52 protein-coding genes (1 of these 52 running past the window's edge) are annotated in these 57671 nt (G+C 41.1%); 28 read left to right on the forward strand and 24 right to left on the reverse strand.

Annotation, left to right across the window (positions count from 1 at the left end):
- From rpmB to AC1XUO_RS20900, 8 genes are all read left to right on the forward strand, one after another.
- Positions 1-63: the end of a 50S ribosomal protein L28 gene (gene rpmB, locus AC1XUO_RS20865; RefSeq protein ID WP_031528537.1), read on the forward strand. It extends 177 nt beyond the left edge of the window; the window shows 63 of its 240 coding nt (coding positions 178-240); the start codon falls outside the window, past its left edge; the stop codon is at positions 61-63.
- 142 nt (positions 64-205) lie between these two features.
- Positions 206-706 (forward strand): 2-amino-4-hydroxy-6-hydroxymethyldihydropteridine diphosphokinase, encoded by a 501-nt coding sequence (gene folK, locus AC1XUO_RS20870; protein WP_483331710.1) that lies wholly within the window; start codon positions 206-208, stop codon positions 704-706.
- Positions 707-970: 264 nt separating this feature from the next.
- On the forward strand, positions 971-3370 hold the full coding sequence (locus AC1XUO_RS20875) for a TonB-dependent receptor (protein ID WP_483331711.1): 2400 nt from the start codon (positions 971-973) through the stop codon (positions 3368-3370).
- 6 nt (positions 3371-3376) lie between these two features.
- Positions 3377-4306, forward strand: coding sequence for a DUF4249 domain-containing protein (locus tag AC1XUO_RS20880; protein ID WP_483331712.1), 930 nt, complete (start codon positions 3377-3379; stop codon positions 4304-4306).
- Positions 4307-4467: 161 nt separating this feature from the next.
- Positions 4468-5586 (forward strand): DmpA family aminopeptidase, encoded by a 1119-nt coding sequence (locus AC1XUO_RS20885; protein ID WP_483331713.1) that lies wholly within the window; start codon positions 4468-4470, stop codon positions 5584-5586.
- 107 nt (positions 5587-5693) lie between these two features.
- On the forward strand, positions 5694-6098 hold the full coding sequence (locus AC1XUO_RS20890) for a hypothetical protein (RefSeq protein WP_483331714.1): 405 nt from the start codon (positions 5694-5696) through the stop codon (positions 6096-6098).
- Positions 6099-6245: 147 nt separating this feature from the next.
- Positions 6246-9221 carry a protein translocase subunit SecDF gene (gene secDF, locus AC1XUO_RS20895; RefSeq protein ID WP_483331715.1) on the forward strand — a complete coding sequence of 992 codons (2976 nt, stop codon included), beginning with the start codon at positions 6246-6248 and terminating at the stop codon, positions 9219-9221.
- A 129-nt stretch (positions 9222-9350) separates the two neighbouring features.
- The gene (locus AC1XUO_RS20900; protein ID WP_483331716.1) at positions 9351-10802 is read left to right on the forward strand and encodes an amino acid permease; all 1452 of its coding nucleotides are present in this window, start codon (positions 9351-9353) and stop codon (positions 10800-10802) included.
- A 157-nt stretch (positions 10803-10959) separates the two neighbouring features.
- On the opposite strand, the gene lhgO is transcribed toward AC1XUO_RS20900, so the two are convergent.
- From lhgO to recQ, 5 genes are all read right to left on the reverse strand, one after another.
- Positions 10960-12159 (reverse strand): L-2-hydroxyglutarate oxidase, encoded by a 1200-nt coding sequence (lhgO, locus tag AC1XUO_RS20905; protein ID WP_483331717.1) that lies wholly within the window; start codon positions 12157-12159, stop codon positions 10960-10962.
- Between the two features lie 94 nt (positions 12160-12253).
- Entirely contained in the window at positions 12254-13450 is a 1197-nt protein-coding gene (locus AC1XUO_RS20910) for an anhydro-N-acetylmuramic acid kinase (RefSeq protein ID WP_483331718.1), read from the reverse strand.
- Positions 13451-13525: 75 nt separating this feature from the next.
- Positions 13526-14722, reverse strand: a complete 1197-nt coding sequence (locus AC1XUO_RS20915) for a PSP1 domain-containing protein (RefSeq protein ID WP_483331719.1) — start codon at positions 14720-14722, stop codon at positions 13526-13528.
- A gap of 15 nt (positions 14723-14737) precedes the next feature.
- A complete protein-coding gene (gene purD, locus AC1XUO_RS20920; protein ID WP_483331720.1) occupies positions 14738-16027 on the reverse strand; it encodes a phosphoribosylamine--glycine ligase in 1290 nt (429 codons plus the stop codon).
- 66 nt (positions 16028-16093) lie between these two features.
- On the reverse strand, positions 16094-18304 hold the full coding sequence (recQ, locus tag AC1XUO_RS20925) for a DNA helicase RecQ (RefSeq protein ID WP_483331722.1): 2211 nt from the start codon (positions 18302-18304) through the stop codon (positions 16094-16096).
- A 93-nt stretch (positions 18305-18397) separates the two neighbouring features.
- On the opposite strand from recQ, the gene AC1XUO_RS20930 reads away from it, so the two are divergent.
- Positions 18398-19372, forward strand: coding sequence for a KpsF/GutQ family sugar-phosphate isomerase (locus AC1XUO_RS20930; RefSeq protein WP_483331723.1), 975 nt, complete (start codon positions 18398-18400; stop codon positions 19370-19372).
- An 88-nt stretch (positions 19373-19460) separates the two neighbouring features.
- Here the strand turns inward: AC1XUO_RS20930 and AC1XUO_RS20935 are convergent, their stop codons facing one another.
- The 6 genes from AC1XUO_RS20935 to rpmG all read right to left on the reverse strand — a co-directional run bounded on the left by AC1XUO_RS20935 (position 19461) and on the right by rpmG (position 23764).
- Positions 19461-19937 (reverse strand): DUF4293 domain-containing protein, encoded by a 477-nt coding sequence (locus AC1XUO_RS20935; RefSeq protein ID WP_483331725.1) that lies wholly within the window; start codon positions 19935-19937, stop codon positions 19461-19463.
- An 84-nt stretch (positions 19938-20021) separates the two neighbouring features.
- On the reverse strand, positions 20022-21332 hold the full coding sequence (rimO, locus tag AC1XUO_RS20940; protein WP_483331726.1) for a 30S ribosomal protein S12 methylthiotransferase RimO: 1311 nt from the start codon (positions 21330-21332) through the stop codon (positions 20022-20024).
- Positions 21333-21484: 152 nt separating this feature from the next.
- On the reverse strand, positions 21485-22108 hold the full coding sequence (locus AC1XUO_RS20945; RefSeq protein WP_483331727.1) for a PH domain-containing protein: 624 nt from the start codon (positions 22106-22108) through the stop codon (positions 21485-21487).
- Positions 22109-22213: 105 nt separating this feature from the next.
- Complete coding sequence (gene ftsY, locus AC1XUO_RS20950; protein ID WP_234648277.1) at positions 22214-23173, reverse strand: signal recognition particle-docking protein FtsY; 960 nt, start codon at positions 23171-23173, stop codon at positions 22214-22216.
- A gap of 162 nt (positions 23174-23335) precedes the next feature.
- Positions 23336-23488, reverse strand: a complete 153-nt coding sequence (locus AC1XUO_RS20955; protein WP_090340287.1) for a DUF4295 domain-containing protein — start codon at positions 23486-23488, stop codon at positions 23336-23338.
- A gap of 93 nt (positions 23489-23581) precedes the next feature.
- A complete protein-coding gene (gene rpmG, locus AC1XUO_RS20960; protein WP_090340284.1) occupies positions 23582-23764 on the reverse strand; it encodes a 50S ribosomal protein L33 in 183 nt (60 codons plus the stop codon).
- A 289-nt stretch (positions 23765-24053) separates the two neighbouring features.
- On the opposite strand from rpmG, the gene AC1XUO_RS20965 reads away from it, so the two are divergent.
- From AC1XUO_RS20965 to AC1XUO_RS20975, 3 genes are all read left to right on the forward strand, one after another.
- Positions 24054-24593 carry a c-type cytochrome gene (locus tag AC1XUO_RS20965; protein ID WP_483331728.1) on the forward strand — a complete coding sequence of 180 codons (540 nt, stop codon included), beginning with the start codon at positions 24054-24056 and terminating at the stop codon, positions 24591-24593.
- Positions 24594-24686: 93 nt separating this feature from the next.
- Positions 24687-26180, forward strand: coding sequence for an Asp-tRNA(Asn)/Glu-tRNA(Gln) amidotransferase subunit GatB (gene gatB, locus AC1XUO_RS20970; RefSeq protein ID WP_483331729.1), 1494 nt, complete (start codon positions 24687-24689; stop codon positions 26178-26180).
- Positions 26181-26217: 37 nt separating this feature from the next.
- On the forward strand, positions 26218-27369 hold the full coding sequence (locus tag AC1XUO_RS20975) for a redoxin domain-containing protein (RefSeq protein ID WP_483331730.1): 1152 nt from the start codon (positions 26218-26220) through the stop codon (positions 27367-27369).
- Positions 27370-27432: 63 nt separating this feature from the next.
- On the opposite strand, the gene AC1XUO_RS20980 is transcribed toward AC1XUO_RS20975, so the two are convergent.
- A complete protein-coding gene (locus AC1XUO_RS20980) occupies positions 27433-28299 on the reverse strand; it encodes a Rossmann-fold NAD(P)-binding domain-containing protein (RefSeq protein ID WP_483331731.1) in 867 nt (288 codons plus the stop codon).
- A gap of 19 nt (positions 28300-28318) precedes the next feature.
- Here AC1XUO_RS20980 and AC1XUO_RS20985 point away from each other — a divergent pair, with 19 nt between their 5' ends.
- Entirely contained in the window at positions 28319-29335 is a 1017-nt protein-coding gene (locus AC1XUO_RS20985) for a gliding motility protein GldB-related protein (RefSeq protein WP_483331732.1), read from the forward strand.
- Positions 29336-29444: 109 nt separating this feature from the next.
- On the forward strand, positions 29445-30530 hold the full coding sequence (locus AC1XUO_RS20990) for a complex I subunit 1/NuoH family protein (protein ID WP_483331733.1): 1086 nt from the start codon (positions 29445-29447) through the stop codon (positions 30528-30530).
- A 2-nt stretch (positions 30531-30532) separates the two neighbouring features.
- Here AC1XUO_RS20990 and AC1XUO_RS20995 read toward each other — a convergent pair whose 3' ends face one another.
- From AC1XUO_RS20995 to AC1XUO_RS21010, 4 genes are all read right to left on the reverse strand, one after another.
- Positions 30533-31075 carry a Uma2 family endonuclease gene (locus tag AC1XUO_RS20995; protein WP_483331734.1) on the reverse strand — a complete coding sequence of 181 codons (543 nt, stop codon included), beginning with the start codon at positions 31073-31075 and terminating at the stop codon, positions 30533-30535.
- A gap of 11 nt (positions 31076-31086) precedes the next feature.
- A complete protein-coding gene (locus AC1XUO_RS21000) occupies positions 31087-31536 on the reverse strand; it encodes a YEATS domain-containing protein (protein WP_483331735.1) in 450 nt (149 codons plus the stop codon).
- A 58-nt stretch (positions 31537-31594) separates the two neighbouring features.
- On the reverse strand, positions 31595-32848 hold the full coding sequence (locus AC1XUO_RS21005) for an ABC transporter permease (RefSeq protein ID WP_483331736.1): 1254 nt from the start codon (positions 32846-32848) through the stop codon (positions 31595-31597).
- Positions 32849-32912: 64 nt separating this feature from the next.
- Positions 32913-33539: an ABC transporter ATP-binding protein gene (locus AC1XUO_RS21010; RefSeq protein WP_483331737.1), complete on the reverse strand. Its 627-nt coding sequence runs from the start codon at positions 33537-33539 to the stop codon at positions 32913-32915.
- Positions 33540-33789: 250 nt separating this feature from the next.
- Between AC1XUO_RS21010 and AC1XUO_RS21015 the strand changes: the two genes are divergently transcribed.
- Genes AC1XUO_RS21015 through AC1XUO_RS21035 form a run of 5 tightly spaced genes read left to right on the forward strand, consistent with a single transcriptional unit; the run spans position 33790 to position 37831 of the window.
- Positions 33790-34797 (forward strand): DUF6089 family protein, encoded by a 1008-nt coding sequence (locus tag AC1XUO_RS21015; RefSeq protein WP_483331738.1) that lies wholly within the window; start codon positions 33790-33792, stop codon positions 34795-34797.
- A 20-nt stretch (positions 34798-34817) separates the two neighbouring features.
- A complete protein-coding gene (porG, locus tag AC1XUO_RS21020) occupies positions 34818-35501 on the forward strand; it encodes a type IX secretion system protein PorG (protein ID WP_483331739.1) in 684 nt (227 codons plus the stop codon).
- A gap of 6 nt (positions 35502-35507) precedes the next feature.
- Positions 35508-36050 carry a DUF2911 domain-containing protein gene (locus AC1XUO_RS21025; RefSeq protein WP_483331740.1) on the forward strand — a complete coding sequence of 181 codons (543 nt, stop codon included), beginning with the start codon at positions 35508-35510 and terminating at the stop codon, positions 36048-36050.
- Between the two features lie 16 nt (positions 36051-36066).
- A complete protein-coding gene (locus tag AC1XUO_RS21030; RefSeq protein WP_483331741.1) occupies positions 36067-36957 on the forward strand; it encodes a trypsin-like peptidase domain-containing protein in 891 nt (296 codons plus the stop codon).
- A gap of 49 nt (positions 36958-37006) precedes the next feature.
- Positions 37007-37831 carry a phytanoyl-CoA dioxygenase family protein gene (locus tag AC1XUO_RS21035; RefSeq protein ID WP_483331742.1) on the forward strand — a complete coding sequence of 275 codons (825 nt, stop codon included), beginning with the start codon at positions 37007-37009 and terminating at the stop codon, positions 37829-37831.
- Positions 37832-37848: 17 nt separating this feature from the next.
- Here the strand turns inward: AC1XUO_RS21035 and AC1XUO_RS21040 are convergent, their stop codons facing one another.
- On the reverse strand, positions 37849-38544 hold the full coding sequence (locus AC1XUO_RS21040) for a YjjG family noncanonical pyrimidine nucleotidase (protein ID WP_483331743.1): 696 nt from the start codon (positions 38542-38544) through the stop codon (positions 37849-37851).
- Between the two features lie 377 nt (positions 38545-38921).
- Between AC1XUO_RS21040 and AC1XUO_RS21045 the strand changes: the two genes are divergently transcribed.
- The 4 genes from AC1XUO_RS21045 to AC1XUO_RS21060 all read left to right on the forward strand — a co-directional run bounded on the left by AC1XUO_RS21045 (position 38922) and on the right by AC1XUO_RS21060 (position 41503).
- Positions 38922-39521 carry an RNA polymerase sigma factor gene (locus tag AC1XUO_RS21045; protein ID WP_090340234.1) on the forward strand — a complete coding sequence of 200 codons (600 nt, stop codon included), beginning with the start codon at positions 38922-38924 and terminating at the stop codon, positions 39519-39521.
- Positions 39496-39747: a hypothetical protein gene (locus tag AC1XUO_RS21050; RefSeq protein ID WP_483331744.1), complete on the forward strand. Its 252-nt coding sequence runs from the start codon at positions 39496-39498 to the stop codon at positions 39745-39747. The genes AC1XUO_RS21045 and AC1XUO_RS21050 overlap by 26 nt, the downstream gene beginning before the upstream one ends.
- A gap of 134 nt (positions 39748-39881) precedes the next feature.
- Positions 39882-40526, forward strand: coding sequence for an endonuclease III (nth, locus tag AC1XUO_RS21055; protein WP_483331745.1), 645 nt, complete (start codon positions 39882-39884; stop codon positions 40524-40526).
- Positions 40527-40627: 101 nt separating this feature from the next.
- Positions 40628-41503, forward strand: a complete 876-nt coding sequence (locus AC1XUO_RS21060) for an FKBP-type peptidyl-prolyl cis-trans isomerase (protein WP_483331746.1) — start codon at positions 40628-40630, stop codon at positions 41501-41503.
- Positions 41504-41562: 59 nt separating this feature from the next.
- On the opposite strand, the gene AC1XUO_RS21065 is transcribed toward AC1XUO_RS21060, so the two are convergent.
- The 4 genes from AC1XUO_RS21065 to AC1XUO_RS21080 are packed head-to-tail and all read right to left on the reverse strand — an operon-like array spanning position 41563 to position 46385.
- Complete coding sequence (locus AC1XUO_RS21065) at positions 41563-42681, reverse strand: DegT/DnrJ/EryC1/StrS family aminotransferase (protein WP_483331747.1); 1119 nt, start codon at positions 42679-42681, stop codon at positions 41563-41565.
- Positions 42678-43277 carry an acetyltransferase gene (locus AC1XUO_RS21070; protein WP_483331749.1) on the reverse strand — a complete coding sequence of 200 codons (600 nt, stop codon included), beginning with the start codon at positions 43275-43277 and terminating at the stop codon, positions 42678-42680. The genes AC1XUO_RS21065 and AC1XUO_RS21070 overlap by 4 nt, the downstream gene beginning before the upstream one ends.
- A gap of 41 nt (positions 43278-43318) precedes the next feature.
- Positions 43319-43918, reverse strand: a complete 600-nt coding sequence (locus AC1XUO_RS21075) for a sugar transferase (protein ID WP_483331750.1) — start codon at positions 43916-43918, stop codon at positions 43319-43321.
- 58 nt (positions 43919-43976) lie between these two features.
- Positions 43977-46385, reverse strand: a complete 2409-nt coding sequence (locus AC1XUO_RS21080; RefSeq protein ID WP_483331751.1) for an alpha-ketoacid dehydrogenase subunit alpha/beta — start codon at positions 46383-46385, stop codon at positions 43977-43979.
- Between the two features lie 208 nt (positions 46386-46593).
- Between AC1XUO_RS21080 and AC1XUO_RS21085 the strand changes: the two genes are divergently transcribed.
- Positions 46594-46989: a DUF1573 domain-containing protein gene (locus AC1XUO_RS21085; RefSeq protein ID WP_090340212.1), complete on the forward strand. Its 396-nt coding sequence runs from the start codon at positions 46594-46596 to the stop codon at positions 46987-46989.
- A gap of 143 nt (positions 46990-47132) precedes the next feature.
- On the opposite strand, the gene AC1XUO_RS21090 is transcribed toward AC1XUO_RS21085, so the two are convergent.
- Positions 47133-50030 (reverse strand): putative LPS assembly protein LptD, encoded by a 2898-nt coding sequence (locus tag AC1XUO_RS21090; RefSeq protein WP_483331752.1) that lies wholly within the window; start codon positions 50028-50030, stop codon positions 47133-47135.
- Between the two features lie 75 nt (positions 50031-50105).
- Between AC1XUO_RS21090 and AC1XUO_RS21095 the strand changes: the two genes are divergently transcribed.
- From AC1XUO_RS21095 to AC1XUO_RS21105, 3 genes are all read left to right on the forward strand, one after another.
- Entirely contained in the window at positions 50106-50903 is a 798-nt protein-coding gene (locus tag AC1XUO_RS21095) for an N-acetylmuramoyl-L-alanine amidase family protein (protein ID WP_483331753.1), read from the forward strand.
- A gap of 124 nt (positions 50904-51027) precedes the next feature.
- Entirely contained in the window at positions 51028-51996 is a 969-nt protein-coding gene (locus AC1XUO_RS21100) for an MlaD family protein (protein WP_483331754.1), read from the forward strand.
- A 138-nt stretch (positions 51997-52134) separates the two neighbouring features.
- Positions 52135-53748, forward strand: coding sequence for an acyl-CoA carboxylase subunit beta (locus AC1XUO_RS21105; RefSeq protein ID WP_483331755.1), 1614 nt, complete (start codon positions 52135-52137; stop codon positions 53746-53748).
- A gap of 97 nt (positions 53749-53845) precedes the next feature.
- Here the strand turns inward: AC1XUO_RS21105 and AC1XUO_RS21110 are convergent, their stop codons facing one another.
- Positions 53846-54136 (reverse strand): hypothetical protein, encoded by a 291-nt coding sequence (locus tag AC1XUO_RS21110; RefSeq protein ID WP_483331756.1) that lies wholly within the window; start codon positions 54134-54136, stop codon positions 53846-53848.
- A gap of 68 nt (positions 54137-54204) precedes the next feature.
- Positions 54205-55569, reverse strand: coding sequence for a M24 family metallopeptidase (locus AC1XUO_RS21115; protein ID WP_483331757.1), 1365 nt, complete (start codon positions 55567-55569; stop codon positions 54205-54207).
- A gap of 115 nt (positions 55570-55684) precedes the next feature.
- On the opposite strand from AC1XUO_RS21115, the gene AC1XUO_RS21120 reads away from it, so the two are divergent.
- On the forward strand, positions 55685-57634 hold the full coding sequence (locus AC1XUO_RS21120) for an SGNH/GDSL hydrolase family protein (protein WP_483331758.1): 1950 nt from the start codon (positions 55685-55687) through the stop codon (positions 57632-57634).
- Positions 57635-57671 lie beyond the last annotated feature (37 nt).

Genomic DNA, 57671 nt, shown 5'->3' on the forward strand with positions numbered 1-57671 from the left:
AACAAGAACGGTATCGAAGCTACGATCCAAAAAGCATACGATAAAGGAACACTTACGTTCTAAGAAATTTGCGAATTTATTGGAAAGGGACTTCTCTTATTCGGGGAGTCCTTTTTTTCGTCGATTCTCCAGATTTCAGGAATTGTTCGTTTAGTCTTATTAGGTAAAGAATTACAAATCCGGTAACTGTTTTGCCAGGTTGACTATGCATATCCTTTCCGTTTATCAAAACGTATTTCTGCTTCTTGGTTCCAATCTTGGAGAGCGGCTGCAAATTTTGCAGGCTGCCGCAGGAATGGTTGAAGAGCGCGTTGGGATTATCCGAACTGCCTCATCTATTTATGAAACCGCACCCTGGGGTGTGTTGGATCAGCCTGTTTTTCTTAATCAGATACTGGAAGTTCAAACAGAACTGATGCCTGAGGAATTGCTCAGGATTATTCTGGAAATTGAGCATGAGCTCGGACGTATCCGTTATGAACGATGGGGCGCCCGGGTGATCGATATCGATATACTTTATTTTAACGATCTGGTTCAGGACAGCGCACGGCTTACCCTACCACATCCCCGCCTTCATGAGCGCAGGTTTACGCTCATTCCTCTCGCCGAAATCGCGCCTGATTTTCTTCATCCTCTTTTGCAAAAAACTTCTCTAGAACTACTGAACGATTGTTCCGATCCGGGAGCTGTTATAAAAATTTCATAAAAAAGTACTACTTCGTATTTCACATTGCAAATAGGATAATATTCCATTCACTCTCCATTTTAAGCAGTTTATCATTTTTTAATATTATTCTCAACTGATTATCACTTGTTTTGCATAACAATTGAAGCGCACCTCAAATTTATTTTTTTAAATAAGTGGGGGTGAACGCAGGATCGGTTGTCATCGGGATGGGAAAAGTTCAATTTTATGGAACCGGTTGTAAACTTGCTTGACCTGCCTTTAATTATATACCAAAATGTTAGCATGAAAAATAAACTACACAAAAAATGGATTGTGCTGTTACTGTTTGTAATCAGTTTGCCAGCAGCTGCGCAGAATAAACATACTGTAAGCGGGTATGTAAAAGATCTTGCAAACGGAGAAGGGCTGATCGGCGTTTCCGTGTATGTGAAGGAGGTTGAAACCGGCGTTGTGACAAATCCGTATGGATTTTACTCGCTTACACTTCCCAACGGCACTTATAATGTCGTTTTCTCCTACATCGGGTATCAGAAAATTTCAAAAACAGTTGATTTGAATACAGACCAGCGGATCGACATCGAGATGTCGGACGAAAGCGAAAATTTGAAAGAGGTTACGATCTCTACGAAAAAAGAAGATGATAATGTAAGGAGCATTGAAATGTCGGTGAATAAGGTGGAAATGAAAACCATCAAAAAAATGCCGGCTCTTTTGGGAGAAGTTGATTTGATCAGAAGTATTCAGTTATTGCCCGGTGTTACAACGGTTGGTGAGGGTGCTTCCGGGTTTAACGTTCGTGGCGGTGATATTTCGCAAAATCTGGTTTTGCTTGATGAGGCTCCGGTTTATAACTCCTCTCACCTTTTCGGATTTTTCTCCGTGTTTAATCCTGATGTTGTAAAGGATGTAAAGCTGATCAAAGGCGGTATTCCTGCGCAATATGGCGGACGTATTTCTTCAATTCTTGATGTAAGGATGAAAGAAGGAAACGCGAAGAAACGTGAAATTAACGGCGGTATTGGTTCCATATTTTCACGACTTACTTATGAACAGCCATTCGCTGCCGGAAAAGGGTCATTTATTGTGGCAGGTCGCCGTTCTTATATTGATATTCTTGCAAAACCTTTCCTTAATGATGATTTAAAGGATTCCAAATTTAACTTTTATGATCTTACAGCCAAAGTAAATTACCGTTTGGGAAATAAGGATACATTTTTTGCTTCCGGTTATTTTGGTAAAGATGTTTTTGGTGGCGGAGATTTTGGTTTTGGATGGGGTAATGCCACTGCCACAGCTCGCTGGAATCACATTTTTTCCAATAAATTGTTCATGAACCTGACGGGTTACTACAGCAACTATGATTATAATCTTGGTCAGAATGAAAATGATGAACAGGCAAAAGATCGTTTTGTCTGGAAATCCAAGATCATCAGCAAAAGTGTAAAACCTGATTTTACCTATTACATCACACCTAATAACCAGCTGACTTTCGGCGGGCAATATATCAATTATGATTCACGTCCGGGAAAAGCCACGGCTGTTTCAGAAGGTGAAGGACTTAATCTGGATCTGCCATCGCGTCACGCAGATGAATCAGCTTTGTACATTGCAAACGAACAAAAACTAACAGACAGGATTTCCTTACAATATGGTATCCGCTATTCTTACTACCGCAGCCTGGGGCCGGGAACTGAATATTTATACGGAGATACCACGGCGGGAGTAAGAAAACAGCCGATTTTTCCAGGAACAGAATATGGCAAGGGTGATGTGATCAAGACGTATGGAAATTGGGAGCCGCGTTTTGCAGTCAATGTGGGGATTACTTCAACGGCCTCTTTGAAATTGAGCTATAACCGTATGTCGCAATATCTTCACCTGTTGTCAAACACAGCTGCCAGCTCTCCTTTGGATGTTTGGACGCTGAGCTCTTCAAATATAAAACCTGAGCTTGCTGACCAGGTAGCTGCGGGATGGTTCCAGAATTTCAAGGATAATATGTTTGAGGCTTCTGTGGAGGTTTATTATAAAAAACTGCACAACCAGATTGACTATGTAACTGGATCAGATTTGCTGCTTAATCAATTCGTAGAAGGAGATTTATTAACAGGGAAAGGTCGTGCTTACGGGGCTGAATTTTATTTAAAGAAAAATAAAGGCCGTTTAACAGGATGGATTAGTTACACCTTATCAAGAACAGAAAGACAGGTTATGAGTATCAACAATGACAACTGGTTTCCGGCACGTTTTGATAAGCCGCATAACTTCACTTCGGTCGCCATTTATGAGTTGAATAAGCGATTGACCTTGTCATCAAACTTTACAATTACTTCCGGGACACCGGCAACTTTTCCTACGAACGGATATTCATGGGGTGGGTTTTCCTTGGGAAACAATTATAATAATTCCAGAAACAATGACCGTATTCCTGCCTACCACAGACTGGATCTGGCAGCAACGCTTAAAGCCCGTAAGAAATTATTCGGTATTGGAGAAGGTGAATGGGTTTTTTCAATCTATAATGTCTACAACCGTCGGAATTCTTTCTCGGTCTATACACGCCAGAATGATGATAAGCCATCCATTAGTGACAGAGCTCAAAATATGCTAAGAACAGAAGCTGTTCGCTATTCTGTGATTGGAAGTTTGATTCCTTCTGTGACCTATAACTTTAAGTTTTAATCAGCCATGAAAAAATATAAATTCTTAACAACCAATATCTTCAAATCTTTAATGTTAATGCTTACGATCGCAGGGTTGTCGGGCTGTGAAGATGTTATTGATCTGCAAACGGAAGCCGGGCCGACACAATTGGTCGTAGATGGCTGGATAACTAATCAGCCAGGAACCCAAACCATTACCCTGACATGGTCGTCGGCGTACTTTGACAAAGATCCTATTAAGCCGGTTTTAGGTGCAAAAGTTACAGTGACGGATAATCTTGGTAAAGTATACGAATTCAAAGACAGCACCGGGAGCGGAAAATATACCTGGGGCAAATTAAATTCAGATACTCTGGGACATATTGGTGGAAAATACACGCTTAAAATCGAACACGAACAAGAAGTTTACACCGCGAAAAACGAGATTAAAAGAGTGCCGAAAGTCGATTCTTTGGTTTATACAAATGAAACACTTCCATTCACGCCGGAAGACGGGCAAAAAAAGGGCTACATAGTTGAATTCTATGCACGTGATTTTATCGGAACAGGCGATACCTACTGGATTAAAGAAGTATTGAACGGAAAAACGAATGTTGATAAAGCGGAGAAAATATCTATTGCTTATGACGCAGCTTTTGGCGCAGGTGCTCCTTCCGATGGTTTGATCTTTATCCAGCCGCTGAGAACATCCATTACCTATGATTCCTTGTATCAGGCAGGCAGCCACGTCGGTGTCGAACTGCATAGTATCACCAACGAGGCATTTTACTTTTTGCAGCAAATAGTAGAGCAAAGTGCAAACGGAGGTCTATTTGCCACGCCGATCGCCAATATCAAATCGAATGTTGTTAACGCAGATCCTAATGGAAGGAAAGCACTTGGATATTTCGGCGCTTCGGCCGTAAGCAGGATGGAAACTGTTATTGATCCAAAAAAAGCACGACCAGAGGATTGATCCGTTGATTGATTTTTTATTAAAACGATATTTGTAAGCCTTCTTATTAAAGCCGTCAGAGATTATTTCTGGCGGTTTTTGTTTTTATAAACTGCCGCTAGTGATTCCTTTGCCGGATTAAATGTTCTTTTTGTATCTTGGAAACTCAATAAATCTGACTGATGAAAAATTCACTCCTCGTTCTCCTGCTCTTAACCACAATTTACGCCAATGCGCAAAAGCGCCCACGCGACCTTGGAATTAAAATCGGTGTTTTGCCAACCGGGACTTTCAACGCGATCACGGATGTCACCGGTGTGAAGGTTGGCCAGGTGACTTTGGTCAATGGAAAAGATGTCAGAACCGGTGTTACAGCTATTTTGCCAAGAGAAGGAAATCTTTTTCAACAGAAAGTCCCGGCGGCAATTTATATCGGAAATGGTTTCGGGAAACTTGCAGGTTACTCTCAGGTGGAGGAGTTAGGGACGATGGAAACACCCATAATTTTAACAAATACATTAAGTGTTCCCACAGCCGCCGATGCTTTAATCGACTGGACGATTAATCAAAAAGGAAATGAAAATGTGCGTTCGGTTAATCCCGTGGTTGGAGAAACAAATGATGGTTTTCTAAATGATATACGCGGAAGACATGTCAAAAAAGAACATGTGTTACAGGCTTTGTCAAACGCGCAAACCGGGAAAGTGGAAGAGGGAAATGTTGGCGCCGGAACAGGAACTGTTTGTTTTAATTTTAAAGGAGGTATCGGAACGTCTTCCAGGAAATTGCCTGCAAAACTTGGTGGATATACCGTCGGGGTTTTGACACAAACGAATTTTGGCGGAGTTTTAAAAGTCAATGGTGTGCCGGTTGGGGAAGAACTTGGAAAATATGCTTTCAAGGAATCGCTTGACAAATCGTCTGATGGATCTTGTATGATGATCATCGCGACGGATGCCCCATTGGATGCGAGGAATTTGAAACGATTGGCAAAACGTGCCATTATGGGTATGGCTGAAACCGGCGGCATCGCTTCTAATGGTAGTGGGGATTATGTTATTGCCTTTTCAACGGCGTACCAAATCCCGCATGAAACAAAAGAAGGAACTTCCAGTGTCAGACTTTTGCATAACGACTACATATCTCCGCTTTTCATGGCGACCATTGAGGCCACTAACGAGGCCATAATTAATTCATTGTTTATGGCAAAAAATTCTGACGGCACCCAAGGCCATGCCGTTGAAGAATTGCCGAAAGAAAAAGTCCTGGAAATGATGCGAAAATATGGCAGATTGAAGTAAAACTTATTTATCCTTCTCATTATTTCCTATTTGCCAAAATCTTAATTCAGATTAATATGGCAAACCACTTGCGATTGTAATATTTTGGTTTAAAATTTGCGGTTTAAATGAAGACCCAAATCGTGAAGACAAAAAAAGTTATTAACCAGACAATTAGCTTACTGCTAGCCACCATGCTTTTGATGGTAGCCGGAGCTACGTCATGGACTAATAGCAGCGATACGGTTCAGCAGTTTTCAAAAAGTGCCAAGGCGATCAAAGGAGTTTCTAATGATGCAGCGGCTGGCACACCTGACGATCACCAGGCAACCGTAAGTGCGCTTGCACTGGATGCGGTTATTACGCCGGCACTGTCTTTTGACTTCTCTCACTACTTTTATTTTGCCCCGCAGCCCGTTTGGCAATTTATTGAAAGCCAACAAATTGTTGAAGTTGCTCTCCGGGAGTCGTATTTCCTGTTCTCCTGTTTCAGCAGGGTTTTTGCCCGATATATAGTCACCAACGCCCCGTGACAATACTTCGTTGATCATGTAGATTGAAATTAATATGTCGCCAACGTATGCGACACATACTTTTTCATTCTCAGATCTATAATTTTTGCATTGGACGATCCGTCCGGAAACATATCTATTTGAAAATTTCACAATTTTTACAAAACAATGACTAACAAGAATGGAATAATTGGGCTAACCATTGTGTTGGCTCTTATTAGTGCCTATTATCTTTCTTTTACGTTTGTTTCGCGTAACATAAAAGGAAAGGCTGAGACCTTCGCAACGGATGCGTCGGGTAAAGTTGATAGCAAGAAAAAACAGCGTTACATTGATTCTTTATGGCGCGAAGAAGTATACCTGGGCCAGACTTTGCAGGAAGTTACTGAACGCGAGCTTAGCCTGGGTCTTGATCTTCAAGGTGGTATGCACGTGGTTTTGGAAGTTTCACCTGCTGAGATCTTAAAAGGTATGGCTGGTGGAAATGCACGCAGCGCGTCGTTCCAAAAAGCTTTGGCAGCTGCGCAGGCAGATAAAAAGGCGGATAACAATGCCTTCGTTAAGATTTTCGTTTCAGCATTTAAAGATGCTGCACCGAATACAAGTCTTGCAAGCGTATTCGCAACAAGTGCAAACCGCACAAAAATCAACAGCAATTCATCTGATGGTGATGTAGTTAAAATGCTGAATACGGAAATTGACGGTGCGATTGACAGAGCATTCCAGATCACTCAGGCTCGTATCGATAAATTCGGTGTAACTAACCCGAATATTCAACGTTTGCCAGGTACAAACCGCGTTTTGGTTGAACTTCCAGGTGTTGACAACCCGGAACGTGTTCGTCGTCTTTTGTCTGGTGCTGCGAAATTGGAATTTGCTCAGGTATATCTTACCAATGAACTGGCTCCTGCAATTGATCAGCTGGGAAGTTACCTGGCTCGTGAAGATGCAAGAGTTAAATCTGCCGGAAAGCCTGCAACTGCTGCTGCAACAACTGATACAACTGCAAAATCAGGTTTAAGCGGACTGGCTGCACAGCTTGAACAAAAAGGAGATTCGTCTAAAACAGACTCTTCTGCTATAGCTGCACAAAGTGCTGCTTTGACAAGTCTTTTTGTTCCAATGCCACAAGGTTTAGGTGTTTATTTGAAAGATACTGCACGTGCAAATGAAATTCTTTCACGTCCTGAGGTTCGTACCATGTTCCCCGCCGACCTTGTTTTTATGTGGGATCGCAAAGGAACAGAAGGTACTAACAACCAACTGATCCTGCCATTGTATTTTATCAAAAAACAAAATGGCCAGGCTGCAATGGAAGGTGACGTGATCGTGGATGCAACGCACGATTATGATGATCGTGGCCGTCCGGAAGTAACCATGCGCATGAATGGCGAAGGCGCCCGTAAATGGCGGACATTGACAGCCAACAGCATTGGCCGTCCGGTTGCCATCATTATCGATAATCTTGTTTACACTGCGCCAACGGTACAAGGTGAAATTCCAAATGGTAACTCAAGTATTACTGGAAACTTCACGGTTGAAGAAACAAAAGATATGTCAAATGTGCTTAAAGCGGGTAAGTTACCAGCTCCAACGCATATTGTTGAAGAGGCGATTGTTGGTTCTACATTAGGTTCAGAGGCAATTACTGCCGGTATTTTGTCATCAGTAATTGGTCTTGTAGTTATCCTGGTGTTTATGGTGGCTTATTACAGCGGCGCAGGTTTCATTGCTGACTTAACACTTCTTTTAAACCTGTTCCTTCTTTTAGGCATTATGGCTTCGCTTGGAGCTGTACTTACACTTTCAGGTATTGCCGGTATCGTATTGACGATTGGTATGGCCGTGGATGCGAACGTACTGATTTATGAAGGGATCAAGACGGAAATTGCAGATGGGAAACCTTTCAAACTAGCCGTTCAGGATGGTTTCAAACATTCGATGACAGCAATTATTGACTCGAATGTAACAACACTTCTAACGGGTATTATCCTTTATACATTCGGTTCAGGACTTGTTCTTGGTTTTGCTACTACGCTTGTAATTGGTTTGCTTACTTCTTTGTTCACTGCAATTTTTATTACAAGATTGTTTCTTGAATATCAGATCACGCATGGAAAAGTTTACAAATTCTATTCAGGATTGACTAAAAACTGGTTTAAGGATAATAATTTCGATTTCGTTTCTCAACGCCGCCGTTTTTATATCATTTCTTCTGCCATCATGGTTATTGGTGTTGGATCTTTCATCTTCAAAGGATTTGGATTAGGTATCGATTTTAAAGGCGGGCGTTCTTATGTTGTACGTTTCGACAAAAATGTTGAGACTGACGAAGTGCGCGAAGTAATGGGAAAAGAGCTTGAAGGCTCGCCGGAAGTAAAAACCTTCGGAGGATTTGACCAGGTGAAAATTACTACCGATTATCTGATTGAAGACACTGCTCCTGATGCTGATCAAAAAGCTGAAGCGAAAATTACAGCTGGTATATCCAAAATTACAGGCAACCCTGGAAAGATCGTAAGTTCTAATAAAGTTGGACCAACCATTGCCTATGACACAATGATCAATGCGTTGTATGCGATTCTTCTGGCTTTGGCTGCCAACTTTGTTTATATTTTCCTGCGATTCAAACGACTTGCATTTAGTTATGGTGCAGTGGTGTCGCTTGCACATGACGTGATTATCCTGCTTGCCGTTTATTCACTATTCAACGGATGGTTGCCATTCTCATTGGATATTGATCAGGCATTTATCGGAGCTATCCTGACTATGATCGGTTATTCTATGAATGATACGGTTGTAATTTATGACAGAATCCGTGATTATCTGAAAGACGATAAAGCAACAACGGAAACTTTGCCAACGATTATCAACAACGCCTTGAACAGTACTTTAAGCCGTACAGCGGTGACAGGTATTTCTGTAATGCTTGTATTGATTGTTTTAATGGTATTTGGTGGTGAAGTAATTCGCGGATTTACATTCTGTATGTTACTGGGTGTGATCGTAGGTACATATTCTTCCCTATTCGTTGCTGCACCGATTGTTGTAGATATTTTACAGCGTGAAAAAATCAAAAACGCTTCTCTGGCGACAGCGGATGCTGCAACGGCAGCTGCTAAGGCGAAAGGAGTAAAAGCATAAGTATTTTAGATAATAAAAGGGGGAAAGTATTTTACTTTCCCCCTTTTATTTTTAAGCTTGGGTAGACTTAGCAAATTTTATTTTAGTTTTATAACATATTGAAATAATAACTACAATCAGAAATATTATATGGCAAATCAACTTTGGGTAAAAAAGCCAATTGAAAAATTAATGCTCGAGTCGAGCGGAGAGGGAAACCAGCTAAAGCGATCCCTGAGTTCGACGAGTTTGATAGCACTGGGCATTGGAGCAATCATTGGTGCTGGCCTTTTTTCCCTAACCGGAATTGCAGCCGCAGAACATGCCGGCCCTGCTGTAACCATTTCATTTATCCTCGCAGCCGTAGGTTGTGGGTTTGCAGGTTTGTGTTATGCTGAATTTGCGTCCATGATCCCTATCGCGGGAAGTGCCTACACCTATTCTTACGCTACCATGGGAGAATTTGTAGCCTGGATTATCGGATGGGACCTTGTACTTGAATACGCCTTGGGAGCCGCCACAGTTTCGGTAAGCTGGTCGCGTTATCTGCTTGAATTTTTAAGCTCTTTTGGCATTCATCTTCCTGCACAATTGGTATGTTCTCCTTACGAAGTTGTAAAGCTAAGTGACGGTACGATTATCGATAATGGTATTGTGAACTTACCTGCCATTCTTATTATCTGGGTATTGTCATTACTTTTGATCAGAGGTACTCAGGGATCGGCTTTTCTTAATAATATTCTTGTTTGTGTAAAAGTTGCGGTGGTTTTGGTTTTCATCGCGTTAGGATGGAGCCATATCGATCCACAAAATTATGTGCCTTATATACCTGAAAATACCGGGAACTACGAAAATTTTGGCTGGTCTGGTATTGCTACCGGTGCTGCGGTTGTATTTTTTGCTTTTATTGGTTTTGATGCCGTTTCTACGGCTGCTCAGGAAGCTAAAAATCCGCAGAAAGGTATGCCGATCGGTATTCTTGGTTCACTCGTTATCTGTACTTTGCTTTACGTGCTTTTCGCTCACGTGATGACTGGTCTCGTGAAATATACTGAATTCGCGAATGATGCAAAACCTGCTGCTACTGCGTTTGCAAAAACAGGTTATGATACGCTTCAGACTGGTTTGATTATTGCAATTCTTGCTGGTTACACATCGGTAATGCTTGTGATGCTTTTGGGACAAAGTCGTGTATTTTATTCTATGAGCAAAGATGGTTTGCTTCCAAAATTCTTCGGTGCGATTCATCCAAAATTCAGCACACCGTGGAAAACAAATCTTTTCTTTATGATTTTTGTAAGTTTATTTTCAGGGCTTGTGCCTGTTAGTGACTTGGGTCATATGGTAAGTATTGGTACCTTATTCGCATTCTGTCTGGTATGCGTAGGTGTTTGGATGCTTCGCGTAAAACGTCCTGATCTTAAACGCTCATTCCGCACACCGTTGGTTCCTTTTGTACCAATTATGGGAATCGTGGTTTGTTTATATCTCATGTATTCATTACCAATCGAAAGCTGGTATCGTCTAGCGATCTGGCTTGCACTGGGTCTGGCTGTATATTTTGGATATGGAAAGAAAAATAGCAAGCTGTCGAATGAGTAACGTCGGCTTTCAGCTGTCAGCGACCAGTTCTATTACCTTGAAATAATAAAAAAAGTCCTTACATCCGGAACCGGAATTGTAAGGACTTTTTTATTTTCCGAAAGCCGAAAGCCGAAAGCCGAAAGCCGAAAGCCGAAAGCCGAAAGCCGAAAGCCAATTAAATTCTTGCCAACACTCTTTCTGATACGGTTTGTCCGATAGAAAGTGAAGAAGTGGCAGCTGGCGAAGGTGCATTGCAAACGTTGATAGCGCCCTTGTTTTCAATGATTGAGAAGTCGTCCAGCAAGCCACCGTCGTAATCACAGGCTTGTGCCCGAACGCCTGCGCCGCCCGGAATTAAGTCATCGCTTTGTACTTCCGGAATCAATTCCTGCAAAGCTTTTGTAAAAGCTGCTTTGGAAAAAGAGCGATAATATTCTCCCATACCCGTTTTCCAGTACTTCATTGCTACTTTTCTGAAACCTGGCCAGGCCAGTGATTCGAGCATTTCGGGCACATTGATATCGGTTTTTTTGTAGCCTTCTCTTTTAAATGCAAAGACAGCATTGGGTCCCGCTTCCACGCCTCCTTCAATCATTCTTGTAAAGTGAACACCCAAAAATGGAAAGTTTGGATCAGGTACTGGGTAAATAAGATTTTTGACCAAATGATGCTTTTCCGGGCGTATCTTATAATATTCTCCCCTGAAAGGAATGATCCTCAATTTGATCTCTTCGGGTTGTGTCAACTGGGCTACTTTATCAGAATACAAGCCGGCACAATTAACGATAAGTCGCGTTGTATAGGCTTTCCCCGAGGCAGTAATTACTTCGCTCGAAGCATTCTGGTTTTTTATATTTACCACTTTTTCCAGAAACCTGATTTCACCTCCAAGCCGTTGAAATTTTTCAGCATATTTTTGGCTGACAGCTGTATAATCAATGATGCCGGTATAAGGCACCCAAATTCCCTCCAAACCGTTTACATGCGGTTCCCTTTCGCGAATTTCTTCTTTTGAGATCATCCGGTTTTGGCTTAAACCGTTCTGCTGTCCACGCTCATAAAGATTCTTTAACAATGGAATTTGCTCTGACTTGGTAGCCACAACAATTTTCCCGCAAAGGTCATAAGCAACACCTTCCTGATCACAAAAATCCAGAAGCATTTCATAACCGCGAATACAATTCGTTGCTTTTAAACTTCCCGGTTTGTAATACAATCCTGAATGAATAACACCACTGTTATGTCCGGTTTGATGTTTGGCAACGCCGCTTTCCTTTTCAAGAAGCAGCAATTTTAAGGAAGGTTTTTGTTCTTTGATACGAAGGGCAGTGGCCAGGCCAACAATCCCACCGCCTACAACGATGATATCATACATGCGACAAGAATATTTTTTTGCAAAGAAACAGCTTGCAGACAAATAATGCTGTATTAAAATAGGAATAACAGTTTTATTTACTCAGCAGAAGCCATTATCCCGGAAACGAAATCTTTCCCATGGAAACACTTGGCACCCCTTCCCGATCACCAAAATCCATACCGGAACCAGCTATCGTTTCATTTGCCAATACAGCAAAAAGGACTGCTTCTTTGGCATCTCCGGATACGCCTAATTCGTCGATCAAGCTAAGCTGGCAATTCTGTAATTGTTCCCGAATGGAGGCCATCAGGACCGGATTATGAGCTCCGCCGCCACTTGCATAAATGTTATAAGTTTCATCAGGTTTCATTACCCGCTGAATCGCGCTTGAAATTGTGTCGGCACTAAATCGGGTTAAAGTGGCCAGAATATCTTTAGGAGAAATTTCCTGTAAATTATGCTGGTCAATCATACTGCTGATAAAATCAATATTAAAAACTTCCGGACCGGTTGTTTTTGGAAAAGGCGCTTCAAAAAATGAGAGTGACTTCAACGCTTCCAACAGCGTGTTATTAACATTTCCACTGGCTGCGATAAGTCCATTTTCGTCATAAGGTTTACCAAAATATTTTCTGGTGAAAGCGTCAATTAACGTGTTGCCAGGGCCGGTATCGGTGGTGAAAATAGCGGACGGATTCAGAGAACCAGGTAAAAAAGTGAAGTTGGCAATGCCGCCCATATTAAGCAAAATCCGGTTTTCTCCTTTTTTAGAAAAAAGGAAAAAATCTCCATAAACTGCCAAAGGAGCACCTTCTCCACCGGCAGCAATATGTTTTTGACGAAAATCACTCAGTGTTATAATATTCGTGGTAATTGCAATATGATCGCCGTCCCCAATCTGTAAAGTGGAATTAGGAAAATCAGGAAGGTTATGCTGTTTTTTAGGTGCGTGAAAAACCGTCTGCCCGTGGCTTGCAATCAGGTCAATTTCTTCCGCCGCAACGTTCCATTGTTTTAAACATTCCAGAATTATACGACCATGTTCCAGACCGATGAAGGGATTTAAAACACATAAATGCTGAAAGTCAATCTCCCGTTTGGCGAAAATCTTACGAATGTTGTCTCGAAATTCTTCTGTGAAAGGAACAGTTGCAAAATGTTCTACTTTTAGAATGGTATCAGTTCCGCTTCCCTGCACGTTACAAAGGGCAACATCAAGTCCGTCGAGTGAAGTGCCGGACATTAATCCTATGATGCGCCTGGAAGGCTTACTGGCAATGTCTGCCAGACGAATTACGTGATTTTTCAAGAGTTTAGAATTTTAGGCTGGCTGTAAGAGAAAATAAGCTGCAAAATATCATTTTTGCAGCTTATTTTCTTGTTTTTATTGAGGTGTAGAAGGCGTGGTTGCCTGCGGTGGTTTGGCACCGCGGTTTTTATTACCATTCCTGTTTTTCTTCTTTTTCTTCTTTTTCTGTTCCTCGCTATACTTGCGGTCAAGATTGGCAAGATCACTATTCAGGGACTGCGCTCCTTTTTCGATTCTCCTTTCCGGTTCCGGAGTCAGGATTTCCAACGATTCAGGAATAATATCCTTTTTATTTAAGTCTATAATTTCAAGTACTTTATCTATCGCAACCGGATACCAGTTTGTGTCTTTTTCAAAACCAAACCACATGATCTTTCTGAAAATATCAGTCTTTTGAAGCGTCGCGACTCCCTTTTTCGTTTTCAGAGGCGCATCGATCGTCGGAATATCTCTTAAAGCATCGATATAAGTTTCGAGCTCATAGTTCAGACAACACTTCAACCGACCGCATTGTCCTGAAAGTTTTGCAGGATTCAGCGAAAGGTTCTGATAACGCGCGGCTGACGTCGAAATATTTTTAAAATCCGTAAGCCAGGTCGAACAGCAAAGTTCTCGTCCGCAAGAACCCAATCCACCCAGGCGGCTGGCTTCCTGACGAAGACTGATCTGTCTCATCTCGATCCTGACCTTAAATTCGGACGCAAGAGATTTGATCAGTTCCCGGAAATCGACACGTTCCTCAGACGAATAGTAAAACGTAGTTTTGGTATTATCCGACTGAAATTCAACGTCAGATAACTTCATATTCAGTTTCATCTCACGGATGATTTCCCGTGTGCGATAAAGCGTTGGCATTTCTCTTGCCATCGCCTGCGTATGTTTATCCAAATCTTTCTCGTTGGCAACTCTGTAAATGACATGAATGTCATCACTGATCGCAACGTTTTTACGCTTCATCTGAAGGCGTACAAGTTCACCTTGCAGAGACACAGTCCCTATATGCTGGCCGGAGGCCATTTCACAAACAACATAATCGCCTGTGACAAAGTCTACCTGATTTATATTACGGAAATATTCTTTTCGTCCGCCTTTAAATTTTACTTCAACAACGTCAAACTTCTGGCTTGCAGGCACATCCATGTGGCTGAGCCAGTCGAAAACGTTCATTTTATTACATCCACCTGTACCACAGGTTCCATTACTTCCACATCCTGAGACGGCCGATCCTTCTTTAGTACCGCACCCGCCGGATGCACATGATCCACATCCCATAGTTCATCGTCTTCATCAAGAGTTATAACGAATTAAATCCATACCGATGTCGTGTCTGAAATATTTTCCCTCAAACTGTATAGCTTGCGCAGCACGCTGCGACTTATGAACCGCATTTTCAAGCGAATTGGCAACGCCGGTTAAAACCATAACTCTGCCACCATTCGTCACGACTTCGGTATTTGCATTAAATGTAGTTCCTGCATGAAACAGAAATACATCTTCAACCTTTTCCTTTCCGGAAATTACTTTGCCCGTTTCATAATCTCCCGGGTATCCACCAGATACCAGAACAGTCGTCACTGCGACCTGAGGGGAGATATTCATTTCGATATCCTGTAATGTACCTTTGGCAGTTGCTGCCAGAAGTATAAGGAAATCAGACTGAATACGCGGCAACACTACTTCTGTTTCAGGATCGCCCATACGCACATTGTATTCAATAACGTAAGGCTCACCTTTGATATTCATTAAACCGATAAATATGAATCCTACATATTTAATTCCTTCACTTTTCAAACCGTGAAGGGTTGGCTTAACAACTTTTTCTTCAACTTTTCTTAAAAAATTGGCATCCGCGAAAGCAACAGGTGAAACGGCACCCATTCCTCCGGTATTAAGCCCGGTGTCGTTTTCTCCAATTCTCTTATAATCCTTTGCTTCCGGCAAGATTTTATAGTTCTCTCCATCACAAAGCACAAACACTGACAATTCTATTCCTTTAAGGAATTGCTCAATAACAACTTTATTTCCTGCCGATCCAAATTTTCCATCAACAAGCATCTCCGTGAATGCATCCTGCGCGTCCTTATGTTTCTCGGCAATGATCACTCCTTTTCCGGCTGCAAGACCGTCCGCTTTCAACACAATTGGCAATGGATGGCTTTCAAGATATTCAAGTCCGCTTTCCAGAGTTTCAGCCGTAAAAGTTCGGGATGATGCAGTCGGGATGCCGTATTTCTGCATAAACTGTTTGGAAAAATCCTTGCTTCCTTCCAGTTGTGCGCCAGCCTTATTAGGCCCGATTATTTTTATTTTACTAAGATCAGGGCGACTTTCAAAGTAATCTACAACGCCATTTACCAGAGGTTCTTCCGGCCCTACAATTACCAATTCAATCTCATTTTCAATAACAGCTGCTGCAACCGAATCAAAATCATTGTAAGAAATCGGAAGGTTTGTTGCTATTTCTGCAGTACCGGCATTTCCCGGTGCTACAAATAAACTGTCACAAAGAGGGCTTTGGGCGATTTTCCAGGCAAAAGCGTGTTCTCGGCCTCCTGAGCCCAATATAAGTATATTCATAACTTGGATAAAAATAATTCTGACAGACTGTAAGGGTAACAGGCAAAATCCTTGCCTGTATATGAACTAGTTTGCCAATTCCGATAAAAACTTAATACGCATCAATCTTAATTCCTCTTCGCTAACGTCGTCGTTCGAAAATTCGTCTAATGCGGCTGCAATGTTATCTGTTTCAGCATTCATGAAATAATCATAAATATCCTGCTGTCTTTCCTTATCAATCACCTGATTGATATAGTAGTCAAGATTTAATTTTGTTCCAGAATAACAAATATGTTCAACTTCTTCAATGATATCGCTCAGTGCCATATCCTTCACATCAGCGATCTCGTCCAGACTTACTTTTCGATCTACCTGCGAAATGATAAAAATCTTGATCTTGGACTTATTAACCGTTGATTTTATGACAACATCCTTCGCCGTTTCAATATCATTCTCTTCTACGTACCGCGTGATAAGTTCAATAAACTGACGACCGAACTTCTGCACTTTCCCCATCCCGACGCCATTAATCTGGGCCATCTCCTGTTGCGTGGTTGGATAAGTAGTAGCCATTTCTTCCATAGACGGATCCTGGAAAATAACATAAGGAGGCAAATCCTTTTCTTTGGCAACTTTTTTACGAAGTGCTTTCAGCATACCTAAAAGCGCCTCATCGTATGCATGTGCACTGCCGCCGGCTACGGAATCCGCACTGTCATCTTCAACTTTTACCTCTTCTTCTTCGAAGTTATGGTCTTTGTGAAGCGTTACGGGATAAGGGTCATTGATGTAATTAAGCCCTTTTTCACCAATCTTGATGATACCGTAATTTTCAAGATCTTTTTCAAGATAATTTAAAATTACCAGTTGACGGATTGTAGAAAGCCAGTACTCCCGCGACTCATTCATTTCCAGCCCTTTGCCGAAAACATCCAGTTTATCATGCTCATAACTGCGGACATACTGATTATCTGTCGCTGTGATCAGATCAGTGATATGATCTCCGTCAAAACGCTGCTCAGTCAATTGAACTGCACGAAGGACCAGTACGACCTCCTCCTGAACTTTTCTTTTCTCCGTTGGTTTCAGACAATTGTCACAGAAACCACAATCTTTATCAAGATACTCTCCAAAATAACTTAAAAGCTGTCTTCTGCGGCAAACGCCCAAAGTCGAATAAGCTACCATCTCATTCAACAAATGGCGTGCATTATCTCGTTCGGTAACCGTTTTGTCTTTATTGAACTTTTCCAGCTTTTGAATATCGTCGTAGCTGTAAAACATGAGACAGTTACCTTCCAGTCCATCCCGTCCGGCGCGGCCCGTTTCCTGATAATATCCCTCCAGTGATTTTGGCACATCATAGTGAATAACAAACCGAACATCCGGCTTGTCAATTCCCATTCCAAAGGCAATTGTGGCAACGATTACGTCTACTTCTTCATTCAAAAATGCATCCTGGTTAGCCATACGCGTATTGCTGTCCAGTCCTGCATGGTATGGAAGCGCTTTTACATCGTTTACGGAAAGTAATTCTGCAATTTCCTCAACTGTTTTGCGGCTCAAACAATATACGATACCAGACTTACCCTTGTTGTTGCGGACATAGCGGATCAGTTGTTTCTTGGTATCTTTTTTCGCACGTATTTCGTAATAAAGATTTTTACGGTTAAATGAGGATTTGAAAGTTTCAGCTTCCTCCATTTGCAGGTTTTTGCGGATATCCTGCTGAACTTTGGGCGTAGCGGTAGCCGTTAAAGCAATAATTGGAAGATTACCGATATTCTCAATAATACCGTAAATGCGGCGGTATTCAGGGCGGAAATCATGCCCCCATTCAGAAATACAGTGCGCTTCATCAATCGCGACAAAAGATATTTTTACTCTTTTCAAGAATTCCAGATTCTCTTCTTTCGTCAAAGATTCCGGCGCTATGTAAAGCAACTTCAGACTACCGTCTAATGCGTCATTTTTTACACGGGTCATTTCCGCCTTTGTCAGCGTCGAATTCAGGAATTGCGCGTTAATACCAAACGCGGTCAATTGATCGACCTGATTTTTCATTAGCGCAATAAGAGGTGATATAACAATGGTCATACCATCCGTAACCAGTGCAGGTAACTGGTAGCAAAGCGATTTTCCTGCTCCGGTTGGCATAATAACAAATGTATTTTTGCCTAACAGGATGTTTTGAATTATTACTTCTTGCTCTCCCCGGAACTGACTGTAACCAAATATTTCTTTGAGTCTTTCTTTTAACGTGTCTAAAACGACATTATCAACCTGCTTTACCATACTTTGTCAACAAAATGGATATCCCAAAGTTCTCTATCTTTGCCTTTGATCTTAATAATTGGAATTCGTTCTCAATAAAACTGTAATTCAGATTTGAAATTAATAAAAAATATTCAGTCCATCGCAAAGAATGTGATACTGCAGGAAGCTATTGCTTTACAGAATCTTGTTGAAAGGATTGATGAAGAATTTGAAAAGTGCGTATATGCCATTTTAAATTCGGGAGGAAGGGTTGTAGTTTCCGGAATCGGGAAGAGCGCAATTGTGGGCCAGAAGATCGTGGCGACCTTGAATTCGACCGGTACTCCGGCATTATTTATGCATGCGGCAGACGCAATTCATGGCGATTTAGGCATGATTCAGGATAATGACGTCGTGATGGTTTTGTCAAAAAGCGGAGATACACCTGAAATTAAAGTTCTGGTTCCTTTACTTAAAAGAACAGGCGTACCGATTATCGCGATGGTAAGCAACACGGATTCTTATCTTGCCCAGCATTCACAGTTTGTATTGAATGCACACGCGCCTGTTGAGGCAGATTCCCATAATTTGGCACCGACAACGAGTACGACCGTTTCTATGGCACTGGGTGATGCTCTCGCGATCTGTCTGCTCGAAGCGAGAGGTTTCACACGGCAGGATTTCGCCAGATACCACCCGGGAGGTGCTTTGGGGAAAAGGCTTTATCTGAAGGTTTGTGATATCTATCCCAACAACACCCTTCCAATTGTTGATGAAAATGCTTCTTTGAAACAGGTTATTATGGAAATTACTTCAAAAAGACTTGGAGTTACTGCCGTAAATAATGCCGAAGGAAAAATGGCTGGAATTATCACGGATGGAGATTTACGTCGCATGTTAAATCAACATGCAGGAGAGGAATTGCTACATCTGCGGGCTTGTGATATCATGACGGCGTCCCCTATTTGTGTTGATCCGGAAGATTTCGCGGTCACAGCTTTGGAAATTATGCAGTCGAGGAGTATCACGCATGTCGTTGTTGTTGAAGGAAATATCGTAAAAGGATTTGTCCATTTACATGATTTACTGAGAGAAGGTTTAGTGTGATCGGAAAGTAAGATTATGCAAAAAGGGTTTGAAACTGAAAGATCAACTCTCGTTTTCAAACCCTTTTTATTTATCTCTAAATGAAGAATTATCTTAATCTGTTCGATTGCTGAACTGTCTTTTCGTCTTTACGGATATAACGGTTCGCCATTACGTTGGCCAGCATTGCTGCAACCAGTCCATAGAAGCCAATGGTATAGTCGCCCGGGATTTGCGGATCAAATAATTTCGCCGCTTTATAAAAAGTAAGATAAACAACTAAACCCAGCAAAGTGCTCATCAATATTGAATTAACAGCGCATAATGCTGATTGCAAAACGCGGTTGCGGAATTTTATAAGCGCGAAGGCTGCCACGCCCGCAATAACGATGGCAAGGATCAGTAAATAGAGCGCAGAGTCAACATTGGACTGAACCGGATTAAGCTGGTGGGTAAGTTTAAGTGCTGTAAGCGAAGCCTGTTGTTCCCCACCGACCGCTATTTTAGTCCAGACCGGAAATGATACAAAAATGCCCATTCCGATTATTGTAATGGCCAAAAAAATAGATTGAATACGTTGCAACATGATTTGAAATTATTATTGTTTTGCGGTTGTACTGTACAAAATTAGTAAAGCCGCAGCTATTGAAAAATTTTGAAAAAAGAATAATTAAACAACCACATCTCCATACAAATCGAATTCTTCCGCAGCATTGATCTTTACATGCGCAAAATCACCCAAACGAACATACTGACTTGCAGAAACCAGTACTTCATTGTCAACTTCCGGAGAGTCAAATTCTGTCCGCCCAATGAAATGTCCACCTTCTTTGCGGTCAAAAAGAACTTTGTAGGTATTTCCAATCTTCTGCTGGTTCAATTCCTGAGAAATTCCCTGTTGGAGCTCCATGATTGTGTCCGCACGTTCCTGTTTGATTTCTGCCGGTATATCATCAGGCATTGTGTAAGAATGCGTATTGTCTTCGTGAGAATATTGGAACGCACCCAGGCGGTCGAAACGCATTTTTTCAACAAACTCGTAAGTTTCGTCAAAATGGGCTTCTGTTTCTCCGGGATGGCCTACAATTAAAGTTGTACGTAAAGCAATTCCAGGAACCTTGTCGCGGATGATATTGATCAGATCTTCCGTTTTTTCACGCGTGATACCTCTGCGCATGGATTTCAAAATCTCCGAAGATCCTGCCTGCAAAGGCATATCCAGATATTTGCAAATGTTGCTGCGTTCGTTCATGACGTCAAGAACGTCCATCGGGAAACCGGCAGGATAGGCATATTGCAACCTGATCCACTCAATACCTTCCACATCAGAAAGCTGAGCCATCAAGTCAGATAAATTTCTCTTTCTATAAATATCCAGACCATAGTACGTAAGATCCTGAGCGATCAGAATTAATTCTTTCGTACCACGTTTGGCCAGTGATTTTGCTTCTTTTACCAATTCCTCAATGGGACGGGAAACGTGGCCGCCGCGCATAATTGGAATAGCACAAAAACTGCACGGTCGATCACAGCCTTCTGCAATTTTCATGTAAGCATAATGTGTAGGCGTTGTAAGCAAACGCTCGCCAACGAGCTCATGTTTGTAATCAGCCTTTAAGGTTTTAAGCAGGCGAGGAAGTTCATTTGTTCCAAACCAGGCGTCAACAGTAGGAATTTCTACCGAAAGTTCATCTTTATAACGGTGAGATAAACAACCTGTAACATATACTTTATCTACAATTCCAGCTGCTTTTGCGTCTGCGTAACGAAGGATTGTATTAATGGATTCTTCCTTGGCATTGTCAATAAAACCGCAGGTGTTGATAACTACAATCTGGGAATTATCCTTTTTCGATTCGTGTGTTACATCAAATCCGTTTCCCTTTAGCTGAGTATATAAAACTTCCGAATCAACCAGGTTTTTTGAGCAGCCCAGCGTGACGATATTTACTTTATTTGTACGTATTCCTTTGGTTTTCATAGGATGTAGCTATCGGCAGTTAGCTTTTAGCTATTAATTTTTATTGAATAGATATTCATCAAACCACCGGAAGTTAAAAAAGTTTCCTGTGAAGTAGTTGATAATGAACGGTCAAACGGGGTGCAAAGTTCGTGAAAAATAAACTGATAATGCTATTTTATTAATGGAAATCGCTTTATCGTCATCTTAAAAGGAATTTTCTTGAAATATTCCTGAATTGCCCAGATTCCTGGTGTGCGATCGGTCAAAATAAAAGATTCTCCATTTTTAAGGGAATAAATGTAATGGCCAAATTGCATTTTAGCACCGTTGGTGATCATTTCTATATGCCGGATATCGCCTTCGCCAATGAAGTAAGTTTTCACAGGAAAGTCGATCTTGACAATTTTTTCCTCCGGGTGATAAGTGACTCTTATATTTTTGGTGTGATGCCAGTAATTTAAGTCCAGATAGAGATACGAGGCCGAGAAGGCAAGAAAGAGGATGGAGATAAAAATTATTGAAGCCGGATTTCGCCAGTCATATAAGTAAACAGATGGAGAAAATGTGCTCGGAACTTTACTAAATAGATATAGCCCTCCAAGACCAATATAATAGAAAAAGAGATTGTCAAACTTGGTAAAATACTGAAAAGCACTTATCTCATAAGACCGGGAAATTTTTAAGGGGGAGTATTTCCCAACAGTATTCTCGGAATATCTCAGCAGTCGCCAAATCGCCCAGCCAAATATTCCGAAAAAGATAGAGATAAGCAGCAATGAATCCGTCTTATTCATAACAAAAGCGTTATCTGATGAACGATCGTCCAAAATAACGTTTTAGATGTTACGAAAAAAGCTTCAAAGGAACGGAGCAGCTTTAAACGGTATGGGCGGTTAAAATCAGATTTTTTTGAAAAGAGAATCTACAAATTCGCTCCGGTCAAAAACCTGCAAATCTTCCATTTTTTCGCCAACTCCGATATATTTGATAGGGATCTTAAATTCGTCAGAAATTCCTATAACTACACCACCTTTTGCAGTTCCGTCAAGTTTGGTAATGGCTAAGGCAGAGATCTCAGCAACTTTTGTAAACTCACGAGCCTGAATTACAGCATTTTGTCCTGTACTTCCGTCGAGTACAAGAAGAACTTCGTGCGGAGCATCCGGGATAATTTTTTGCATTACCCGTTTGATCTTTGAAAGCTCGTTCATCAGATTAACTTTGGTATGCAATCTTCCGGCTGTATCAATAATAATCACGTCGGCTTTAATTTCCATACCGCGTTTCAGCGCGTCGTAGGCAACTGCCGAAGGATCTGTGTTCATTCCATGATCGATCACAGGAACGTCCACCCGTTTTCCCCAAAGTTTTAATTGTTCGACAGCCGCAGCACGAAAAGTATCCGCAGCGCCCAAAACAACTTTGTGGCCTCGGGAGTGAAACTGATGCGCCAGCTTTCCGATCGTAGTTGTTTTTCCAACACCATTAACACCGACCACCATAATAACATAAGGCTTCGGCAAATGTTCTGTTTCAAAACTATCTGTTACGTCAACCGATTTATTTTCTGTCAGAAGTGACGCGATTTCCTCACGTAAGATAATATCAAGCTCAGCGGTTGTGGCATACTTATCTCTGGCAACGCGCTCCTCGATACGTTTGATAATTTTTACTGTTGTTTCAACACCAACATCAGAACTTACAAGAATATCCTCCAGTTCGTCAAGTACATCTTCATCAATCGTTGTTTTTCCAACGATTGCACGTGAAAGTTTGCCGAAGAAACTGTCTTTGGTTTTTTCAAGACCCTTATCAAGTGTCTCCTTTTTTTCTTTTGAAAAAAACCCAAATAAACTCATAATCAGATGTATCGGTTAAAATCTTATGTTGTTAGTATGCCAAAAGTATTCTATTACTCCCGCATGAATGTTTTTACAACCCAAAAATAAAACAAAAAAGTCCCTCGTGGGACTTTTCGGGCAATCTATATTAAAACCTTTGCAAACATAAGGGTCGAAACCTTAGTTTTTAAGGGCACCTTGTACACCTTCTACGGGTACCATTTCTTCTTTGAAGGTCCAAGCTCCTGTTTTTGGAGACTTTACGGCTTTAATCACTTTGGCAAATGATTTACCGCCTTCTTTTTTCAGGGTAGCAACTACTTTCTTTGCCATGTCTGTATATAGTTAATATGTTAATGTATATATTAAATGCTATTGTAATTACGACATATTACCAACCTTTCAGTCAGCAAACACAGAAAGTAATTACTTAATCTCTTTGTGAAGAGTATAACGTCTTAGGAAAGAATTGAATTTTTTCAATTCCATACGACCTGGCGTATTTTTCCGATTTTTTGTCGTTACGTAACGTGACATTCCTGGTACACCTGTTGTTTTTTGTTCGGTGCATTCCAATATAACCTGTACTCTATTACCTTTCTTAGCCATTACTTTACATCGTTTTACAAATAGGACTGCAAAAGTAAGAAGATTTCATATTATTTAAAAAACTTATTTCAAATAAAATTTAGATAAATAATAAATTTAAAGAAATTCTATATCGCGAAAATTATTTAACTAGCTGATTTACAAAGTATTGAATTGTATATTAAATTTGTGTCATTTCACGAATTATAATATAAACTAGGAAAATCTGACGCAAACTTGCTTTCTTCGTGTAGAGATTAGACGCGAAAGTCGATAATCGGGCGGAATTACTTAAAATATGTTTAAAAAAATGGCACTTAAAAAATGTACTTCTCTGGCAGTTATTGCCATAGCTACATCAATTTGGATCGGCTGTTCTTCAAAGGAAGATAAGGCCCAGTATGATACATTTTATGGATCGGGAAGCAAAGCACGTGAGGAATCGGCTCTGACCGCTCTTCAGGCTGAGAGAAAAAATGCTCTTGAGAAGCCCGCGACGGCAGAAACGAAACCTGCTGCAAGTGGTGACTCTTTGAAAGCTGCTTCGGCCACGGATACTACTGCGGCTCCGGCTGTGGCTGCAAAACCTGCCGGCCGAAAAGCCGTTCCTGCGGAAGTTTCAGCTTTACTGAACAAACATGCCTGCCTGGCTTGTCATAATCCTTATGATAAGGTGATAGGGCCTGCTTATGCAGAGGTTGCAAAGAAGAATTATTCAGTGGACCAGATTGTAGAATTGGTTCATGCCCCAAAACCTGAGCATTGGCCTGGTTACCCGCCTATGGCACCGATGTCGCATGTTCCGAAAGCTGATATCGCAATCATCGCAACGTGGATCAATACGCTGTAAGTTTGAGATTAAGGAGTTTCTAATAGAAAAAACGGGTCGTTCATATGCTGGACGACCCGTTTTTGTATCTTTGCTGAAGAATTTGTAACCAATATGACTGAAAGCATAATCAATCCCTCGGAAGTGACAGAAGAACTTCTTGCCTCTTACGAAACTGTAATTGGCCTCGAAGTACACTGCCAATTATTAACGGAGTCTAAATTATTTGCCCAGGATCTGAACCGTTTCGGCGCAGAACCCAATACAAATATAGGTCCGCTGACACTTGCGCTGCCCGGAACTTTACCGAAATTAAATAAAAAAGCTGTTGAATACGCAGTCCGGATGGGATTAGCCCTCGGTTGTTCAATAAGCAGACGCACAATTTTTGACAGGAAAAATTATTTTTATCCGGATCTTCCAAAAGGTTATCAGATTTCGCAGGACAAAAAACCGATCTGTGAAAACGGTGGTTTAACGATCTCTGTCAAAGGAAGCGACGGAAAATTGTATGAGAAGTTTATTCGTTTTCATCATATCCATTTGGAAGAAGATGCAGGAAAATCGGTTCACGATGGTAGCGATACTGACACGTTGCTGGACTACAACCGTGCCGGAACGCCTTTAGTGGAAATGGTGTCGGAGCCTGATTTAAGATCGGCAGAGGAAACAGGTGCTTTCGTGACTGAAATTCGTCGCTTGGTTCGATACCTCGATATCAGTGATGGAAATATGGAAGAAGGATCGTTGCGTTGTGATGTGAATGTTTCGCTTCGGAAAAAGGGTGATACCAAACTGGGCACGAAGGTCGAAGTGAAAAACATGAACTCTATCCGTAACATGATGCGGGCGATTACGTTTGAAACGCGTCGGCAAATTGCAATGCTGGAATCGGGTGAAACAATTCAGCAGGAAACCAGAATGTTTGACGTAGAAAGCGGACAAACTTACGGCATGCGTGTGAAGGAAACCATGAATGATTATCGTTATTTTCCTGATCCTGATTTAAGTCCGGTCGTAATTTCCGAAGAATGGCTTGGAGAAATTACTGCGGCAATGCCAGCCTTACCCCAGGCATTGCGGGAGAAATTCACAAAACAGTATGGAATTCCTGTTTATGACGCGCTGGTTTTGACTGACACGAAAGAAATGGCACAATATTTCGAGGATGTCTGTGCTAAAACTTCGGCTTATAAATCTGCCTCTAACTGGCTGATGGGATCAGTAAAATCCTACGTGAATGAGCACGATGGGAATATAGAAGCTTTCCCGATTTCGGCGCAGACACTTGCTGAACTGATTGAGTTAACGGAAACAAATGTGATCAGTAATTCGGTTGCTACGCAAAAAATATTTCCGATTTTGCTCGCTGAGCCAGGCCGTTCTCCAAAAGAGATTGCTGCGACAAATAACTGGATTCAGAATAGCAATACAAATGAGTTGGAAACGTTGGTAGATGAGGTTATTGCATCAATGCCTGATAAAGTGGCTGCTTACCGAAAAGGGAAAAAAGGTTTGCTGGGATTATTCGTGGGTGAAATCATGAAAAAATCTAACGGTGCCGCTGATCCAAAAATGGTGAACCAGCTTCTTGCTGAAAAATTGTGAGGAAAAATATTCAAATAAGATATTGCGAAGGTTAATTATGAAAAAATACATTAAAACTGGCTTTTTGAGTATTGGATTAGCCTTGTCAGGAATTTCTGTAATGGCTCAGGGAGAAATTTCTCCCAAACCATTCACCATTAATGGTAAAGTTAAAAACGGTTCTGCGGGAGAAAAAGTGATACTATCGCAATCGCTGATGACTGGAAATGCTTTGAAACTGGACTCAGCGAAACTGGCGGCCGATGGTACTTTTACGATCAAGGCAACAGAAAATGACGGTGGTAGTTTTTATATGCTGAACCTGGCTGACAGGCAGAAACTTGTTCTACTTTCGGAAGGTGGTGAGACATTTAATATTGTTGCCGATGGATTTGATAAAGATAGCAAGGGAAACGCTGGTAAAGCCGAAATTACGGGCTCCAAAAACATGGAGTATTATGCTAAACTTCTTGAATTGAATCAGAATATGGCGTCAAAAGTCGCTGTTTGGAATGAAGCGTATGCAGCAGCTGAGGCAAAGAAGGATTCTAAAAAAATTGGAGAAATTCAAGTCGCGTACAAAAAGGCAGAACAGGAACATCTTGACAAAATAAAAGCACTGATCCCTGAAATGGGAACGTCGCTGGTTGCGATTTTTACAGCCAATAACTTTTTAAATCCTGACACTGACCTTGCGCTTTTGCAGGATGTAGCACAGAGATTTGAAAATGTAAAACCAACACCCAAACTTGCAGAAGCATTTGTTGGTCAGGTGAACCGTATCAAAGGAATTTCAATCGGCGATGTTGCGCCGGATTTTACTTTGAACGATCCTGATGGGAAGCCGATAACGCTTTCTTCTTTGAGAGGAAAGTTTGTTCTGATCGATTTCTGGGCTTCGTGGTGTGGCCCTTGTCGTCAGGAGAACCCGAATGTGGTTCGTATGTACGACAAGTTTAAAAGTAAAGGTTTTGATATTTATGGCGTGTCTCTGGATAAAGAGGCCAATGCCTGGAAAGCTGCCATCAAAAAAGATAATCTGACCTGGCTTCACGGTTCAGATCTTAAATTCTGGAATTCTGTTGTAGCCCAAACTTATGGTGTAAGCGCAATTCCGCAGACTTATTTGCTGGATAAAGAAGGAAAAGTAATTGCTAAAAATCTTCGTGGGCCAGCTTTGGAAGCGAAATTGACAGAGCTTTTACCATAAAAAAATGGTTTTAGAACACGAAAGCCGCGGGATTAGTCTCGCGGCTTTTGTATTTTGAAACGCTCACGCTTCGTAATAGAACATTAGCGGATCCGGATATTTAAAGGTGTAAGGATAGAATTTTGTAAGTTTTTCAGTAGAAATTATTTTAAAATCCGGCTTGATTTCCGGTTCAGAAAATGTCGGTGCTTCCCAGCCAAATTGAGCGCAGGATTTTTCGTAAACTTCTCTGCGTGTCGGATGCAAAGGCGCGACGATATTAAACGTTTCGTTTAAAATTCCTTTTGTGATAATAGTTGAAATAATTCCTGCTGCATCGTCGCGGTGGATGTAATTAACCGGAATAGAAGCCGTAGTCATATCCTTTTGTCCACGTACATATTTTCCTGGTATACGGTTATAGCCAAGTAATCCGCCATGTCTGAGGATTGAAACCTTTCTGTCTCCACGCAGTGCCAGTAATAAATTTTCAGCTTCAACCAGCGCAGGAGACGGCGATTGCTCAGGGCTCGTTACGTCATTTTCTACCACAATTCTGTTCAAATCCGGATAAATGCTTGTTGAGCTGACATAAATAATTTCTGCAATTGGCGAGCGCTCAATTTGTTCAATAACTGACCTAATTTGTCTGGGATGAAAGTCTGCTTCGTTTTTCGACAGTTTGGGCGGGATAGCAATTATTAGGATATCTGCCTCGAAAAATGATTTGATCTGAGATTCTTCACCGTATAATTCAGGATCGAGATTAAACAAAAATGGCTCGATTCCGGCTTGTCTGAATTGCTCAATTTTATCCTTGGAAGTTGTGCTACCTTTGATAACGTATGAAATATCGTCCGCAAGCAAACGTTGAGCTAACGGAAAGCCAAGCCATCCACAGCCTAAAATGCTTATCCGTTTTTTTTCTATTTTTGTATTTTTATCAATCATGGTTACTCGTTTCTACCGAATGTTTTATATACGCACTTTTATTTTTGCCAGCTTTCTTGCTTTGGGATTTTCGTATTGTAAAACAGATTCCAAACAGGAAGCAGAGTCTGACACAGGATCAATCCAGGTAAATATTTCTGTTGAAGATCTAGACAAACAGCTTTTTACCTGCAAGTCTGTTGAGGAAGTACAAAGTTTTTTGGATAAACATTCCTACTTATCCCAATGGTATTTCACCGATACTCCTGTTGAAAAAAATCAGTTAGCTGCACATCTTTTCCAGATTTTACAAAATAAGGATTTTCAATCGTTTAAAACGCAGCTTGATTCGATCATCGGTGATAGAAATATTGCCATTATCAACCCTTTGAAACAATCTTTTCAACGCATTGCAAAAGTGTATCCGGAATTTCGGGCGCCGCAGGTTAAATTTATGGTGACGGGATTTACCGGAAATGATCTCTATATATCAGATACTTTGATCGTTATCGGCCTTGATTATTTTGGTGGACCTAAGGCAAAATACCGTCCTGATGTTTACGATTATCAGTTGCAACGATACCAAAAAGAATACATCGTTCCTTCGATCATTTTCTTTATGTCGAACAAATATAATCATGTCAACGCAACGGACCGGACACTACTGGCGGATATGATTGGTTATGGAAAAGGTTATGAATTTGTAAAACATGTTATGCCGAACACGCCGGACAGTCTTATTTTGGGCTATTCCGAAGAAAGTTTGCGAAGAACTTACAACAGCCAGGGCGATATCTGGGCATTTTTTGTGAGTAATAAACTGCTGTATGAAACGACGGATTTAAAGAAACAGAAATTTATTGGTGAACGTCCTTTTACGGTCGAGATTGGCAATGAAGTTCCTGGCGGAATCGGACGATGGCTGGGCTGGCGAATTGTCAGTAAGTACATGTCTGAAAATCAAAATGTGACTTTGCCCGAGTTGATGAAAAATGATAACGCCGGAAATATCTTGCAAGCTTCCGGTTACAAAGGTGAAAAGGATGATGAGGAGTAGATTTTTTGCTTACTTTTGTTCGTATTGATTAAAATTTAAGAATAATATATTACCTCTCACAAGAGTAATTGATCTTAACTATGCCCGGCGGCTGTTTTAAACCGAAATAATGCCTGTAACATTAATAATTTTCCTTCTTTTGGTACCTGGCTTCGTTGTGATCGGAGTATATCTTGAACGTAAAGTATCGGCTTTTATTCAGGATCGTCTGGGACCAATGGAAGTAGGGAAATGGGGTTTGTTACAATTATTTGCGGATTTACTGAAATTACTTCAGAAGGAAGATATTGTACCAAAAGCAGCCGACCGAAAACTTTTCCTGATTGCTCCGATTGTCATTTTTGCCTCTGTTTTTACTGGATTTGCAGTCGTTCCACTGGCTCCTGATCTTGGTGGTTCCGGTGCTGCAGTGGGAGTATTTTTTCTGATGACAATTGTGTCAGTTGACGTGATCGGCTTGTTAATGGCTGGTTGGGGATCGAATAATAAATTTGCGTTATATGGGGCCATGCGTGCCGTAGCACAGATTATTTCCTATGAAGTCCCACTCGGATTGTCCATTCTTTGTGTTGTAATGCTTTCTCAAACGCTTGATTTACAAGTGATCAGTTTTCAGCAAGGAATTTATTCCGGTGATACGGTTTACCTTTTTGGTATGAGACGGTTTGGAATTGATGTAACAGCAGTCGGTGGATTTCTTTCCTGGAATATCATTAGAAATCCATTCCTGATCATTGCTTACGTAGTATATTTTATCGCATCACTTGCTGAATGTAACCGCGCTCCTTTCGATTTACCTGAGGGCGAATCGGAATTGGTAGCTGGTTTCCATACAGAATATTCCGGTATGCGGTGGGCACTTTTTATGCTTTCAGAATATGGAATGATGCTGCTTGTGTCACTCCTGGGAGCCATTTTGTTTTTGGGCAGCTGGAATACGCCATTTCCAAACATCGGTCCGCTGCGCCTGGCTGACTGGACGAGCGGGGAACCTGGAACCTGGTTTGGTTACCTTTCTGGCACATTCTGGTTGATGGGCAAAGCAATGCTGGGCATTCTGATACAAATGTGGGCCCGTTGGACATTGCCCCGTCTGCGTGTGGATCAGCTAATGTATCTTGGCTGGAAAGTTTTGACTCCGGTCGGACTGGTTTTGTTTTTTGTATCCGGTGTCTGGAGACTGCTGGGGATCTGATTTTAGTCTAATAAATCAGATAAATTGATCGAAAAACCGTCTAAAATCATTGACTTTACTTCCCCGTCATGTTTTGCGTAAGCATATCTCAGGAACTCCATATCACGATTCTCCAGAACCTCGATTGATTTCTTTTTAGGATCAACCAGCCAAAACTCCCGAACCCCAAATATTTCATAAAAATATTTTTTTGTGTTAAGGTCATGGTATTTGTTCCCTGATAATATCTGTATTATCAAGTCCGGTGACTCAATAATTTTTGGATCTTTGGTAACAGCAAAGTTTGTGTTTGAAATGAAGAAAATGTCAGGTTGGTATACGTTTGTCTCATCGAGCTCGACGTCCAGAGGCGCGCACAAAACTTCTCCAAGATTATTTTGTTTCACAAAAGTGTGTAACGAAAAAAATAAATCACGCAGGATTCTCTGATGCTGATAAGTTGTGGAAGGCGACATAGACAAAGTTCCACTGATAAGTTCATAGTAAGGAGGACCGTCCGGTAATTTTTGCAGATCGGATGCCTTATAACGAGGATTGAGTATCAATGGCGTATTAACTAGTCAACTATTTCGGCACCATCCAGAATATAATTCATCTGATAAATATCGTCAGCATTTAACTTCAAAGTTCCCTGAAAAGTCAGCCTTTCGTCTGTTTTAAATTTACGTCCGTTTTTCTTGAAATTTAAAGTCATCACTGTTTCCGGTCCAGCTCCGCCGCAGAAGAAACATGCGCTGAACGGAAATGCTGATAACACATATAAATTGGCGTCCAGATCAACAGGAAGTATATATCCTGTAATTGTGACAGGCTGGTTTTTCAATTTCTGTATACTAGGTCCAAAAGTCGGATGCAGCATGTATATTGATTCTTCCGCATACCACTTCTTTTTAAAAGTAACATCACGCAAAGTTTCCCAGGTTAATTTGATAGGGGCTGAACTTGGCGTAAAGGAAAATAATGTCGTAAAAAGCAGCGCGATCGCTATGAAACGTATGGATTTCATGTTGTTTAATGTTTTATACTAAAAGGATTCAGCTAGTTAAACAAAAATACGACTAATATCATTCCTCTGCCAGTGTTCGCGAGATATTCAGTCTGTAAATGCCCAACGAAGGCAATGCAGCTGCCAGCAAACCGAGAAACAAAGCTCCGATCAATAGATAAATTTCTTCCGGTAACAAGCTAAATTCGCGGATTGAATAGTGATAATCCTGCTCTGCAGCGCGGCTGAATAGAAATAATCCAAAGCGGCTCAGTAACACGCCCGAGAGATATCCGGTAACTGCTAAAGTTAAACCTTCAAGCAGAAGCATCAGAAATAATTTCGTTCTGGTCGCACCCATAGAGAGCATCAGTGCCATTTCGTACTTCCGTTCTTTAAGTGAATTATAAAGGGAGATAAAAACGCTTACGCCTGCTATAACAATAATGACAAGCGCCAAAGCGCGCAGCGTATCAATTCCGACACCTAGAAGTGAAAATAATCGATTAATTTCTATACTCGGCAATGCTGCCTGCATAGAAGTATTTTGATTAATCTGCCGGGGAATGGTGATTAATCCCATCGGATTTCTGAACTGAATTAAAGCGCTCGTTACTTGTTTTTCCTCGTTATGATGCTGTTCGCCCATGTCGTCTTCATGTGCAGGATCGTTTTCTTTAACATTGTCGGCTGGTGCAGCAGTTTCTTTTTCTTCCGCATGTTCATGAATTTCCCAGACACTTTCAAGATTTGTCAACACGAGCTGGTCTACAACGGAACCTGTTGGTTCAAACATTCCTACAACTTTGTATTTTTTATCATGATGTGCTTCTCCGTCCGAATCAAGGCCGTGTGAACTGGCAAAAGTATCACCTATTTTCAGTCCCGAGTTTCTGGCTACTTTGCTCCCGAGCGTCACATCCATTGGTTGACTGAATAATGCGCCCTGAGCTATTTTGGCCTGAAAATGCTCCACATATTTCGGCGTTGTGCCTACGATCCTGAAACCATGATAATTGTCACCCATGGAAAGCGGGATAACGGTTTTAACGAACGGATTTCGTTTTAACGAATTTACTTCCGAAAGCGGAACATTTCCAGTGGGTGCGTCGATCTGATAAATACTGGAAAGGATAAGCTGTAGCGGACTTCCCTTTGCTCCCACAACCATATCAATGCCTCTAATATTCCGACGAAAGTGTTCGTCTAGCTGTTTATTTAAAAGCAGTAACAAAGAGATCATTCCGATACCAAGCGTCAGCAGCATCGCGCTGAGAAAGCTGTTTAACTTTTTCTCTTTAAGGTTTGCTAAGCTGATTTTGAGAAGATTCATTAGAATTTAAAGTATGGGTTAGGACTTTCCTCGTAGAAATAATTTAGCCGGGAAAAACACGATATTACAAAAAGACCTGATTCGGAAATTCATCTTTTAAGCGCTGGTCGTGCGTGACAACCACCAGGCTGGCACCAATCGAAAATGCCTGATTTTTTAAAAGTTCAATAACTTTTTGGCAGTTGCTGTCATCAAGACTCGAAGTTGGCTCATCAGCCAGGATCACGTTTGGATTATTCATTAGTGCTCTGGCTATACTCACACGCTGCTGCTCTCCCTGACTTAACTGTGTGGTCTTTTTATGTAAGTGATCAGCAAAACCCAATTGCTCAGCCAGAAAGATCGCCTTTTCTTTGTTTTGTTTGTCGCCGGATAAATAGTTTGATAGTAAAATGTTATCCAAAACAGACAACGCCCCTACAAAGTGTGCGCGTTGGTAAATAATCCCCAGGCTTTTTGCCCGGATATCGGTGCGTTCAGATGATGATAAACCTGATAATTCTTTACTGTCGATATGAATATTTCCAGAATCAGGTTTCAGCAATAAGGCTAGTAAATGAAGGAATGTGGTCTTGCCCCGGCCAGATTGCCCAAGAATTAAAAGCGCTTCTTTATCTGCACAATTTATTTCAGGAAAAGTAAACTGCTTCTGCGGAGAATATGAAAATTGAAGGTTTTTCGTAGTAATCATTATGCCGGGATCTGATTTTCTATTATACAATAATACTAAATTTTGCGTGCTAAAAAGGATTGTAGATATTATTTAAGGTTTCTACAAGTTACTTTTTACAGCACTTCCAGTATTATTATAACCTGACAAGAAATATGATGATTTAAATTATTAGCCGGCACAAATAAATTAATAAGAAATACGTTGAAAAGGAGATATATCCTGAAGAAAACCAGCAACTATTCTATTTTTGCAAAAAAATTGATCCAAAATGATTAAAGATTTTCAAATAAGGCCGATAAGCAAAAAGCTTGTATTTTTTTTAATACTGGGATTATCGGTAATAAATTACGAAACCAAAGCGCAGGTTAGACGTGGTACGTTTATTCCTTATTCTTCCGCCGGATTCGGGATCGGGACTTCAAGTTATTATGGTGACATGGCATCATATACAACTCCTTTGCGGTCAACTTTCGGTATGATGCGGTGGAGTGTGACTGGTAATTACACCAGACATTTTACGCCAAGACTGGCGGCAAGAGCTTCTTTTACCTATGCGAGGATTGTTGGGGATGATTATGAGATGAATAAAAAAGATCCAACCAATCTTCGGTTTCCAAGAAATTTGAGTTTTAGAAATGATCTCAAAGAGTTTGCTGTTGTCGGGATTTATAAGTTAACACCTGATGGCAGGAGTTATGACCGTCGTCCGCAATTTGGCGTATATTTGTTTGGAGGGATTGCTGCGGTTGCACATAATCCAAAAGCATTGGATACACCGGACGGTAACTGGGTGAAGCTTCAATCGTTAGGTACTGAGGGTCAGGGGCGGCCTGGTTATGCGAAGCCTTATTCACTTATCCAATTTGCCATCCCTGTTGGAATTGGTGTCAGATATAAAATAAATGATAGGTTTGACATCGGGGCTGAATTGGGTTTTAGAAAGACATTTACTGATTATCTGGATGATGCGGCGGGAAATTATGCCGATCCTACGCTCTTTGCTGATAATCCATTAGCTTTACAAATGGCTAACCGGTCAGGTGAAGTATTAACAGCTCGTAAAGGTCGAGATAGAACAGCCGGGTTAACTAATTATACGCAGGCTGTTTATAATTCTGGAGACGCAGACCCTTTTCAGGTTTTAATAGATAATGGCTATGGCGCTGCAAATACAGCAAGAGGAAGTAGCCCAAGTTTAAAAGATAATTATCTGATAGGAACAATTCATGTCAATTATGTGCTACCAACTCAGATTAAGTGCCCTCCGTTGAAGTAAACATATCAAACTTAGATATATTGAAACAGTTGCATGTGAAATTTTTGTTAAAACTTTTCGTATTGACCATTTCGGTTTTTGGGGTTCTTGAAACTAATGCTCAAAAAATAGAGGTTGGTGCAGGTTTGGGCGTTTTTAATTACAAGGGTGATATTTCTCCTTCATTTAAACTCCGGTTCTTCAAGCCTGGTGGTAGCTTGTTTTTCAGATACAATCCAAATCAGGCACTTTCTCTTCGCGCAGAAGTTGCTGCAGGTTTGATTGGTGCCGAGGATAGATATAGCAAAGACCCCGTTCAGATACAGCGGGACTTATCTTTTCGTACAAGAATCACAGAAGCAAGTGCTGTCGCAGAATATAACTTTCTTGACTATCAGGAAAAAAGATTTGCCGTAAACTGGACCCCGTATGTTTTTGGAGGTTTAGGTCTTTCGAGTTTTAAGCCTGACGTAGTGACCGATAATTATAAAACAACCAGCCTTGTGATTCCTTATGGTGTCGGGATAAAATACCAGATCAAAAGACCCTGGAATATTGGCCTGGAATATGGAACGCGTAAAACATTCAGCGATTATTATGACAATTTAGGGGGAAACCCGATAACCACTATTCCGACTGATCAGGGCGATCCTTCCAGAAAGGATACTTATTACTATATTCGCTTATCGATAAGTTACACATTTTACAGAATCGTTTGCCCTTAAACTCCTATGAAAAAAACTCTCCTGATCATTTTTTTAGTTATCATAGCCGGTCTGGCAGGTTTTTTTATCCTCAGAAAATATACCAAAACATTTAGCCCAGCCTCAGTTTCTGCGTATCATCAAAATGGTATTGATGTCGAAGTAAATTACAGTCAGCCTGCAAAAAAAGGCAGATATATTTTTGGCAGAGAAGAAGATAAGGCATTGGTACCTTATGGAAAAGTCTGGCGTACAGGTGCGAATGAGGCTACAACCATCAAATTCGATCAGGATGTTAAATTTGCAGGACAAGTCGTAAAAGCCGGAACATATTCTTTGTGGACAATCCCTGGGCAATCGGGATGGAAAGTTATTCTGAATAGCGAGACTGGGCAATGGGGAACAGAGTATCACGATGGTCGGGATTTGCTTAAAGCCGAAGTTAAAATTCGTGTCAGCCGGAAGGTTGAAGAACTTTTTAAAATATACTTTCAGGAACAACCGGATGGCGTAAATATGATTCTAAGCTGGGACCAGACCGAAGCGATTATTCCAATCCAACTTCAATAATCTTAGTTTAAAAGTTATGTTTGTTGAAGCTATTGAAGCGGTAGATCAGTTTACCCGCCCTGTTCATTTCATTGCCCGTTATTATGGCGGCAGTGATATTATCCCCGGTACCGGCACACTCTTTTTCGTTAATGAAAACGGTTATGCCATCACATGCAGACATATCGCCCAGCAGATCCTGCACGCCAACCATATCTATGAAAATTACCTTAAATTTAAAGGTGAATTAAGGCGTTTCGAGCGTGATCCCAGCTACGAAACGCAGCGGCAATTTCTGGAAGGAAAATATAAAATTAACGGAGACGCTCCGATCCGCATCCTCTTCAATTTTATTAGCTGCGTGGATGCTTATAAAAGTCTGAAGATTCATCTGCACCCTTCCCAGGATCTTGCTGTAATTCAGTTTAAAGATTATGATGTTAAGTTATATCAGGGATATGCACATTTTTTGAAAGATACGAGAGCCGTGAAGCAAGGCCGGTATTTATGTCGTCTGGGTTATCCATTTCCGGAATTCACGAATTATCATTTGAATAAAACGACCAATGATATTGAATGGACGAAAGATGGACGTATAAACACACCTAGTTTTCCTATTGATGGTATTATTACCCGGCATATTGGTGGTGAAAATAATGGTGTGACAGGAATTGAAATGAGCACGCCCGGTCTTCGCGGGCAAAGTGGTGGTCCTCTTTTTGATACCAATGGTATTATTTACGGCCTGCAAAGTGCTACCAGGCATCTTCACCTGGGATTTGACCAGGTCAACCGTGAAGTAATCACAGACGGACACCGTAAAAGAGTCTCGAATTACCCATTTTTAAATGTCGGGCAATGTGTCCACGTTGATGTGATCAAAAGTTTTCTCCGGGAAAAGAAAATTGATTTTTACGAAATTGACTGACCGGTAGTTTTTTATGGTCGGGTACTTTTTATAAAAACATCAATCAGACATGGCGGTTTTAGATAGAGAGTATATCAGGAAGGAGCTCGCAGAGGTTTATGAACTACCGGCTGACGCAATCGCGTTTTATAATGAGTTTGGATACATAAAACTTAAAAATGTTTTGAGTGCTGACGCACTGGAATATTACAGCGAACTCATTACAGACCTTGTTTTCAAATTAAACAAGCTGACTAAGCCGATGGAAGAGCGGACAACCTATGAACGTGCGTTCTTACAGATTATGAATTTATGGCGGGAAGATGGAGAAGTTAAAGAATTCGTTTTCTCAAAGCGCCTCGCAAAAATAGCCGCCGATTTGATGCAGGTGCAAGGCGTGAGACTTTATCATGACCAGGCATTATATAAAGAATCTTCGGGAGGAATAACGCCTTGGCATGCCGACCAGTTTTACTGGCCTTTGTCGTCACCAAAGACGGTTACTGTCTGGATACCGCTTCAAAAAACTTCAATGGAAATGGGGCCGCTGGCATTTGCTGAAAAAAGCCACACCGTTGAAATTGGACGCGATCTGGAAATCAGCGATGAAAGCGAGGCCTTAATGACTGAACAATTAAAACAATTTGCTGTGAATGAAACTCCTTTTGATCTGGGAGAGGTCAGTTTTCATGCTGGCTGGTTATTTCACCGCGCCGGAGCTAATGCGTCCGGAAAGGCGCGAAAAGTAATGACGATGATTTATATGGATAAAGATCAGCACATAACCGAGCCTCGCAATACCTATCAGCAGGCAGATTGGCAGGTCTGGCTTTCATCGAAACCTATTGGCGGACCGGCTGACGGACCTTTAAATCCTTTACTTTTTACCTATTAACACGAGTTTGAAAGTGATCAAAAAATCACTTTCAATTCTTCCAATCGCCGGATGTCGTATGTCGGAGTCTCGTCAAAGATAAGTCCGCCGGGGTTGACATAAACTGTGTCCAATCCGAATTGTTTGGCTCCCAATACATCTGCAATCCAATTATCGCCGATCATGATACTTTCTTCCGGCAATGCGCCGGAGACTTTCAGCGCATAAGCAAAAATTTTAGGATCTGGCTTCTTGGCGTTAGCGTTTTCGAAAGTTACTATGTTTTGAAAAAAATGGCTGATACCGGAGCTTGCGATTTTCTTACCTTGAATATCATTGAAGCCGTTTGTAACAATGTGAAGATTATAGCCCTTATCAGAAACGTAATCAAGCAGTTCCAGCGCGCCTTCCAGCAAATGCTTCTTATAGGGAAGTGTTTGCAAATAAATTTCACCAATTGCCTCATGATTTTCGGGGCAAGAAACACCCAGTTCTTCAAAAACCATCTTAAACCTGTTCTCTCGTATATAGGTGTGGTGAATCAGACCGCGGTCAAATTTATCCCAAAGTTCTGTGTTGATTCTTAAAAATGACTGCACGAAATGGTCAAGCGACGTAATTCCGTGTCTTGTTAAATTGGAATTATGGAATATATCCGTTAAAGATTCTGAACTGTTTCGCTCAAAATCCCAAAGCGTGTGGTCAAGATCAAAAAAAAGATGTCTGTATTTCATAAAATTTTATGCGCGCATTACTCCTGCAAAAGTCGGAAAATTAATTCTGAAAATTTTTATTTCATTTTTATACTAAATGATCTGAAAGGATGTACGTCATCGTATATTATTTGATAAGTTCAATTATTTGCATCAATAAGTATAGGGTTTTTAAGTCATATCTGTAAATCCCCTTTTTTGTTAATTACTTGTTAACAGTTGTTAATTAGAAATAAATTAGAAAAAAAAGGAGTGCAAACATTTGCAAATCAATTGTCAAATCCATTTCTTTGATTAATATAATTCAAAATACTGTTAAATCACATTATTTCACACTTAACAAGAAAGGAGAAACAATATAGACGAACTGCTCTACGTTAACTAAATCGAATAGTAAAATGGAGAAAGTCCAAGTTAGCGACAGTGAGTTGGTAACATTGTATATTCGTGGTAATGAGAAGGCCTTTGAAAAGCTGGTTCAACGCCATAAGTCAAGAATTTATACGACTATTTATCTGATTGTCAAGGACCAATATGTAGCCGAAGATTTATTGCAGGATACATTTATTAAAGCAGTTGACACTATAAAGTCAGGTAGATATAACGATGAAGGTAAATTTTTGCCTTGGATTATACGGATCGCACACAACCTAGCCATTGATTATTTCAGACGCGATAAACGCTACCCCAATGTAGTGTTCGAAGATGGGAGCAGTGTATTTAATACATTGGACTTCTCGGAGGATTCCGTTGAGTCAATCCAGATTCGGCAAGAGACGCACGAGCAGCTGAGGGAAATGATCCAACGGCTACCGGATGTACAGAAGCAGGTTCTGATCATGCGCCATTACGAGGACATGAGTTTTCAGGAAATTGCTGATGCGACAGGTGTGAGTATTAATACGGCATTGGGTCGTATGCGTTACGCGTTGATAAATTTGCGCAAGCAATTCAGCCAACGTACCCCGCAGTATGACAAAAACTTTTACTTACGATGATGTTGTTAGGTATCTTTATGCCGAAACTACACAAAACGAAAATGATTCCATCGCCGAGGCTCTGACACTCGATGACGATTTAATGAACTTTTATCTGGATTCCCTTGAAATCAAGGATCAGATGAACAAGATCGTACGAACTCCGTCCGACCGTTCTGTCCAGAAGATACTTCATTTTTCACGACAATATTCACAGAAACAATCTGCAACTGCGTTTTCCTGTTAGGAACGTTATGTAGATTGTTTCTCTGTTTTTAGTCGGGCCTTTCAGATCTTTTCTGAAACAGGTATTGTGTGTCTTCAAAATCTTGAAGACACACAATACCTTATTGTCCAATTTTGCCAGTCTCCATTAATTTTATGAACCGAAAAGAACGTTTCAGGGCATTTTTAGAATATTTTACAACGAATTTTCCTGAACCTGAAACAGAGCTGCATTATACTAATCCGTATGAATTATTGGTTGCAGTGATCCTGTCTGCACAATGTACAGATAAAAGGATCAATATGGTCACGCCCGCATTGTTCGAGCGTTTTCCTGATCCGGAATCATTAGCCGCATCCAATGCAGAAGAGGTTTTCACGTACATCAGGTCAATTTCTTATCCAAACAATAAAAGCAAACATCTGGTCGGTATGGCAAGATTGCTGACCAGTAAATTTAATTCGGAAATTCCTGCTTCAATTTCGGAGCTTCAGGAGTTGCCGGGTGTTGGCCGCAAGACAGCCAATGTAATTGCGTCGGTGATTTTTAACCAGCCTGCGATGGCCGTTGACACACATGTATATCGCGTGTCACGCCGTCTTGGATTAGTGCCGTCTACCGCCACAACGCCCCTGGCAGTAGAAAAAGGATTGATGCGCCATATTCCAAAGGAACTGGTTCCAAAAGCACATCATTGGCTTATTTTACACGGCCGGTATATTTGTCTTGCACGAACGCCAAAATGTAATGTTTGCCCGCTGACTTCTTTTTGTCTGTACTTCGAAAAAATGAAAATTTAAATTTTTTTAAGAAGTCTTCCAACCATTTTCGCTCGTACCAAGTCTATACAGATATATTGAAAATATATTGATGAATAACCGTTAAAAACTCAGGTAACAAAATGAAGAGTACATTTCTAAAATTGGGTCTGTTGGCAGCTGTGGTCGTGGGTATGGTGGCCTGTAATGATTCTGTTCAAAATGATGACGAAGCGAAAATCGTTGAAAACGAGCAGCAGATTGAAAAATATTTAGCTGATAGTGCAATTACGGCAATACGTGATTCCTCTGGTTTGTATTATGTGGTAAAAAAGTCAAATCCGACTGGTGCTAAACCCAAATCAGAAGAAGCTGTTACTATTAATTTCAATGCTTATCTATTGAACGGGACTAAAATTTGGTCGTCAGAAAATACAAATAAGTATCCGTTCATGCGACCGTATGGTCTAGGTTTTTTCTTGAGAGGCGTTGAAAGGGGGCTAAACTTGATTCGGACAGGAGAGTCTGCAACTTTTTACATGCCATTTTACCTGGCGTTCGGATCGTTTGCATACGATAATATTCCTGCCTATTCTGTAATCAAGATGAATGTTGAGTTCGTAAGTAGTCGCACAGAAGTGAAGCAGATTGACGATTTTATTCAGCAAAAACAATTTCCTGTGTCAGAAAGAAGTGCTGATAACTTGGTTATAGTTCGAACAAATACTGTGACGGGCGACACGATTGGATCCGGAAAATCGGTCACAGTTAATTATAAAGGCAAATTCCTGACAGATGAAATATTTGATAAGGGCGAGCTACCACTTACGTTTACCACAGGTACCAACAGGGTTGTCCCAGGGTTTGATCGGGCAATTCGTAAAATGAGAAAAGGCGAAAAGGCAATCATTATATTCCCTTCTGCTCTTGGGTATGGCAAGAACGGTGGAAAAGACGGTTATGGTAATTTCGTGGTTTACCCATACACTCCTATTCAATTCGAAATTGAAGTTAAATAACTTTGACAAAATTTTTGGTGCCTTGATGAGCCTGTCTTCGTCAAGGCACTTTTCATTTACTACAAGGTTATTATATTTAAAATTCGGGAAATATCTTCGTCACTCAAACCAGATCCCGATGGTAAGCATAGTCCCAACTCAAAAAACCGTTCAGAAATATTTCCTCCAAAATAAGGTGCTCTTCTGAATACAGGCTGTAAATGAAGCGGCTTCCATAAAGGCCTTGATTCAATATTTTCTTTTAACAAAGCCAAACGAACACTTTCGCGGGTCATTCCATTTGATACTAGTGGATCAATCAGGATACAGCTCAGCCATCGATTGGAGAAACTGTGCTTTGCTTCATTTTGGAAAGATATTCCAGGTAAGTTTTTAAGTGCCCGCTGGTAAAATTCAAAATTCGAACGGCGTTGTCTTACTCTTTCATTAATTAATTCTAGCTGCGCCCTGCCTATTCCCGCACAAACATTGCTCAAACGATAATTATATCCAATTTCTGAGTGTTGGTAATGCGGAGCTTCATCCTTCGCCTGGGTGGCAAGAAATTTCGCTTTTGAAATAAAGGACTCATTATCTGATAAAATGGCTCCGCCGCCGGAAGTTGTAATGATCTTGTTTCCATTGAAGGAAAGAATACTCAATGTTCCAAATGATCCCAATTTTCTGCCTTTGTACATTGCCCCCAAAGCTTCTGCAGCATCTTCAACAAATGGGATTTCGTATTTATGGCAGATCGATAATATCTCGTCCAGCTGGACCGGCATACCATAGATATGCACGCCGATAATGGCTTTGGGCTTTTTGCCGCGATGGATATAATGTTTAACGGCACTTTCCAAAACGTCCGGACACATATTCCAGCTTGACATTTCGCTATCAACAAACACCGGTATTGCTCCCAAATAAATGATCGGGTTTGCACTGGCAGCGAAGGTAAAAGTCGGGCAAATGACAATGTCGCCAGGTCCGACATCCAGGATTTTCAAAGCGAGATGTAAGGCAGCTGTGCCGGACGACAGTGCTGCTGCGTGCCCAACGCCAACGTATTCGCATAAAGATTGCTCAAAGGCCTCAATATGCGGCCCTGCGGGAGCGAGATAGTTGCTGTCCAATGCTTCCTGTATGTATTTCAACTCATTCCCGCTTGGATGTGGCGGTGATAACCAGATTTTCTTCATCTTTTATATGAAATAATTCTGGCCGGATTGCCGCGGACAATCATTCCATCCGCGATATTTTTGGTAACGACACTTCCGGCAGATATCACGCAATTTTTGCCAATTAATAAACCAGGAATTACAATACTTCCGATACCGATCAATGTATTTTCGCCAACGGTAACATTTCCACCAAGCACAACACCCGGGGCGATATGAACGAAATCTTCGATGTGACAATCATGATCCACAGAAGAAGATGTGTTAATAATGACATGTTTTCCAATCACTGAATCTGCTTGCACGACGGAGTTTTGCATCATGCAGCTGCCAACTCCCATTTGCGCAGTACCATCCAAAACAGCAGATGTATGAATTATTTTCCCGAAGTTATGCAGAATTTGTGCCGCTAATCGCCTTCGGATGAAATTATCACCTACGGCAATTATCAGCTTTTCATCCCGGAAAAAATCAGGTTGATAACCGTTTGTTACCGGAATTTCGAGAAGATAATTTTTCAAAATATTATCATCAAAAATGACCTCTATTTTGTGACCACCCGCTTTTAAAATTGAAATGATCACTTTTGCGTGTCCACCTGCGCCGTATACAAGCATAATTTAGTTGTTGAGAAAATGAGAAGATTATGCTTGTCAGCTTAACCGGTGAATTTTCCAAATACCTGATTTTCGTTTGAAATAATCTGCCTGGTGGAAAAAATAGTTCGAAAAGTTAAAGACAAAATAGTCATGTCGGTTCGTAGCGATATGTTTTCGACGTACCACAAATCATGGTCAAATTTTTCTTCCCAGCTGATTGAATTTCTGCCATTAACCTGTGCCCATCCTGTGATTCCGGGTTTTACTGCATGTCTCCCCGATTGAATTTTGGTGTAAAGTGGTAAATATTCCGGAAGTAATGGCCGCGGCCCAATAAGACTCATATCACCAATCAAGACATTCCAGAGTTGCGGCAGTTCGTCCAGAGAAGTTTGACGAAGAAATTTGCCTGGTGTTGTTAATCTTTGAGAATCCGGGAGCGGGATACCATTTTCGTCATTCAAATCCCTCATCGTTTTGAATTTGATGATTCGAAATATCTTTCCGTTTAAGCCCGGCCTGTATTGAAAAAAGAAAGGGTTTGTCTGACTAAAAAAATAAATGAGCAGGATCAAAAAAAGAAAAAGCGGAGACAGGATGATTAGTCCTGCCGCCGCTATAATCACATCTATGAACCTTTTACCAAAATTTTTATACATGTCAGAATTTATTAAGATGAATTAATAAATTTCAGACAAGCAATTTTCAATGAATCAATTAATACAAAGTTGGAAAATGGGATGGATCCGTTTCGTGCATCATGCCATAAGTCACTTCAACAATATCATCCATATTAGGTTTTGTGAAATAATCACCATCAGAACCATACGGAGGACGGTGTGGTTTTGCTGAAATCGTCACCGGAGCGGAATCAAGCCATCGGTAAGCATTTTGCTTTTCCAAAACTTGCTGCATCATATAGGCCGAAGCACTTCCAGGAACATCTTCATCAGCAAAAATTACACGGTTTGTTTTCTTAATTGATTCTAAAATCCGGTTGTTGATATCGAATGGCAATAATGTTTGCACATCAATGACTTCGATTTCAATTCCCAGATTATATAATTGCGTTGCTGCCTCCATCACTATACGGCACATGGAGCCATAAGTAACGACAGTAACATCTTTTCCTTCGCGAATAATCTCCGGCTCGCCAAGCGGAATACAAATTTCCCCGATATTATCCGGGAGCATTTCCTTCTGACGGTAAGCGTTAAGCGGTTCAACGACCAAAGCCGGATCGTCTCCTTTCATTAAGGTATTATAAAATCCGGCAGCCTGAGTAAAGTTTCTCGGGACAATGATGTGCATACCACGAACGCTGCTGAGCATTGTGCCCATCGGAGAACCCGAGTGCCAGATTCCTTCCAGACGGTGACCTCGTGTACGGATAATCAACGGTGCTTTTTGTCCACCGGCAGTACGATATCGAAGGCTTGCAAGGTCATCCGTGAGCGTCGCCAGAGCATAATAGATATAATCAAAATACTGGATTTCAACAATCGGGCGTAGACCCCTCATAGCCATACCAATTCCCTGACCGATAATCGTTGTTTCACGAATTCCGGTATCAGTAATTCTCAAATCGCCGAATTTTTCCTGTAATCCTGCCAGTCCCTGATTTACGTCACCAATCATTCCGACGTCTTCTCCAATCGCGACAACGCGTGGGTCACGGGCAAATAAGGCACTAAAATAAGATCGGATCACTTCACGGCCGTCGACGGTCAGACTTTCGTCTGAAAAAACAGGATTGACCGGAGTAATATTCAGAGGAGATAAATCAGATTCGCTGTATAGCTGCGAATTATAGCGTTGCGCATTTTCTTTAAGCGCATTTTGAAGCCATTCTTGTAAAACCACTCTCGAAGGCGTATTTTCATTACGAACCGTCCGAAGTGCTTTTCTTACACTGACAACGTTATCGCGCCGTACGGGATAATATGTTTTGCTTAGTTCCGAAGCAATGCCGGATAATTCCTCTGAAAAAATACTTTCTTTCGCCGCAGTTTCGAGGAGTCCGATGGTTTGCTGATGTTCTGCGTCGAGGTCTTTTCGGTAAGCTTTCCAGGCAAGGTTGCGCGATTCTCTGGCCGTTTCTTTCGCATCATTTTCAATGCGTTCCAGCTCTTCGTCCGTTGCATAGCCATTGTTCAGAATCCAGGTACGGAAATGGGCGTTGCAATCACGTTCATTTTCCCAGTGGAGTCGCTGTTTGGATTTATATCTTTCATGCGAGCCGGAGGAAGAATGCCCTTGCGGCTGCGTTAGTTCGGTCACGTGGATTAAAACGGGCACTTGTTCGGTTCTGCATAATTCCGCCGCTTTCTGGTATGTTTCAATCAGAACCGGGTAATCCCAACCCTTCACTGTAATGATTTCAAGACCGGCTTCCTCTTCATTTCTTTGTAAACCACCCAGCGCTTTGGAAATGCTCGATTTTGTAGTTTGGTATTCAATCGGTACAGAAATACCATATCCATCATCCCAAACAGACATTAGCAAAGGAATTTGTAAAACTCCTGCTGCGTTCATCGATTCCCAAAACATACCCTGAGACGTAGATGCATCACCGATCGTAGCAAAAACAATCTCATTTCCTTTGTCAGAAAATGTTGTTAAATTTTGAATGTCTTTGTTAGCACGATAAAGTTTCGAGGCGTACGCCAAACCTACTGCCCGGGGAATTTGCCCGGCTGTCGGCGATATGTCACAAACGGAATTGAAAAGTTTTGTCTGGTCAAGCCAATGGCCATTTTCATCCAGCCAGCGGGTTGAAAAGTGACCGTTCATCGAGCGGCCACCCGTATGTGGTTCATGCTCCAAATCAGCGTGCGCGTACATTTGAGCAAAAAACTGCCGCCAGGTTAAATTTCCCAGATAGGCTTCAACAGTCTGGTCTCTATAATATCCTGAACGAAAATCTCCTAACTTGAAAGCCCTTGCCATCGCAATCTGAGCCACTTCTTTCCCATCTCCGAAGATCCCGAATTTGGACCGGCCACCCATTGTATCCTTTCTCCCCAACAAGCTTACCTGCCGACTTTCACAAGCCAGGCGGTAGTCGTCTGTTATATTTTCTTTATTCAAAACACTGGTACCGGTCAAACTATCATTTAGAAGCATAAGCAAACGTTACGGGTTGAAACCGTAGTTAAGTTACATTTTTTTATAATGCACGCCAAAATTATGCAGGAAAATAATAATCATAACAATGAATCATAATAAGTTTAAAAGCATTGTTAACATACGTTAATGTTTACTAAATTTCGTTTTAATAAATTAATCTTGTTATTTAAATCAATTTCACACAATTAACAATACCACTACAACTATGAAAGTATTCTTTTCAGCGCTGGTTTTACTTGTTGGTTTGACCACAGTTAGTTTTGCTCAGAAAGGTGTTTTGAAGTTCAAAGAAGAAACACATAAATTTGGTAAAGTGCCACAAGGCGTTCCTGTAACGAACGAATTCGTATTTACAAATACTGGTACTGACCCTGTTGTGATTTCTAACGTAACGGTTTCTTGCGGATGTACAACGCCTGTTTGGTCGAAAGCACCTGTATTGCCAGGAAAAACTGGAATTATCAAAGCAACTTTTAATGCTGCTGCTGCTGGTTCTTTCAACAAGCCTGTAACTGTTTTCAGTAACACAGAAGGTGGATCTATTACTTTGTATTTGAATGGAGAAGTTGTTGCCAAAGACGCAAAAGCTTCAACGAAGTAATATTTCTTTAAAAACATTATGATGAAGCCGGCCCGGAGGGTCGGCTTTTCGTTTTTACCGAATTAAAAAAACGGAATTCACGACTCCAAAGGCCAATTTCATTCGGATGCTAAAAGCCAACAGCTAAACACTAAAAGCCCAAATTAGTATGCTGCACGATCCTGGAATGAACGTCTTCTGGTAAGTTTCAAGTCCTGAAGAATACTCGATTTTACTTTCAGCAGAAAGTTGTAATTGCTCACACGCGAAGCACTTCCGGCAAAAGGTGTCCAGCTGAAACTCATATCCCAGCAATGAAGATCCCGGTAAAGTGTCAGTGTTGTGATAGAAGGTTTGAATGCTGTGAAGTCAAAACCTGTGGTTACGCTGATTTTAAAATTAGTTGATAAACTTAAATCACCTGTTGCATTAATGGTCTGGATCAGCTGTGCGTTAGACAAACCAGGTTTGGTAAGTCCAAAGTTGTAATTAAGAGACACATTCCAGGGAATGCTAAAATCAACGTACAGGTCGGCATTTCGCTGTATAAATTCTTTCTGGTCTTCTGTTGCCGTGGTATTTGGCCCGGGCGTAACTCTTTGCTTATCCTTGCCTTTTGGAGAAAAACTCGTCCCCAGCGTAAAACCTAAATTTTGAAGATTCGCCAGTCCCTGTCCTTTTGTTATCGCAAACTGATTTATTTTATATCCTGTTTGGTTAGCCGATCTTACCGTCGGATCCAGCACATAGGCATAAGGATCGAGGTTTGCGTTGAAGTTCAGGTTAAGATTTTTCCCAATTCTTGCATTCGCGTTGACTGTGATATTGGAAAGATTAAGAGAATCAGCCATTAAGTTGTAATTACCTCCAAAACTAAGGTTATCCAGCAAAGAGACTTTTTCAAACTGCGCGGCCGCTGTATCACTTTTTGATTTCAGTTTCATCTCAAACGAGTTGTTCAGACTGAATGAAATGACACTGGAAGCTCTTCCGTTGCCAACACCATTTCCAACCCCACGATAGCGGGATAATTTCTGGGTTTCACCAAGTTCATTGATTTGTACAGTCTGATAAAAACCGTAGTTGTCGCCGGTAAAATCAGGAGTATAGCTATATGAAAGCGTTGGGATTACGGTATGGCGAATTGCTTCAAGGCGTTTTCCCCGTACAAAAAAAGTACCATAAAAACGCGTATTCATACCTGCACCAAAGGAATAGGCATATTCGTTGCCTACTTTATTGATGGTGTCAATACGAACTGTATTACCTCCACGGTAAGAGTATTGATATTGTTTGGTATAGACCTGGCCCGTTAATGATAGACTTGGCGTCAGGTTTATAAAATTTAATATTTTAAAGTTTGGCAGTGAGATCGGTAAGCTGTAACGTCCTGTAAACTGCGCATCTTTTGCGAACTGCGGTAAATTGTCAAGGTTAAAAGGAAGGACAGTCGGCAGTGCATTACCCGCCGTATCTATCGTTGCTCTCAGTTGATTATCCACCCGGAAACCCAGGCGTGAATAAGTAGTATCAATCGAAGTAAGCGAGTTTGTTAATGTATAGTTTCCACTAAAATCCAGCCCCAGACGGAAACTGTCATACCACCTGGCGCGACCACCATTTAATGCAAAAGGAGCAATCTGGTTTACCCCAAAACTGAAATCAGAAGAAATGTTGGTTGTTCCGCCTTCACGTCGCTGTGTTGTAGGATTTATCTGTCCAAAATTTTGATTCACACGTAAACTCGCAGCAGCACGCATATATTGTCCCAAAGTTCTGTTGTATTGTACCGACGAACTTGCTACGTTAGAAATATATCTGGACGTGTTTTGTTCCTGCAACTGGTTATAACTATTGCTGCTGACATTAACGTTTGCAGAAAAAGTCGAGTTGCCGCGTGGCTTTGGCGCGTGTGACCATACCAAACTAAAATCATTCGTTCCACCTACACCTACAAGATTCTGGATTTCGTCACTTGATCTGTTTTTGTTGAAGCGGAAGGAAAAATTTCCTGTATACTGATAACGTCTTGAATAAGAAGTGGCCAATCCCAATCCCCAACTTCCTGTTGAATAAATTTGACCCGTTACCGAAGCGTTGATATATTCACTGATCGCAAAATAATATCCCCCGTCACGAAGATAAAATCCACGGCCGTTCGGTTCTTGTCCGTAGGTAGGGAAAATGATACCGGAAGTTCCTGCTTCCTTCTTTTTGGGGAAGGGGAAAAAACCGAATGGTATGACAATTGGAAGCGGTACATCTGCAATCACCAGATTGAAAGGCCCTGAAACCACCGATTTTTTGTCCACCATTTTTATCTTTGGTGCATTGATATAAAAGTGCGGGTGTGTTAGATTACAAGTTGTGTAAATAGATTTTTGAATGTAAAAATTACCCTCAGTATCCTTTTTGACGCGGTCTCCCCTTACATTTCCATCGCCCTGCTGCGTGACGATTCCCCGGATAATCGCTTTTTTAGATTTAAAATTGTACCGGATTTCCTTTGTGTTGTACATTTCCGGCCCATCCTGGAATATCGGTTCGCCGATCATTTTCTTGCTCGTCGAATCATAATCTCCATGCGCCATCACCTCATTCGTTACCCAATTCAGACGGATATAATTTGCTTTTAGGTTAATCGTGCCATAATTCACCTCCGCGTTACCATAGAGATGGACCTGTTTGAGCACAACATCCATGATTGTAGAATCTTCAGCAGTATATTTAACAACGTTTTGGAGGTCGTCCGGATTAGAAGTAGTATCAGTTGCAGCAGAATCAGCAAAGGCAATACCGTTTCTAAGTCCCAGGGAATCCAGGGCTGTCGAATCGCTATTTATTAAAGTATCGGCAACGGCAACGATGTCGCCGGCTGCCTTTAGTACCAAAGCAGGTTTCTCTGCTGCCGTAGGCGCAGAAGATTTAGTCTTGGCTTTCGACTTAAGAGGATCTTTACCGGATCGTTTTGTGCGTTGCTGGACACATGCCATTGTGCCAAATATTAAAAACGCAACAAGTCCTAACGATATAATAATCGCCTTTTTTTTCAGTTCTAACAAATAGAGTATTTTTGCATAACGAATGTCAAAATTAGCAGAGAAACTCCTAAAGAATAACGCCGTAACTAAAAAATAATGTTAAAAGTTCTTAAAATCTTAATTGCAACGAGTTGTTTGACCCTCAGTCTCGCTTTTGCCTTCAAAGAAATACCAGCTTCTGCCAAAGTACAAAGCAAGGTTAATGTAGTCGTTATTGATGCCGGTCACGGAGGTCATGACATAGGAACCCGCGGCCGGAAGGCGAAAGAAGCCCATGTTGCATTAAAAATAGCCTTGGCTCTGGGGAAAAAAATTAAAGGAGATTCACCTGATGTCAGGGTTCTTTATACCCGGGATTCTGACGAATTTATTGAATTGGCTGAGCGTTCTGCTTTTGCCAACAGGAACAATGCCGACCTGTTTATTTCAATTCATTGCAATTCTACACCGAATTCCCGCTCGGTTAGAGGAACTGAGACGTACGTGATGGGGTTACACAAGACAAGCGGTAATCTGGATGTTGCGAAACGGGAGAACTCGGTAATTTTAAAGGAAACAAATTACAAGCAAAAATATAAAGGTTTTGACCCGGACTCTCCCTTAGCGCATATTATGCTTGCCAATTATCAGAGTGCTTTTATTTCAAGCAGTTTACGCTTTGCTGACAATGTTGAAAGGAAATTTCAATCTGTTTCTGACCGTTCAAGCCGTGGCGTAAAACAAGCAGGATTTCTGGTATTATGGAGGACAACAATGCCGAGTGTTTTGATTGAAACCGGATTTTTATCTACCCCCGAAGAAGAAGAGTATTTGAATTCTGAAGAAGGACAAGATGAAGTCGCACAGTCAATCCTGGAAGCGTTTAAGGTGTATAAAAAACAGATGGATAATTAAGATTCCAATATTAAAAACACGTTATGGTATTAATTTCATAACCTTTTTTGAAGATCAATTTTTGTAAACTTTTATATTATTTTGAGCTTAGGACGTAAGTCGCGGGCTGTTTAATACTCACTTCATGAAGCTATCTAAAGAAGCAAAAGTCGGGTTAATGGCTGTTTTGGCAATGGTGTTGTTATATTTTGGTTTTCATATCCTAAAAGGCTCCGACGTATTTTCAAGAACCTATAAATACTACGTGATTTATGATAATATCGACGGACTTACAGCATCAAATCCTGTTTTATTGAATGGTCTGAATGTAGGGCGTGTTCAGGAAATAAAACTATTACAAGACCAGAAGAATCATTTGCTGGTAACGCTGGACGTACAAAAAGGTATTGTTCTTCCGAAAGGAACGACTGCGCTGCTTGCTGATGGCGGTTTATTGGGAGGCAAGGTGATCCATTTATCAATCGGTAGTTCATCTGTAAATTTACAGGATAATGATACGCTTATTGGAAAGCGTGAGGCCGGAATCTCTGCACTTTTACAGGAAAAAGCTTTGCCGCTTGTAACACATGCAGACTCATTGGTGCTAAATCTTTCAGCGGTTGCTGAGGGTTTTGAAGAAACCGGAAAGATTCTTAACCAGATGATACGGAACTATGATCAGACAGGAAATGAAGTTCAGGGACTTGTGACTGAAAACCGTAAAAATCTTTTGGTGATGACTTCTAATCTGAGTAAATTGTCAACATCGTTAGTTGAAACTGAAAAAGGCCTGAAGCCACTTCTGGACAAAACAGGGTCGCTTGCCGATTCACTTAATGCCTTGCGCCTGGGAGAAACCGTTCAAAATGCAAACCGGACCATATCCGAACTCCACAAGCTGCTGGCCAGTGTAGAATCAGGAAAAGGGACTGCAGGAAAGCTTATCAAAGATGAAACGCTTTATAATAATCTTAACAGCACGATGGTTAGTCTTAATAAATTAATGACTAATTTACGCGAACATCCAAAACGTTACGTTCATCTTTCAGTTTTTGGGAAAAAAGACAAGGGTCCGTCTGAATCGCCGTTGGATACGACAACCAAAATCAAGTAGAAGTTACAATTTAAGGTTCAAATATAGAGAAGGTCGTTTGCATCAGCAGACGACTTTTTTGCTTTTGATAGCAAAGGTTCCGGGAAATTTCTATCTTGAAATTGAAATAATGATGTTTCAAATACATTTCATCAAGTTATGGCAATTCAGGAAAACACACGACAGCTTATTGAAAATCTTAACGAACGGTATGAAAAAGTAAAACTGGGCGGAGGACTGAAAAAGATTGAGACTCATCATAAAAAAGGCAAACTGACAGCGCGGGAGCGCATAGATTATTTAATTGATGAAGATTCGTACTTCCTGGAAATCGGTGCTTTTGCAGGTGACGGCATGTATGAAGAAGACGGTGGTTGTCCATCGGGTGGCGTCGTCGCCGGGATCGGATATATTTCCGGCAAACAGTGTGTGATTGTGGCCAATGATGCAACTGTCAAAGCCGGAGCATGGTTTCCGATTACCGCGAAGAAAAATTTACGGGCGCAGGAAATTTCGATGGAAAATCTTTTGCCTATTATTTATCTGGTCGACAGTGCCGGCGTTTACCTCCCTATGCAAGCAGAAGTTTTTGCAGATAAAGAACATTTCGGAAGAATTTTCAGAAATAATGCAAAAATGTCAGCCATGGGAATTGTGCAGATATCCGCGATTATGGGCAGCTGTGTTGCCGGTGGCGCTTATTTGCCGATTATGTCCGACGAGGCTATGATCGTGGAAGGAACAGGATCCGTATTTCTTGCCGGGCCTTATCTGGTAAAATCATCTGTTGGAGAAGATGTGGACGCAGAAACATTAGGCGGGGCTGCTATGCATTGCGAAATTTCCGGTGTTACTGATAACAAATATCCGGATGACAAATCTTGCCTTGATGCGATCAAAAGACATATTGATAAAATCGGACAGTCATCCGTAGCTGGTTTTGACCGGAAAACGACGATTACGCCCGCCAGATTTCCTGAGGATATTTATGATATTCTACCTGTCGACAGGCTCAAACCTTACGACATGAAACAGATTCTGGAATGCATTGTGGATGCTTCCGAACTGGACGAATACAAACCTGATTATGGTAAAACAATTATTTGCGCTTACGCAAGGATTGAAGGCTGGGCCGTTGGTATTGTAGCAAATCAGCGGAAAATGGTGAAATCAGGAAAAGGGGAAATGCAGATGGGCGGCGTGATTTATGGAGAATCTGCTGACAAGGCTGCAAGATTTATCATGAATTGTAATCAGAAAAAAATCCCATTGGTTTTCTTTCATGATGTGACCGGTTTTATGGTCGGAAGTCGGGCGGAACAAGGGGGCATTATTAAAGATGGGGCAAAAATGGTCAATGCGGTAGCGAATTCCGTGGTACCTAAATTCACCTTTATCGTGGGCAATTCGTATGGAGCCGGCAATTATGCCATGTGTGGAAAAGCTTATGACCCAAGATTAATTTTTTCCTGGCCAACGGCACAAATGGCAGTCATGAGTGGTGCGACGGCTGCAAAAACACTGGTTCAAATTCAGACGGCAACTTTGAAATCGCAAGGGAAAGAAATTACGGCCGAAGCAGAACAAGAGTTATTAAGTCAGATTACAGATCGTTATAATGAAGAATTATCGCCATACTACGCCGCAGCCAGACTTTGGGTTGATGGAATTATTGATCCGATTGAAACCCGGAAAATAATTTCGGTCGGTATTGAAGCTGCCAATCATGCACCAATCAAAGAGACTTTTAACGTCGGGGTTATTCAGGTTTAAGTAAGCAAAATAAGTTGTTAGGACAAAAAAGAGAGGTCAGCATCTACAAATGCTGACCTCTCTTCATTATGCCATGAAGGCTATTTTTTTAACTACCTTATGATTGCTCTCTGATTTCAAGAAGCATATCATCTGTAATTTTGTTAGTTTCTTTAAAGTCTGAAACTTTCTCAGTAAATGAAACGTGTAACGCTTCAATATTTTCAAGATTTTTGTAGGCACCGTCATAAATTTCAGTCAGTGAGGCATCCAGACCCTCAGCGTTAACATTCATATTTTCGGTTTCTACCTGACCAATTTTTTTGATAACGGCCGTTTCACTATTTTTCAAATCTTCGATTTCGCGAAGAATTTTTTCCATTGCTTTATACTTCTCAATCTTATCCATAATTCGCAAGTTATTGTTTGATAGTGATATTGTTAAAATATCGTACCAAACCTAAACCGGGAAATGGGCTATTTCCCCAGATTGTTCGATAATCTTGGAATAACAAAAATTTCTTTTTGCCTTCCGTTGATAAATCTAAAACCGGTTTTATCAAAATAACCATCCTCTTCCAGCATCACACGTATGGACTTATTCCATTCGTCAATTTTAACGGCTGCATTTAATTCGATCGAGTAAGCAGTATTCTCATAAAGTGGATAATCTCCCGGACCTTTCACCCCTTTTTGCTGATCCCACAATCCAATCGTCGGTCCGGCAGCATGGCCGTGTGATCCAATCGGATGGGTATAGATAGATCCGTTTATTCCCTCCTTTTCTGCCTGGGCTAAGGCATCCAGAAGAATTTGGTTGCCCGTTTTTCCGGATTTAAATTGGGAAACCAGAATATCCTGAAGACGATTTCCGGTAGCAAATGCTTTCCTTAAATATTCTGGAACTACTGTTTCGTTTGGTTTAAGGATATAAGCATGTTGCTGCTGATCCGTATTAAGTCGCAGATAGGTTATTCCAAAATCACAGTGCAGTAAATCTCCTGGTAAAATCACCTGATTTCCCGGGCGTTTTGAAAATGTTCTTAAATGGTCAAATTTCTGGTCACCTGCGCGCTGAATATCAATGGTCGGATGAAACCAGGTTTCCAATCCGAGGTCCGTAACGCGTTGTCTTAAAAACCAGACAACATCATCAATCGTCGTTATTCCAGGCTGTATCACTTTTTCTGAAAAAGCCTCTTCAATAATTTGATGAGAAATCCGGCAGATCATCGGGTAGATAACCATTTCTTTCTCTGTTCTTGTTTCCAGCCAGCCGACGGCCAGTTTTTCTGCTGAGACAATTTTTGATTGAAATTCATTTGGAAGTTTTTGAAGGAATTCTTCGTGTTCGTTATAAGTCAGACCGTCTGCATGCCCATAATTTTTGGAAAAATTTAAACCAATTTTCTTTGGATTTTTTTCTTTGATCACTTTTGCCAGCGCATCCCACTGATCCGGATTTGAACTTATATCCCATTCTCCTTTCAATAATGTTCCAACGTCATATCTTGCAATCGCCAGTTTATCAAGCGGTTTCCCCGGTCCAGGATCGAAAAATACCATAACCGTCCGTCTGCGAGCCGAAAGCCACGTGCTCGGTAGCATCGTTTTCATCACCGGATCCTCGTTGTATTCTCTCGAAATAATGACCCACATATCAATTCCCTCCCGCCGCATCAAAGTTGGAAGTAAATTTTCAATCCTGTCTTCCAGAATATCATCAATGGCAATGGCGCGTTCTCTTTCGGGAAGAATTACCGGGACAGACTGGGAAAAAGCGGTATTTGAAAAGAGAAAAATAATTAGGAAGATCAACAGAATAGAAGAAGTCCGGGACATTGACAATAATGAAGTTAGGTAGATGATTGAACAATATAATAAATGTTGCTTGCAAAATTAAATAAGGTTTGCGCTTATTAGGTTAGACATATACCGTTCCCGTCTTTGTACCATTATGAAACAGATAAAATATTTTTCCGGCACTCTTTTCATCCTTATCCTTTTAAGCTTTTCCGGTAATTTGTTGGCGCAAGCTGATGAGCAGAAGTCCGTTTGGAAAGGTTTTGACAAGGTTGAATTCTCATTTCAAAATACAAAAGCCTGGTATGTAAAACCTAAGCAGGCGTTACCCGGAAATCCATGGGTCTGGCGCGCGCACTTCCCAACCTGGCATACAGAAATGGATAGTATTTTGCTGACAAGGGGATTTCATGTGGCCTATGTTAACACCAATGATCTTTTCGCCCATCCGAAAGCGATGCAGGTTTGGGATGCTTTTTATGATTATATGGTGAATGAAAAACAATTTGCACCAAAAGTGGCATTGGAAGGTGTCAGTCGCGGAGGTTTGTATGTCTATGGCTGGGCAAAGAGAAATCCTGATAAAGTTAGCTGTATTTATGCAGAAGCACCAGTTTGTGACCCGAAAAGCTGGCCAGGTGGAAAAGGCAAAGGACAAGGTTCGCCAAAAGACTGGACAAGCTGGCTTGAACTTAATAAGCTTACCGAAGAAAGTGCAAAAAACTTTGATGATATTCCGCTCAACGATCTGGCTGGTCTGGCCTCTTTCAAAGTACCGGTTTTACATGTGATCGGATTAAATGACAAGATCGTTCCGCCGGCCGAAAACTCGGATATTTTAATTGCAAACTATACAAAACTTGGAGGGCCCGCCACTGTTATTCCTATGACACGTGGAGAACAAGCGCTGGAAGGTCACCATTTTACAATTGAACATCCGGAAAAGCTGGCCAATTTCATTTATGACAACAGTGTCCCGGTTTTAAAACCACTGTCACATACTCCTTATATCGAAGTAAACCGAGGATTGGCAAATGCCTACGAGAAGTTTAAAATTTCAAAAAAGGGAACAGTGGCATTTCTGGGAGGGTCGATTACACATAATCCGGGATGGCGAAATAAAACGGCAAAGTATTTACAGGAACATTTTCCTGAAACTGAGTTTACATTCATTGCGGCCGGAATTCCGTCACTGGGAAGTACACCGCATGCTTACCGTTTTCAGCGTGACGTTTTGGAAAAAGGTATACCCGATCTGCTTTTTCTGGAAGCGGCTGTGAACGACAGGGGAAATGGTTTTAGTGAAAAAGCGCAGATAAAAGGCTTGGAAGGAATTATTCGCCAGATGTATTCAAAAAATCCAAAGGCAAATGTGGTGCTGATGGCCTTTGCTGAACCAGCTAAAAATGCGGATTATGATACCGGGAAAGAACCCGTGGAAGTTGCTGTTCATCAAAAAATTGCTAGATATTATGGTGCATCTTATATCAATCTGGCGCGGGAAGTCTATGACAGGATAAAGGCGGGTGAGTTTTCATGGAAATATGATTTCAAAGATCTGCACCCTTCTCCTTATGGACAAGAAGTTTATTTTCAAACGATTAAGGAATTATTGAAATTGAATCCTGATAGCAAAACTGTCGGCATTACTAAATTGCCTGCCCCCATTGACAAATTTTCTTATGAAAAGGCAAGTTATCATCCCGTGGCGGAAGCCAAAAAATTAGATGGTTTTAAGATTGATCCGGATTGGAAACCTGCTGATAAGGTTTCAACAAGACCAGGTTTTGTAGATGTTCCGATGTTAGTTGGAGAAACTGGAAATGCTTCTTTTGAATTTGATTTTAAAGGCCGCGCAGTAGGGCTTGCAATAATCTCTGGCCCGGATGCCGGTAAAATTTCATATTCAATTGATGGAAAAAAAACGGAGACATTGGATTTATTCACGCAGTGGAGTACGCAACTGCATTTGCCCTGGTATTTGATGTTAGCTGATGAGCTTTCGTCGGGAAAGCATACTGTGAAGGTAAATATTGTTCAGGAGAAAAATGAAAAGAGTATCGGGAATGCTTGCCGGGTGGTTTATTTTTTGGTGAATGAGTGATTTTGAATAATTACTTATATAACCATAACTTAATCGG

Source organism: Dyadobacter sp. HNCC25DJ186, assembly GCF_056895235.1.

What these genes read in the sequence shown, in the direction of transcription:
- AC1XUO_RS20980 (WP_483331731.1), bottom strand. Translation starts at nt 28,299, where the DNA reads ATGATTGATAAAAATACAAAAATAGAAAAAAAACGGATAAGCATTTTA.
- AC1XUO_RS21045 (WP_090340234.1), top strand. Translation starts at nt 38,922, where the DNA reads ATGGAGAAAGTCCAAGTTAGCGACAGTGAGTTGGTAACATTGTATATT.
- AC1XUO_RS21075 (WP_483331750.1), bottom strand. Translation starts at nt 43,918, where the DNA reads ATGTATAAAAATTTTGGTAAAAGGTTCATAGATGTGATTATAGCGGCG.
- AC1XUO_RS20975 (WP_483331730.1), top strand. Translation starts at nt 26,218, where the DNA reads ATGAAAAAATACATTAAAACTGGCTTTTTGAGTATTGGATTAGCCTTG.
- rpmG (WP_090340284.1), bottom strand. Translation starts at nt 23,764, where the DNA reads ATGGCTAAGAAAGGTAATAGAGTACAGGTTATATTGGAATGCACCGAA.
- rimO (WP_483331726.1), bottom strand. Translation starts at nt 21,332, where the DNA reads ATGAAAACCAAAGGAATACGTACAAATAAAGTAAATATCGTCACGCTG.
- purD (WP_483331720.1), bottom strand. Translation starts at nt 16,027, where the DNA reads ATGAATATACTTATATTGGGCTCAGGAGGCCGAGAACACGCTTTTGCC.
- AC1XUO_RS21015 (WP_483331738.1), top strand. Translation starts at nt 33,790, where the DNA reads ATGATTAAAGATTTTCAAATAAGGCCGATAAGCAAAAAGCTTGTATTT.
- AC1XUO_RS21060 (WP_483331746.1), top strand. Translation starts at nt 40,628, where the DNA reads ATGAAGAGTACATTTCTAAAATTGGGTCTGTTGGCAGCTGTGGTCGTG.
- folK (WP_483331710.1), top strand. Translation starts at nt 206, where the DNA reads ATGCATATCCTTTCCGTTTATCAAAACGTATTTCTGCTTCTTGGTTCC.
- AC1XUO_RS21030 (WP_483331741.1), top strand. Translation starts at nt 36,067, where the DNA reads ATGTTTGTTGAAGCTATTGAAGCGGTAGATCAGTTTACCCGCCCTGTT.
- AC1XUO_RS21110 (WP_483331756.1), bottom strand. Translation starts at nt 54,136, where the DNA reads ATGGATAAGATTGAGAAGTATAAAGCAATGGAAAAAATTCTTCGCGAA.
- AC1XUO_RS21065 (WP_483331747.1), bottom strand. Translation starts at nt 42,681, where the DNA reads ATGAAGAAAATCTGGTTATCACCGCCACATCCAAGCGGGAATGAGTTG.
- lhgO (WP_483331717.1), bottom strand. Translation starts at nt 12,159, where the DNA reads ATGTATGATATCATCGTTGTAGGCGGTGGGATTGTTGGCCTGGCCACT.
- AC1XUO_RS21070 (WP_483331749.1), bottom strand. Translation starts at nt 43,277, where the DNA reads ATGCTTGTATACGGCGCAGGTGGACACGCAAAAGTGATCATTTCAATT.
- AC1XUO_RS21050 (WP_483331744.1), top strand. Translation starts at nt 39,496, where the DNA reads ATGACAAAAACTTTTACTTACGATGATGTTGTTAGGTATCTTTATGCC.
- nth (WP_483331745.1), top strand. Translation starts at nt 39,882, where the DNA reads ATGAACCGAAAAGAACGTTTCAGGGCATTTTTAGAATATTTTACAACG.
- AC1XUO_RS20935 (WP_483331725.1), bottom strand. Translation starts at nt 19,937, where the DNA reads ATGTTGCAACGTATTCAATCTATTTTTTTGGCCATTACAATAATCGGA.
- gatB (WP_483331729.1), top strand. Translation starts at nt 24,687, where the DNA reads ATGACTGAAAGCATAATCAATCCCTCGGAAGTGACAGAAGAACTTCTT.
- AC1XUO_RS21120 (WP_483331758.1), top strand. Translation starts at nt 55,685, where the DNA reads ATGAAACAGATAAAATATTTTTCCGGCACTCTTTTCATCCTTATCCTT.
- AC1XUO_RS20955 (WP_090340287.1), bottom strand. Translation starts at nt 23,488, where the DNA reads ATGGCAAAGAAAGTAGTTGCTACCCTGAAAAAAGAAGGCGGTAAATCA.
- AC1XUO_RS21085 (WP_090340212.1), top strand. Translation starts at nt 46,594, where the DNA reads ATGAAAGTATTCTTTTCAGCGCTGGTTTTACTTGTTGGTTTGACCACA.
- AC1XUO_RS20965 (WP_483331728.1), top strand. Translation starts at nt 24,054, where the DNA reads ATGGCACTTAAAAAATGTACTTCTCTGGCAGTTATTGCCATAGCTACA.
- AC1XUO_RS20890 (WP_483331714.1), top strand. Translation starts at nt 5,694, where the DNA reads ATGAAGACCCAAATCGTGAAGACAAAAAAAGTTATTAACCAGACAATT.
- AC1XUO_RS21000 (WP_483331735.1), bottom strand. Translation starts at nt 31,536, where the DNA reads ATGAAATCCATACGTTTCATAGCGATCGCGCTGCTTTTTACGACATTA.
- AC1XUO_RS20900 (WP_483331716.1), top strand. Translation starts at nt 9,351, where the DNA reads ATGGCAAATCAACTTTGGGTAAAAAAGCCAATTGAAAAATTAATGCTC.
- recQ (WP_483331722.1), bottom strand. Translation starts at nt 18,304, where the DNA reads ATGGTAAAGCAGGTTGATAATGTCGTTTTAGACACGTTAAAAGAAAGA.
- AC1XUO_RS21005 (WP_483331736.1), bottom strand. Translation starts at nt 32,848, where the DNA reads ATGAATCTTCTCAAAATCAGCTTAGCAAACCTTAAAGAGAAAAAGTTA.
- AC1XUO_RS21095 (WP_483331753.1), top strand. Translation starts at nt 50,106, where the DNA reads ATGTTAAAAGTTCTTAAAATCTTAATTGCAACGAGTTGTTTGACCCTC.
- AC1XUO_RS21035 (WP_483331742.1), top strand. Translation starts at nt 37,007, where the DNA reads ATGGCGGTTTTAGATAGAGAGTATATCAGGAAGGAGCTCGCAGAGGTT.
- AC1XUO_RS20945 (WP_483331727.1), bottom strand. Translation starts at nt 22,108, where the DNA reads ATGAATAAGACGGATTCATTGCTGCTTATCTCTATCTTTTTCGGAATA.
- secDF (WP_483331715.1), top strand. Translation starts at nt 6,246, where the DNA reads ATGACTAACAAGAATGGAATAATTGGGCTAACCATTGTGTTGGCTCTT.
- AC1XUO_RS21040 (WP_483331743.1), bottom strand. Translation starts at nt 38,544, where the DNA reads ATGAAATACAGACATCTTTTTTTTGATCTTGACCACACGCTTTGGGAT.
- AC1XUO_RS20990 (WP_483331733.1), top strand. Translation starts at nt 29,445, where the DNA reads ATGCCTGTAACATTAATAATTTTCCTTCTTTTGGTACCTGGCTTCGTT.
- AC1XUO_RS21115 (WP_483331757.1), bottom strand. Translation starts at nt 55,569, where the DNA reads ATGTCCCGGACTTCTTCTATTCTGTTGATCTTCCTAATTATTTTTCTC.
- AC1XUO_RS20915 (WP_483331719.1), bottom strand. Translation starts at nt 14,722, where the DNA reads ATGGGATGTGGATCATGTGCATCCGGCGGGTGCGGTACTAAAGAAGGA.
- AC1XUO_RS21010 (WP_483331737.1), bottom strand. Translation starts at nt 33,539, where the DNA reads ATGATTACTACGAAAAACCTTCAATTTTCATATTCTCCGCAGAAGCAG.
- AC1XUO_RS20880 (WP_483331712.1), top strand. Translation starts at nt 3,377, where the DNA reads ATGAAAAAATATAAATTCTTAACAACCAATATCTTCAAATCTTTAATG.
- AC1XUO_RS21025 (WP_483331740.1), top strand. Translation starts at nt 35,508, where the DNA reads ATGAAAAAAACTCTCCTGATCATTTTTTTAGTTATCATAGCCGGTCTG.
- ftsY (WP_234648277.1), bottom strand. Translation starts at nt 23,173, where the DNA reads ATGAGTTTATTTGGGTTTTTTTCAAAAGAAAAAAAGGAGACACTTGAT.
- AC1XUO_RS20985 (WP_483331732.1), top strand. Translation starts at nt 28,319, where the DNA reads ATGTTTTATATACGCACTTTTATTTTTGCCAGCTTTCTTGCTTTGGGA.
- AC1XUO_RS21080 (WP_483331751.1), bottom strand. Translation starts at nt 46,385, where the DNA reads ATGCTTCTAAATGATAGTTTGACCGGTACCAGTGTTTTGAATAAAGAA.
- AC1XUO_RS21100 (WP_483331754.1), top strand. Translation starts at nt 51,028, where the DNA reads ATGAAGCTATCTAAAGAAGCAAAAGTCGGGTTAATGGCTGTTTTGGCA.
- AC1XUO_RS20885 (WP_483331713.1), top strand. Translation starts at nt 4,468, where the DNA reads ATGAAAAATTCACTCCTCGTTCTCCTGCTCTTAACCACAATTTACGCC.
- AC1XUO_RS20875 (WP_483331711.1), top strand. Translation starts at nt 971, where the DNA reads ATGAAAAATAAACTACACAAAAAATGGATTGTGCTGTTACTGTTTGTA.
- AC1XUO_RS21105 (WP_483331755.1), top strand. Translation starts at nt 52,135, where the DNA reads ATGGCAATTCAGGAAAACACACGACAGCTTATTGAAAATCTTAACGAA.